This window comes from Marinomonas sp. 63XJN7_7_ISO-PGPR-S23-202 (assembly GCF_056173505.1).
The window spans coordinates 3,194,968-3,252,638 of the sequence record NZ_CM149677.1 but is presented as its reverse complement, the minus strand read 5'-3'; the positions used below and the strand labels follow the sequence as shown (position 1 = coordinate 3,252,638).

Below are 57,671 nucleotides of genomic sequence, written 5' to 3'. Positions count from 1 at the left end.
CTGCTTTACCTTGGTTGGGAAGGCGTCGGGTTGTGTAGTTATTTGCTGATCGGTTTCTACTATGAAGGGCGTGATAATCTCGCTGCGGCATTAAAAGCTTTCATAGTGACACGTGTCGGTGATGTATTTTTAGCCTTTGCGCTCTTTATTCTATACACCCAGTTTGGCACGTTAAATATTGAAAAATTAGCAGCCATTGCGCCTGGTCAAGTTGCGGTAGGCTCATCGGTTATGTTTTGGGCGACCTTAATGTTGCTTGGCGGAGCGGTGGGTAAATCGGCTCAGTTACCATTGCAAACTTGGTTGGCTGATGCGATGGCAGGCCCAACGCCAGTGTCTGCATTGATCCACGCGGCGACCATGGTGACCGCTGGTGTGTACTTGATTGCGCGTACTCATACTTTGTTTTTATTGTCGCCTGAAGTGTTGCACTTAGTCGGTATTATCGGCGCAATTACCTTAGTCATTGCTGGTTTTGCGGCGTTGGTTCAGACCGATATTAAACGTGTACTTGCATACTCTACCATGAGTCAAATTGGCTATATGTTCTTGGCTTTGGGCGTACAAGCATGGGATGCAGCGATTTTCCATTTGATGATTCACGCCTTCTTTAAAGCGTTATTGTTCTTGTCTGCAGGGTCGGTCATTATCGCCTGTCATCACGAGCAAAATATTTTCAAAATGGGCGGGTTGCGCAAGCATATCCCATTTGTGTACACCTGCTTCTTGGTGGGTGGTGGCGCTTTGGCGGCGCTACCGATTGTCACCGCAGGTTTCTACAGTAAAGATGAAATTCTTTCTGGTGCACTGGCCACAGGTCATATCAATTTATTGACTGGTGGTTTGGTAGGGGCCTTTTTAACGGGTATGTATACCTTCCGTATGATCTTCATTGCTTTCCATGGTAAAGATCAGATCAAAGCTAAACCGGGGCGTGGTATTTCTCACCATCTACCACTGCTTGTTTTGATGGTTTTGTCTACTTTTGTTGGTGCTCTTATTAAGCAACCTCTAGAAAAAGCATTACCCGCGATGCCAGGGCATGAGTCTATGATGGTGCAGTTGATTTCTGGTGCCTGTGCTGTTTCTGGTCTCTTGATTGCGGCCTTCTTGTGGCTAGGTGATAGAAGTTTGGTGAGTAAAATTGCCAATACTGGTCTGGGTCGATTGTTGAGCCAATACTGGTTCCATGCATGGGGATTCGATTGGTTGTACGACCAGTTGTTTGTGCGTCCTTACTTAGGCATTGCACGTCTGCTTCGTCGAGACCCTATTAACGCAACGATAGACAGTCTTCGTTTTCTTGTGATCGGCTCTAATAAAGGGCTAGCTCTAAGTGAAAATGGCCAAGTTCGTTGGTATATCGCATCGATTGGTTTGGGTGCGGTGGTCGTGTTAGGCCTGTTGCTTTGGAGCTAATCCAGATGGGCTTTAGTGAGAGTTATCAATTGAAGAGGATCATATAACGCCATGCTATTACCTTGGCTCATTCTCCTGCCTTTTATTGGCGGTTTGTTGTGTTGGCAGAGCGAACGCTTTAGTCGAGCGTTACCTCGTTGGATAGCTGTGCTCTCCATGGTGCTAACTTTATTATTATCACTGATGATGTGGGGGCAGGGGCATTTTTCGTTAGCCATGCCTCATGGTATCCCGCAATGGCAATCTGAGTTCATTTTGCCGTGGATTCCTCGATTCGGTATTTCGTTTCATTTCGCGTTGGATGGCTTATCACTGCTGATGGTGGTGTTAACGGCTTTTCTCGGCTTGCTTTCTATCGTGTGCTCTTGGAACGAAGTGGATAAGCGAGAAGGTCTTTTCCATCTCAATCTGTTATGGATTGTTGGTGGTGTAATGGGGGTCTTCCTAGCGATCGATATGTTCCTGTTCTTCTTCTTCTGGGAGATGATGCTAATCCCTATGTTCTTCTTGATCGCACTTTGGGGTCATAAAGGGTCGGATGAGCGTACACGTATTGCGACCGCGATTAAGTTTTTCATCTACACCCAGGTCAGCGGCTTGGTTATGTTGGTGGCAATCATTGGTCTGGTGTTTGTACATTATCGTGCAACAGGCGTTTGGACCTTTGATTATAACCATCTAATTGGCACTAAGATGAGCAGTCCAGTAGCTTACCTGTTGATGCTTGGCTTCTTTGTTGCTTTCGCGGTGAAAATGCCTTTGATCCCATTGCACGGTTGGTTGGCGGATGCTCATGCTCAGTCGCCTACTGCTGGTTCAGTGGATCTTGCCGGTTTGCTCCTGAAAACAGCGGCTTATGGCCTGTTGCGCTTTGTGTTGCCATTTTTTCCTCATGCTTCCGCCGAGTTTGCGCCGATTGCAATGTGGTTAGGGGTGATTAGTATTTTCTACGGAGCTTGGCTGGCCTTCTCTCAAACCGACATTAAGCGTTTGATTGCTTACAGTAGTGTGTCCCATATGGGCTTCGTTATGGTGGCCATTTACACTGGCAGCCAGCTTGCATATCAAGGTGCGATTGTGATGATGATCGCCCATGGTCTGTCTGCTGCTGGCTTATTCATTCTTTGTGGTCAGTTATACGAGCGCATCGGAACGCGAGACATGAGAGAGATGGGTGGCCTGTGGGGGCGTTTACGTTATATGCCTGGCTTATCGCTGTTTTTTGCTGTCGCCTCTCTGGGTATGCCGGGAACAGGTAACTTTGTTGGTGAGTTTATGATGCTGTTTGGTAGTTATAAGGTTGTGCCTTTAATTACCATTATTTCGACGTTTGGCGTAGTGTTTGCGTCGGTTTACTCTCTCGTCATGATTCATCGTGCATACTATGGTGAAGCAAAATCGGACGCACCATTGGCAGTTATGTCAATAAGAGAGTTCTCAATGATTCTTTCTTTAGTGGTGTTGTTAGTGTTGCTGGGTATCTTTCCGCAAGGTGTGCTTGAGACGTCTCATGCTGCGATTGCTAATATTCAGCATTATTTTATGACGGCTTCATCTCTATCAATCACAGGTACATCAACCACAGGGCTGTAATTTTCCATGAGCATTAGTATTCAACAGCTGGCCGCTTTCTCGCCACTTTTGATCGTTGATCTATCGGTCATTGTGGTTATGCTTGCCATTGCTTGGCGACGTTGTCATAAAATGACGGCTGGTCTTAGTATAATTGGGCTTATTGCCGCGATATTGTCATTGTTCTTTGTTTCCGGTGACATTCCGGCTCATCTGACATCACTGCTACAAGTGGATGGCTTTACCCTGTTCTATTCAGGTTTAGTGCTAATAGCGGGGCTCGCTACTTGCATCTTTGGCTATTCATGGTTGAAAGAGCATCAAGATAATAAAGACGAATTTTATTTATTGGTACTGATTTCAACTGGCGGGGCTATTTTGTTGGCTTGCGCAAACCATATTGCCACACTGTTCTTAGGTATTGAGCTAGTCTCTTTACCACTGTTTGGTTTGGTTGGTTATGTTTTTCAGCAGAAGCCTTCGTTAGAAGCGTCAATAAAATATATGCTGCTATCCGCTGGGGCCTCGGCTTTTATGCTGTTTGGTATGGCGCTTTTGTATGCAGACACAGGCTCTTTGTCTTTTTCTGGTATTGCAAGCGGCTTAAGCCATAGTCTGGCTCAACAGCCTTTGCTGTTGGTGGGGATAGGTATGTTGCTAGTAGGAATCTGCTTTAAGCTGTCCTTGGCACCATTCCATTTATGGACACCTGATGTCTATCAAGGTGCACCAGCCCCCGTTGCGACCTTCTTAGCAACCAGCAGTAAGATTGCGATTTTTGCTGTGCTGGTGCGCATCTTCATTGAAGCGCCTTTGATCGATTTGCCATCAGTGAAATTAGTCTTGAGTGTGATAGCAATTGCCTCGATTCTGTTTGGTAACTTTATGGCGGTTTCGCAAACGAATATTAAGCGTTTGTTGGGGTATTCTTCCATTGCACACATAGGCTATTTGCTCATTGTGCTGGTGGCTATTAAAGACCGTCAATTGGCGCTTGAAACAACGGGTGTGTATCTGGTTGGCTATCTATTCGCGAGCTTGGGTAGCTTTGGGGCAGTGAGTTTGCTATCCAGTCCTAACAGAGGTCAGGATGTTGAGGAAATCTCTGATTACCGAGGTCTCTTTAAGCGTCGTCCACTTATTGCCGTGGTTATGAGCGTTATGATGTTGTCCTTAGCGGGTATTCCCATGACGCTTGGCTTCATTGGTAAGTTTTATGTTCTTGCTGTCGCAATGCAAGGCTCATTGTGGTGGTTAAGTGCCGCTGTTGTGGTGGGTAGTGCGATTGGTCTTTACTACTATCTGAGAGTGGCCGTCAGTGTTTTCTTACCTTCTCTTAATGGCCAAGTTGCAGAGGTGGTTGAGACAAGCTGTTTTTCTATAAAAGCGGGTGCTTTGGTGTTGCTTATCTCTGCCGCTGTTGTGGTTATCTTAGGGGTATACCCTCAACCATTGATTGACTGGGTTCAATTCGCTAAACCTTGGTAGTCTTGTTATTGGCTAGTGTACATATTTTGTCGTTGCCAATACTCCAATAAAAATGGAACCAGTAAAAAAGGCTCGTCGGATGACGAGCCTTTTTGGTTTACATGCGAATATTATTTCTGTTCGCGAGCAATGGCGCGATGACCAATGTCGGTGCGGAAGTAGACATTCTTCCAGGACAATGTATTCACCACTTCATAAGCCCCTGCTTGAGCATCTGCAACGGTATCGCCTAGAGAGACGGCACATAGTACACGGCCGCCGTTGGTAACGGTTTTGCCTTCTTGTATTGCTGTACCCGCTTGAAATACTTTCTGATGTACAGGAATAGGGGTATTCAAACCTGAGATAGCATCGCCTTTTGCATAATCAGCCGGGTAGCCGCCAGCCGCTAATACCACACCTAGACTGGCTCGAGGATCCCAATCGGCGTCAACGGTGTCCAGCTCACCATTAATGGCCGCTAAACACATTTTCGCTAAATCAGAGCGCAAGCGCATCATGATTGGTTGTGTTTCAGGGTCACCAAAACGGCAGTTATATTCTAGTGTTTTGGGGGTACCATCAGGGGCAATCATCACACCCGCATATAAGAAACCACGGTAGCGATTGCCTTCTGCATTCATGCCTTTTACGGTTGGCATGATGACTTCGTTCATGATGCGATCATGGATCTCAGGTGTGACCACTGGGGCTGGAGAATAGGCACCCATACCACCTGTGTTAGGACCCTTATCGCCGTTGTCGCGCGCTTTATGGTCTTGGCTGCTGGCCATAGGGAGGACGCTTTCGCCATCCACCATACAGATAAAGCTGGCTTCTTCACCAACTAAGAACTCTTCGATGACAACGCGGCTGCCAGCATCACCAAAGGAATTACCTTGTAACATATCTTCCACAGCGGCAATGGCTTCGGCTTCGGTTTGTGCCAAAATTACCCCTTTACCAGCGGCTAGGCCATCTGCTTTGACAACGATTGGTGCACCCTGTTCTTTGATGTACGCGACAGCAGGCTCAATTTCTGTGAAGTTACCATAGGCTGCGGTTGGTATATTGTGACGAGCTAAAAAGTCTTTAGTAAAGGCCTTAGAGCCTTCTAGTTGTGCAGCCGCTGCCGTTGGTCCGAAAATAGCCAGACCTTCTTTTTCGAAGGCGTCAACCACTCCAATAACTAGAGGGGCTTCAGGGCCAACAATGGTCAGGTCGATGCTTTCTTTTTTCGCAAACGCAACCAGTTCGGGGATGTCTGTCACACCAATATTAACATTTTCGACTTTGTCTTCTGTTGATGTGCCCGCATTGCCCGGCGCCACAAACACGGTGGTGACGTCGTCTGATTGAGCGGTTTTCCATGCTAAAGCATGTTCGCGGCCACCGTTACCAATAATAAGAACCTTCATTATCTTATCCTTTATATTGTCAGCCAGAGGCGAATATCAGCCTCTGACCGTCGTTCAATTGGGTTTCTTTAAGGCAGCTCTTTAGTGACGGAAGTGACGCATACTAGTAAAGACCATTGCCATGCCAGCTTCATCTGCCGCCGCAATGACTTCAGCATCACGCATTGAACCGCCTGGCTGAATGACAGCGGTAATGCCTGCCTGAGCCGCTGCATCAATACCATCACGGAATGGGAAAAAGGCATCAGAGGCCATCACAGAGCCGGCCACTTCTAAGTTTTCATCCGCTGCTTTAATGCCGGCAATTTTGGCACTGTAAACTCGGCTCATTTGTCCTGCGCCGACGCCGATGGTTTGTTCCACTTTGGCATACACAATAGCATTGGATTTAACGAATTTTGCAACTTTCCAAGCAAACAATAAATCGTTTAATTCTGCTTCGCTAGGCTGGCGCTTAGAGACAATTTTAAGGTCATCAAGTGTGATGGTACCATCGTCACGATCTTGAACCAACAAACCGCCGTTGACGCGCTTGTAATCAAGTGCGGCGGGTTTGTCATTCGACCATTGGCCACATTCAAGCAAACGTACATTTTGTTTCGCCGCCACGACTTCTGCTGCTTCTTTGCTTACGCTTGGAGCGATGATCACTTCAACAAACTGACGATCGACAATGGCTTGGGCTGTTTGCGCATCCAACTCTTGGTTGAAAGCGATGATGCCACCGAATGCGGAGGTTGGATCTGTCTGGAAAGCTAATTCATAAGCGTCCAACTGGTTGCTAGCGGTTGCTACGCCGCATGGATTGGCGTGTTTAACAATCACACAAGCGGGCTTGTCAAAGGTCTTAACACACTCAAGGGCCGCATCGGTGTCGGCGATATTGTTGTAAGATAAGGCCTTGCCTTGAAGTTGCTTCGCGGTGCTGATAGAGGCTTCTTTGGGGTTTGCTTCAACATAAAACGCGGCTTTTTGATGTGGATTTTCGCCGTAACGCATTTCTTCTTGCTTGTTGAATTGTAAGTTGAAGGTGCGTGCGAAATCTTCACTGCCACCACTGACTTTTTTGCCAAGGAAATTAGCAATCGCTCCATCGTAGTGAGCGGTATGTTCGAACGCTTTTACCGCAAGATCAAAACGTTGCTCGTAAGTTAGGCCACCCGCTTCTTTCAATGAGGTCAGAATCTCCTCGTAGTGAGTAGGAGAGACGACAATGGCAACGTCTTTATGGTTTTTTGCTGCGGAACGAACCATAGTAGGTCCACCGATATCGATGTTTTCGATGGCCATTGGCAAATCGCAATCAGGTCGCTCAATAGTGGCTTCAAATGGGTAAAGATTCACCACCACCATATCGATTTCGTCGATACCATGTTCTTTCATGATGGCGCTGTCCATATCGCGACGACCAAGAATGCCACCATGCACTTTTGGATGTAGCGTCTTGACTCGGCCATCCATCATTTCAGGGAAGCCTGTGTAATCGGATACTTCAGTCGCTTTGACATCATTATCAAGTAGTAGGCGGTAAGTACCACCTGTTGATAAAATCTCAACGCCTTGGGCGGTTAATTCACGAGCGAAATCGACAATGCCTGTTTTGTCGGAAACACTGATTAACGCGCGCTTGATTGGAGTAACTGTGTTGTGATTTGCCATCATGGTTCTCGCAATTGGTTTTTACTAATTAAACAAGTGAGGGGGTCTATATAAACAAAAAAAGGGCGAAAATCGCCCTTTTAAAATATTACTATAACATGCCGTATTGCTTCAGTTTCTTGCGCAACGTGCCTCGGTTTAACCCTAGGATGGTTGACGCTTTTGTCTGATTGTCTTTTGTGTAGCTCATGACAGACTCGAGCAAAGGTGCCTCAACCTCGGCTAAGACTAACTGATATAAGTCAGTCACTGGCTGCCCATCAAGATGAGCGAAGTAGTTTTGCAGGGCTTTTTCAACATTATCACGCAGTGTTTGTGATTGTTCCGAAGAAGCGGCTTGAAACGTTTGAGTATGAGTTTGTTCTACCACAGAATGACCTTCTAGTTTAAAGCTAACCGTTTATTAATGCATTGTTATGATAGATCAGCAAGCCTATGGCTGCTGATTGTCGTAACGCCACATCAAGTACAAGGTTCGTTTGTCATATGACAAACAAAGAATTCGTTCAATTGATCGAGCTGTTCGCGCATATTATCTATACGGTTAAATTGGCTACGAAATTGTGTTTTGTCCGCTAACGTTTGTAAATACCAACCAACATGCTTGCGAGCAATGCGCACACCAAGGTAATCACCATAAAACTGGTGCAAGGCTTTCACATGGTCGGTAACAAGTTGTTGCACATCATTAAGAGAAGGAGGTGCTAACAACTCATTGGTCTGTAAATAGTGATTTATCTCGTTGAAAATCCATGGTCTTCCTTGAGCTGCACGACCTATCATGATGCCATCTGCTTGAGTGTAATCCTTCACAAATTTAGCAGATTTTGCATCAATAATATCGCCATTGGCAAATACGGGGATAGACAGATGTTGCTTGATTTCAGCTATCGTATCGTATTCGGCATGACCCTGAAATTTGCATTCTCGGGTACGTCCGTGAATGGCGAGGGCTTGGATGCCAATGTCTTGCGCCATTTTTGCCACGGCTAGACCATTCTTCTGATCTTTGCTCCAGCCTGTTCTAATTTTTAATGTAACAGGAACGTGAACACTATTTACAACCGATTCTAGTATCTCTCGAACAAGTGATTCGTCTTTGAGTAATGCAGAGCCAGCGGCTTTATTGCATACTTTTTTGGCGGGGCAGCCCATATTGATATCAATGATCTGCGCGCCTAGCTCAACATTTTGCCGAGCTGCTTGGGCCATCATTTCTGGGTCGCCACCCGCTATTTGAATAGATCTCGGAGAGACTTCATCATCATGAATGAGACGATGACGACTCTTGCTTGAGTTCCATAAACGAACATCGGAAGTGACCATTTCTGACACGACCAATCCGGCACCCTGTTGGCGGCATAGACGGCGAAATGGCAAATCTGTTACGCCTGCCATAGGGGCAAGAATAACGGGCTTGTCAACGCGATATGGGCCAATAGCAAATGCCATATTGTTCCTGAATACTAAATCGAATGTTAAAGATCGGCGACACTGTCGAGCGGGCGTGAATAATACCTAGTCGATAGAGATTTTTGAAGTCTTGACAGAGAAAAAATTGACTAAATTTTGTGCTTATTTTGCATCTGAAGCAAAATAAGCACAAAACTAATAGGAGCGAGTGTCTGCTGGGAAAATTCTCAGTTGATGAGTCACCGCGCGGTCACCTGGATCTTGTATGGGAATGACAATGTGAATAGGCGTCTTAGGCGGCATATAGGTAATGTCTAGGAAATCTTTATCAAGGTAATTATGGGGGGCAAAGAGTCGCGCTGCGACTGGGGCACCATTGAGGTCAAAAAACTCTAAAGCAAGTTTTGGCATGGGTTGTGCGTATCGACTGTTATTGGTCATGATCGCATTAACAAGCAAGGCATCAGGTTGACTTGGGTGGCTTTGTATACGAACGTGCTCAATGTTGATGGCTTTGATGTTTTCAAATGGTGGAAGTGTGCAGCCTGAATAGGCGCAAAGGGTGCGATAAAAGCCTCGGAAGGTTTCAGAGCGACTACCTTGTTCAAAAAAAGTAGATGTCATTTGTGCAATCAATAATATCAACCCAAGGAAACAGCCCAGCGTCCAAATCCAGGTCTTGGTTGTTTTTTTCTTATCTTCCTGCTCAGTATAATAATCGCCCATTAGTGGGTCTGTAGCGTCGTAAGCAGCGATGGCATTAAGGGTGTAATTAGGTGTTGACTCTCCTGCGGATGCGCTTTCAGCGACGTTTTGCGCCAATGAATGCAGGGCTTGCATATAATCTGGTTCTGGTTGATTGGGTTGTGAGCTAAGGCGACTGTCTATTTTGTCTATGAGGTCACTTTGCTGTAGATTCTTTAGTGTCCCTTCCTTTTTTGGGGGAAGTGTACTCATACCAGAAGGTTTGGTGCGAATGGCTTGTTCGACTTCTGCCAGCTCCCTTTCCCAGGGGGCTAGGTCTTTTTCCGCGCTTTCTGATGGCTCCGGTGACGTCTGTTTTTGCTCCGATACAGTCTTTTGTTCCGATACAGTCGCCTGAATATCGGGATTGTCTCGCTTTTGCTTTACTTGTGTTTGTTTTTTAGTTGGCGTGGCTGGCTTTGTGTCGGCCGGTCTTAGAGTGTCTGGTGTCGGCGGTGGTGATTCGTGCAAAAAGCGAAAGTCTTCGGATGAGCCAGGAGCCAGGTCATCTTCTGTAAACAAGGTCTGCAGCCATTCAGGGTTAACGGGTTCCTCGTCTGCTGAAGTAAAGAGCATTGTGCTGCTTTTGGGTGTTTCAGGAGTATTTTTAGGGGCTGGTTTTTGTGGGGCTGATGCGGCTGTCTCAGAAGGCCCACTTTCTGGAGGTGTTTGGGGAGGCGTTTTTTTGGCCGCGTCAATATGTTGTTTGGCATCGAAAATATGGAAGCACTGACCACAGCGTACTTTGCCTTTAGCCATGCTCAATACGTCATTGTTCACACGAAACGCAGTGGAACACTTTGGACAACGAGTGATGAAGCTTTCGGTCATTAGGGTGCAGCCTTCCAGTAATCGATTTCTAGAGTAAATGTCAATATTCGCTTAAAAAGTCAAATTTTACAATGTGATAGACATGGTGAGCGAATTTTTATTCGGGGTTTTTGGTGCCCACGATGCGAACCCACTCATCTTGTTCGACAACCGACTCAATGGTAAACCAATCTTGATACGCCAGAATGACTTCTTCGGCTTGATTGATCAAAATACCGGAGAGGGCGAGTTGTCCGCCGGTTTTAACTAACGCCGAAATGGTGGTTGCCAATTGAGCCAACGGTCCGGCAAGAATGTTAGCGACCACAATATCGGCTTGTAGGTCTGACTCATATGGCGGCAATTTTACCTCGATCCGATTTGGATCGATATGATTACGCTCAGCATTTGCTTGTGTTGCTTGTACTGCTTGAGGGTCGATGTCGATGCCAACCATTTTATTGGCACCAAGTAGTAAGCCAGCAATACCAAGAATGCCAGAACCGCATCCGTAATCGATAATGGTTTTGTCTTGGCAATCAATTGAGTCTAGCCATTGTAAGCACAGTGCGGTAGTTGGATGAGTGCCAGTGCCAAAGGCCAAGCCGGGATCCAGCATTAATGTCACGGCATTGTCATCCGGTACGTCTCGCCAGCTTGGGCAAACCCAAAGACGTTTGCCAAATTGGATAGGGTGATAGCTGTCCATCCATTCTCGTTCCCAATCTTTGTCTTCGACTATCTCAATTTTTATATCGATGTCGGTTTCGCCAAGGGCTTCGGCTTTGTGCTCAATGACAGGACGAATGTGTTCAATGTCTGCATCGGCTTCAAAAAGGCCTGTGACTTTGGTGTGTTTCCAAAGGGGAGTGGTATTGAGATCTGGTTCGTATACCGGGTCGTCATGGACATCTTCGAATGTGACAACCATGGCACCACAATCAAGAAGAGTATCTTCAAAGCTAGGAACATGATCAGGGGTAGTGTGTAGACGTATTTGAAGCCAAGGCATAAAAAAGCAATCCGAATAAAACAAATCAGTGAATAGAATAACGAAGCACGAAGGGGGACGCGAGAAGAAAATGACGGCCCTTAATGATTTTACTCACCAAGGGCCGATAAAAAGAGAGCCTCTTTGCCTTTTACAGGCCGAGTTTTTTCTCTAGGTAATGAATATTAACGCCACCAGCAATAAAATTGAGGTCTTCCGTTAATTCTTTTTGCATGGAGATATTGCTCTTAATGCCATCGATGAAGGTTTCATCAAGAGCACCAGAAAGACGCTTAAGCGCTTCTGTACGAGTAGGACCATGGCAGATGATTTTCGCGATCATAGAATCGTAAGTCGGTGGCACAGAATAGCCACTGTACAAGTGCGAGTCGACGCGAACGCCCATACCGCCAGGTGCATGGAAGTAATTGACTTTACCGGGGCTTGGCATAAAGGTTTTTGGGTCTTCTGCATTGATTCGAGCCTCGACAGCATGGCCATTAAGCTTGATGTCTTCTTGTTTCATCGACAAAGGCATACCGCTTGCTATGCGCAGTTGCTCTTTTACGATGTCGACACCCGTCACCATTTCCGTAACAGGGTGTTCTACCTGGACACGAGTGTTCATTTCGATGAAGTAGAAATTGCCGTCTTCGTACAAAAACTCAAAGGTGCCTGCACCGCGATAATTGATCTTAATACAAGCATCAACACAGGCTTTTAAACATGCCTGACGAGAGGCTTCGTCGAGCATGGGAGCTGGAGCTTCTTCAATAACTTTTTGGTGGCGACGTTGCAAAGAGCAGTCACGATCAAATAAATGCACCGCATTACCTTGCCCGTCTGCGAGCACTTGAACTTCAACGTGGCGAGGGTTAGTTAGGAATTTTTCCATATAAACCGTGCTGTCACCGAAGTAAGAGCCTGCTTCAGACTGTGTGACACCAACAGACTTAAGTAGGCTGCCTTCATTATGAACAACGCGCATACCTCGACCACCACCACCCGCAGCGGCTTTAATTATAACGGGGAAGCCTATTTCGCGAGCAATGCGAAGACATTCATCTGGATCGTGAGGAACGGGGCCGTTCGATCCTGGGACCGTGGGGACACCTGCTTCTTTCATCGCTTTAATCGCAGATACTTTATCGCCCATCAGACGAATGGTTTCTGCTCTTGGGCCGATGAAAGCAAATCCAGAACGTTCTACCTGTTCTGCGAAGTCTGCATTCTCAGCAAGGAAGCCGTATCCGGGGTGAATGCCTGAAGTGTCTGTTAATTCCGCAGCACTAATAATCGCAGGCACATTCAAGTAACTGTCTGTGGAAGGGTTGGGTCCGATACAGACAGACTCGTCTGCTAAGCGAACATGAAGTAAGTCGCGGTCAATTTTAGAGTGAACCGCAACGGTTTTGATGCCGAGTTCTTTACACGCACGTAAAATACGCAACGCGATTTCGCCTCGGTTTGCAATCAATACCTTATCTAGCATGATGAAACCTATTGCTGTGGATTAAATGATGGTAACAAGTGGTTGATCAAATTCAACAGGCTCGCCATCTTCAACAAGAATGGCGCCAATGGTGCCGGATTTGTCGGCTTCGATCTGGTTCATCATTTTCATTGCTTCTACGATACAGATGGTATCACCAACATTGACATGTTGACCTACTTCAATGAAAGGTTTTGCGCCTGGCGCGGAAGATTTGTAGTAAGTACCAACCATTGGAGAGTTAACAGTGTGGCCTGAAATGGTGGACGCTGCCTCAGGCGCAGCAGAAGAGGTCGCTGGAGCCGATGCTGGGGCGTGTTGAACGGGGGCACTGGCCATCATTTGTGGAGCCATTTGAACTGGAGCACCGCCGCGACTGATACGAACTGCTTCTTCGCCTTCTTTGATTTCGATCTCATAGACATTTGATTCTTCTAAAAGCTCGATTAGTTTTTTAATTTTGCGAATATCCATTGTTACTCTCTTCTGTCGGTGTTTATTGTTTAGCGTTTTTGGTAAAGGCTAATCATTAAGAATCTGGCATGCTCTGAATATAAAGAGCCCTCGTAAAAATAGGAGCAAAATCTTGTTCGATCCGTATTATAACGCAAGGCTCATGCGTGAAGGGCAGAGCTATGTGACGGGAAATTATCGTTAAAAAACGCGATATTGTCCAGTTATGCAGTAAAAAAACCCATAAAATAGAGGTGTGGTTTATTTTTGAACAGAAGTAAACCTTATTTTAGGGGCTTTATTTCTTATTTTCTTTTCAATTTGTTACAAACTTAAGTCGTGTTAATACGTCCTGTTTGCTGGGCTCACCAATCAATGAGAGGGACTTTTGTTCTTGTCCCTGAGCATTGATGAAGAGTAAGGCGGGTGGGCCAAAGAGATGAAAGTGTTTCATAAATGCTTTGTTCCCCTTGGTATTATCGGTGACATCTACTCGGACCAGTTGAACTTGGTTGAGTAGAGGTTGTATCTCTTTCGCTTGAAAAATCTCATGTTCGAGTATTTGGCAGCTAATGCACCAGTCAGCATAGACATCCAGCACAATAGGGCGCGTGTCGCCATTATTTATCACAGATTGCAAGTCTGATAGATTGTGGATAGTGGTTTTAAAGGGGACGGTTTGAGTCTGATTGTTCGTCACGCTTTTTATTGGGGTTAACGGAGAGTTGGTACCTGTTGTGGCGCCATAAAATTCTACCGCCCCAATTAATGTAAAGACAAGGGCAAAAAACCAACGAACAGGATGTGAGTTGTTGGTTTTTATGTGGTGCCAAAAGTAACTGGCGATCCCTAACGCTAACGCGCCCCATAAAAACAATTCAATGTTGCCTGGTAGCCAACGAACTAACAGCCAAATGGCAATGGATAACAGGCCAAATCCCATTATGACTTTTATATCATTTAACCAAGGGCCATTTTTAGGCAGTATTTTGGCACCAAATAAGCCGACTAATAAAAGAGGGATGCCCATGCCAAGGCCCATTACGAACAACATGAATGCGCCGTACCAAACATCACCTTGGCTTGAAATATACAATAATACCCCTGCAACTGGAGCCGATAAACAAGGGGAAACAATTAATGTGGCAAGAATGCCCGCCAAAAATGTATTGAGCGTTGAGCTAACACTGGTGTGATTGTTATTCGTTTGCTGCAAGCGTGTTTGCCAAGCGGCAGGCAAGCGTAACTCAAAGACTCCAAACATAGACAAGGCTAAGAAAACAAATAAGGCGGCACTAATACTCAATATAATAGGGTTTTGTAACTGAGCTTGTAGATTTAGCCCTACGCCAAAGGATCCTGCTAATGCGCCAATGGCACCATAGGTTAGGGCCATAGCAAGTACGTAAACGGCACTGTAATAAAAGGCTCCCAGTTTGGAGCGGCGGGCCCCCACAACAATGGCGCTAACAATAGGTACCATAGGCAAAACACAAGGTGTAAAAGAGAGTAATAGCCCAAAAACAAATAGGGCGAGCAGAGCGACGCCAAAAGAGCTTTTTGCTATGGTTTGGCTAATCGAATTGGCTGCTGATAATGTTACTTGGTTCGCATCTCTCTTGCTGGCAGGCGGGGGTTGTATTGCCTGCGATTGTAAGGGGGTCTGATCGTTTGCGGACTTGGGAACGGTGAAGTCAACAGGAACCGCTTGTGGTGCGTAGCAAAGCCCTTTTTCTGAACAGCCTTGGTAGTGCAGTGTGGCATGGATTATCGTGCCTGGGGCCAATGTCGTGTCATAATCGATAGGCAAAGAGAGAGAGTGTTTATAAATAATAACCTTGCCAAAATAAGGGTCGGTTTTGTGCTCGCCATCTGGAAATTGGGTGATTTTTAGTTTGTCCGCTTGAGGGCCAGAAAGTGAAATTCGGCTCTGGTATAAATAATAACCGTTCGCAATGTTCCAGTGGGCAACTAATTTGCCATCTTGAGGGGCATCGAAGGACAGTTGAAAAGCGTCTTGCGCCTTTAAAAAAGAAGGTCCTAAACTGCTGTGAGGGGAGTTGAAATTGAAGGCGTAGGCAGTGCCTTGAAGAAAGAGTAAAACAAACAGACAAATTAAGCGCATAATAATCTACATAAAATGAGTTGAACGCGTGACCCTATTCCTTCACGCTGACAGTCTATATAGACTATCAATCCTTGCAAAAGTTCCTAGCTAAAAGGGGTTAAATTGAAAATAAAAGCATTATTTTTATTGTTTTCAGTGGTTTATCTTGTTGGTTGCCAAGAAAATATTAAACAAACAGAACAAAGTAATCCGGTTTCAGAATCCAGTAAATCGGTCAACTCAAGTGGAAAAAAGCGGCATCTTGAGGCGACAACACACCAACATACGAAGGCGAAGCTTAATTCGAATAAAACGGTGACGGCACGCTTGGTTTGGAAAGGGGAGCAAGCGCTAGCCAAAAAACGCCTGCTTACGCCTGCGAATGATAATGCCAATTTATATTTTCAAGCGGCGCTTGCTCGTGACCCAGGAAATTACCGGGCGATTATGGGGATTAAGAAGATTGTCGATACCTATGTTGACTGGGCTTGGCGGGCGGCGATTCGAGGGGGTTATAAACAGGCTACGACCTATCTTCATTCTGCTCACACGGTTAATCCTAAAGATCCAGTGATTAACGAGGTGAAAGATCGCATTGAGGCCCTTAAAAAGCGTCGACAACAAGCGACATACCATCAGGCAGAACCTTTACGACATCAGGCCGATACTCAGCATAAAAAAGTGGATACGGCTGAAAGGACGGCAAAAAGAGCGCAAGAAGCCAAAGAAGGTCAATACTTTTTACCAAAAAACCTATTTAGTTTGAGCGATAACGAAATACTTGCGAAAATACAGCCGATCATTGACAAAGTGGCAAAAGATAAAAGTGAAGTAATCATTTATTGGCCAAATGATAAGCAAGCGCGTTTGCTATATCAGATTATTAACAGTCGAATCAGTGAGTTTAGAGTGCGTGCTATGATCTATCATCGCAGCGACTATTTAATAGAATTACAAAAGGATTAAGGTGAGATAATGGCGAGTATGATGCATAAACTGGGCTCGATGTTTAGAGGAAAAGAGCGCTCTCCGTGGTTGTGGAAGACCGTGTTAGGACTAATCCTATTATTGGTGGTTGTGCTGACTGTGGTTGGTATGTATTGGAGTAATGAGCCAGCTCAGTTTGATGTCAATAAAGTGGCTAGAGAAACGGCGACTGAGCATGGTTATGATCCCAACAAACCTTTGGTGGTTGGCTACACACTTGGCAGTACATTGCATGAGCTAGTGAGTACCTTATTAAATAAGCCAGGTGGCTATATTTCAAATGATGTCATGCCACCGGGTGTTTTTATGGACAATATGCCTTCTTGGGAGTTTGGTGTATTGGTTCAGGTTCGAGATTTGTCCCGCGCGATGCGCAAAGAGTTTAGCCGCTCACAGTCGCAATCAACTGAGGATGTAAACCTGAAAATTGCTGAGCCTCAGTTTAATTTTGATAACAAAAGCTGGGCATTACCTTCCAGTGAAAGTGAATATCGCCGTGGCAATAAAGAATTGATGGAGTATTTAAATCGTCTGTCTAGCACTGCGAATTCTGGTAATCCAGCGAAGTTTTATGCGCGTGCGGATAACTTGGTGGATTGGCTGTCTGATGTGAATACTCGTCTTGGTAGCTTGGCGCAACGTTTATCTGCAAGTGTTGTTGATGAGAACATGACGCCTGCTGGGCTATCGGACGAAGGAGGGCATCAACGGGCGTATCAGCGGACGCCTTGGATGCAGATAGATAATGTGTTCTATGAAGCTCGTGGTACAACTTGGGCGTTACTTGAGATTTTACGGGCCGTTGAAGTCGACTTTGCACCGACTTTAAAAGATAAAAATGCTTTGGTTAGTCTAAAACAGATTATTCATGAATTGGATGCGACCCAAGATACGGTATGGTCGCCGATGATTCTCAATGGCAGCGGTTTTGGTTTGTTAGCAAACCACTCCTTGGTGATGGCGTCTTATATTTCTCGTGCCAATGCAGCTTTGATTGATTTACGCCGATTGCTACAACAGGGCTAGCGGCTGTCTTTAGCACTTAAGGAGCCCATGGTGTTTAGCCTGCGCGTTGCAACCATTGATGATGTGCCTGATATTTTAACCATCTATCAGCAAGGTGATGATTTTGCTTTGTCTGGTGATCGCAATAAAGACATTAATTTAATAGACGTGATGGAGTGGGTTGAAAGTACCACACCAGAGCGTCCCATGTTTGTAGTGAGTGTTGAGGATAGGGTGATTGGTTGGGGGGCATTAGAGCCCTTTTACGGTTTGCCATCGTTTGATATGGCCGCAGAAGTGAGTGTCTATGTGTTGCCTCAATGGCGAGGAAAAGGCGCGGCAGCGGCGTTTATACAATACTTGGCTGATCATAAAGACGCACTGCACTTTTCTCATCTGGTGGCGTATATCTACGCGAGAAATACGCTCAGTCTACGATTTTTCAAAAAGCAGGGCTTTGAGTCTTGGGGGGTGCTTCCCAAGATAGCTTCATGCCAAGAGTTCCAAGAAGATGTGTTCCTGCTAGGGAGAGTGTTTTGCTAAACGCTCTCCCTTCGTTTTAGTCTATTCTTGTTCTTCTTAAGCCTATTTTTGACACTATATTGGCGTTGTCATCTATCACATAGGTTCAAAAACGGATCCAAAGCTTGGTACAAACAGCTTGTTATACATGCGGCTGGCGTAGTCGTCTGTCATGGATGACATATAGTCACAGATAATTCTCATACCATCATGCCCTTTTTCATGGGTTGTCTGATGCCACTCTTTGGCGATTTCTTTCGGTAATAATCGAATTGGGTCAGCAGCTAATGCTTCAAACATTTCTAAGAGCATTTGCTGGCCTTTATACACCAACATTTGCACTTCTGGCTTTTGAATAATGTGTCGCATTTCAAACGCTTTTAATAACGCCAGTGCTTGACGTTGACCTTCGGGTAAAGTGACCTGGTAACGCAATAAAGGATGCTCGAAGGAAGGATTTTCTTTGACTTGGCAAGAGGTGATGAACCAGCTAACCAAGCTGCCAATGGCCTCTTTTCTGAGATGACTTTCTCGACTAAATAATTGTCCGCGCAGTGTGGTGAGATTGCTATGAAAAAAAGAGGTTCCTAGATCCGCTAGTTTTGGCTCCAAATGCTCTAGCCACATTTCTTTTGTGACCATGCCAAGCACGATGGCATCTTCTAGATCATGAACTCCGTAAGCAATGTCATCGGCAAGATCCATTATACTGGTGTCAAAACTGGCATGATTGGATTTAGCATGGGCATGAGGGGCGGGGCGGTATATCTCTTGAAATCGTGCTTTGTCGCTTGCGCTAAAAGGAGCAATAATCCAATCAAGCAAGTCTTGTTCTTCTTTATAGACGCATTTGGGTGGTGTCCATTGTGAGGCTTTGAATTGGCGGAGTCGTTCAGGTTTAGAGGGATAGTGCCCCACCACATCCTGATAGAGTACAGGGTATTTTAAGATACCGAGCAAGGACCTTCTGGTGACATCCATGCCATATGTTGGCGAGTAAGAGCCGCGCTTACCTAAAATTCTCAGGGATTGTGCATTACCCTCAAAACCGCCGTTATTTTGCATCATAAAATTCAGCGCGACTTCCCCACCGTGACCAAAAGGTGGATGGCCAATGTCATGGCTTAAACAAACGGTTTCTATTAAGGCATCCTCTGCAAGCCAAGTCTGAAAATCAGCATTTGCCGGGGAGCTGTGCCTTAGTTGATGGACGATACCATTACCAATTTGTGCAACTTCGAGCGAGTGAGTTAAGCGTGTTCGACTGTAGTCATTTTGGCGAATGGCTAGAATTTGTGTTTTAGATTGCAAGCGACGAAAAGCAGCACTGTGAATGATCCGAGCGCGATCGCGTTGGTAAGGGGTTCGATAATCGTTTTCTCGGGCGGGTTTGGGGCCTGATTGTCTCTCTTGCCAAGGTAACTGTGAATAGTGCTCTTTCATCATGCTCATAATTTATTATCTAAGGAATGATCAGTCTTTCATTAAAACACGACTTAGGTCAATGCTCTGAATGATGGGCTTCGTATAATAACCTTACTATAAGGAATCGTTATGCTTAATACACATCATTTAGAAACATTTAAAACATTGGTTGAAACGGGCAGCTTTACGCAAACAGCACAGCGTTTGGGGTTAACACAGCCCGCGGTGAGTCAACATATTAAGAAGCTTGAGCAAGGGCTTGGGGCGACTTTGTTAGTACGTCATGGACGAACGACTGAGTTGACAGCGGCAGGAAAGGTTCTGGTTCAACATATTAGTGAGCTGGAAAACTGCTATGCACGTTTTATTAGTCAGTGGGACAAGCGCATATCAGGCTCGGAAAAAGAAGCCGATCAGTTGGCCGTCAGTTTATAGATAAGTATAACGGATGTCGTTTTACCCTATTGCCTTGTTAAACGACATCCGTATTTAGGCTTCTATTGCTGCGCGGTCGGAATTAGGTTGCCAATATGTAATCCGCATTCTTTATGTTCAGATTCTTCCCACCACCAGCGGCCTTCGCGTTCGTGCTGGTTCGGTAATATTGGGCGAGTGCATGGCTCGCAACCGATACTGGTAAAGCCTTTGGCGTGAAGCTCGTTATAAGGAACATCAAACATTTTGATGTAGTTCCATACGTCTTCAGAGGACCAATTGGCCAATGGGTTGAATTTATATAGTGGCTTGTCCTCTTTGCTAAAGGCGCTGTCCAGCTCAGCGAAGGCTAGCACGTTACGAGTGCCTGGGCTTTGGTCTTTGCGTTGGCCCGTCACCCATGCATCAACTTGTGCGAGCTTGCGCTTTAATGGCTCGACTTTGCGTATACTGCAACATTCCTTGTGACCATCCTCGAAAAAGCTAAATAGCCCTTTCTCTTTGGTAAAGTGTTCTAACGCCTCACGATCTGGAGACATAATATCAATGTTAATCTGATAATGCTTACGGACTTGCTCAATAAAACGATACGTTTCTGGGTGTAGTCGCCCTGTGTCCAAAGAGAACACTTGAACATTTTTCTTAGCCTTTACCGCCATATCAATGAGTACGACATCTTCTGCGCCACTAAACGAAATGGCAATGTTGTCGAATGCTTTTAAGGCGTTGTGGAGGATTTTTTGCGCTTGGTCTTCATCATGGTTGGCAATAAAAGACGCTAAATCAAAAGTAGACATAGGATTGTTAACCGTCGTCAAATGTATGTTGGGTCTACCATATCAAGTTGTGTGTGGTATGCAAAATACGAAAGAACACTAACCTTATTCTTTGTGTACGTTTTTTTAAGTCAGTTATCACGATCGGTTTTTATACTGGGCCAAGGTTTCGTAAAGGCCGTACAAAATACCTGCAGTCACCCCCCATATGCGAATATCTTGGTAATCTATTTCAAAGTAGCCACGCGAAACATTGCCGAGTTTCTTTTTACGAAAGCGATAATTGCTTGGCGTAAGGAGATGGCTGAGTGGTACCCAATGAACCGATTTGACTTCGTCTTCGCATAAGCTCATTTTACTGAGTCGAGTCATTTCGGCGATAATGGGCTTGATGCAAAAACCCGAAATAGTACAGTACTCACCCAGCTCGCCAATCAAATCAAAACAATCTGGGGCAAGGCCGATTTCTTCAAAGGTTTCACGCAATGCCGTGTATTGAATGCTGGCATCTGTCGGGTCATGCTTACCACCGGGGAAAGCTATTTGTCCTGGATGATTGCGCATATGAAGGGCGCGCTTGGTGAGTAATACATACAATTGTTCATCGTCTGGATTTTGCCAAATGGGAATCAGTACGGCGGCAGAACGGTATTTTAATTTGTATGCACTGGGTGATAGGTCTTTGTCAGGATTGTAAATAGGATGAACGTCTTGGGTATGGTCTAATGCTGTACGTATCTCATCCATAGAGGGTTGAAGGGGTAAGGCGTCTAAAAACTGCGATATATGGGGCATAATACGGCCTACTTCAAAAAAACATGTTCAAGAGTATGGGTCAACTTACCTACCTTGGTAAAGGTTTCTTGGTATTCCGATTCACAGATTGAATCCGCGACAAGTCCACCACCGGCCCAACAGTAGATGTTTCCCTTATCGGCCACGAGAGTTCGGATGGTAATGCTTGAGTCCATTTGGCCATTGGCACTGAAATACACAATGGAACCACAATAAGCGGAACGTTCATCCGGTTCAAGTTCATCAATAATTTGCATGGCTCTTATTTTAGGGGCACCTGTGATCGAGCCGCCAGGGAAGCTTTCGTGAAAAACATGAATGGCTTGGTCTCGCGAGCCTATGCTGCCCTCAACAGTTGATACCAAATGGTGAACATTAGCGTAACTTTCAAGAGCAAATAGCGACGGCACTTTAATACTGCCTGTTAGACACGTTCGTCCAAGGTCATTCCGTAATAGATCAACAATCATAAGGTTTTCGGCGCGATCTTTCTTTGACCCCAGTAAGGTATCGGCATTTTTTTTATCGGCTTGAGGGGTTTCGCCTCGGGCAATGGTGCCTTTTATCGGCTTGGATTCTATCCGACCTTTATCACAGAGTAAAAAACGTTCTGGGGAGTGGCTCAATATTGCCTGATCAGGTGATAACGCGAGATAAGCTGAAAAAGGAGTGGGGCATACGGCTCTTAATTGTTGGTAAGCAATGAATGGGTCCCCATGGTAGGTGCTCGAAAAACGTTGCGCCAAATTGACTTGATAGCAATCACCCGCTTGAATATAGGCTTTTACTCGATCAAACTTCGCGGCGTAAGAGGCGGCACTCATATTCGATGTGAATCGACTATGCAGCCTAAACTCTGAGGTTGCCGCTTGGCAGCTATCTTTTTTTTGCTGTTGTGGTTCTTGTAATAGAAAAAGGATCGAGTTGGATTCTTCAAGAGAACACCAAGGGGTGATGACCAACTGAGTGCTACGACGAGCGTGGTTTGTCACGACGGCCCAGCCATATAGACCGACGCTGAGAGGATCAAGTTGTATGTCGTGATTGACTGAATCGGGCAGTCTCTCAACATAGTGACCGCTTTCATAGCCATAATAGCCTAGTAATCCGCCAATAAATGGCAGGTTTGCGGGGGCATTTTTCGCCCAATCTTCCTGTACAATGTGGGTATAAAGTTCATTGAGAAGAGCCATCGGATTGTCTGTGTCACTGAGCTCGTATAGCACCTTACCACGCCAATCGATCGGCACGTCATGGCACTTGGGGTGAATGCGAGCAAGTGGATTGGCGACGAGTATGTCGAATTGCGTGTCTGGAAAGTGTTCATGGTTGCTGTCCAGTATGGCTGGGTAAGGTAAGTGTCTTATTGCTTGGAAGAAGGGCAATAACGAACTCTGATATGGTAGGTCTATCAGTGTTATTTCTGGCATAATAAAGGCAACCGCTCGTGTAAAATAAAATATTGTAGTCTTTAATAGGGGCTCCTACAGGGTTATTACAAGTGTCTGATGTTTTTTTTCTTTCTTTAAAGAATGGTCGTATAGCTTATCGTCTCTATGAAAATCCTGATGCGGATACAGATCGAGCCTGTTTAATGTTGCATGGCGCTGGAGTCGATGGGGATATTACGTATTCACCTATGTTGCCATTTTTAAAGAAATGGCGGCGTATTCTTATACCTGATTTAAAAGGCATGGGAGCGTCTTACCACCATGGTGGTAAAGAAGCGCCCGTGACCATTGCTGAGTTGACGAGCGAAGTTGAGGCGCTTTTACTGTCCTTGGATTGGCGGGAATTTGATGTGGTAGGGTACTCTTTAGGCGGCCTGATTGCGCTAAACCTTAATCATCACCGAGTGATGGCAGGGTTAACGCCATTAAAAATGGCTTTGCTTGAACCCGCATCGCTTGATCGGGAGGATCTACAGGCGCTCATTGAGGTGCGTAAAAAATATCGGCAAGCTTCTCAGACCATTCGTGAAACGGGTGATGTTGAACTGGGGGTCGCGAGTTTTATGGACACTGTTTCGCCCAATCGCCGTAAGAACCCCGCCGCTGAATCAACAACGCAATCTCGTTTGGCCCATCGCCCATTGGGTTTTGCTTTTGCTTTGGATGCCGTAACAAATCATGTGGAAGTCATTGCGGCAGCCCCTGAGTATAGACAGGCCATGATTGAAGCGGCGAAAGAGGTGTATTTGCTCTCCGGGGAGTTAAGCAGCGACTCTCTCAAAGACCATTATCAACTGTTGAGTGAGCGCTACGAGGGGTGGCGTCATAAGGTGTTCAGTGGTTGTGATCATTCTTTGCCTTTCCAAAAACCACGACAAATTGCCAAACTTATTGATAAATGGTTTTTCCCCTCCTAGCATGTTGTGAGGGCGATTTGTAAACAAGAGTATTACTGAGTTGGAGACAAGGAGGTTTCCACATGTATCAACCCCATCTGCATGGTTTCACTTTCATTGAAGTGTTGTGTGTTCTTGCCATTCTGTCCATTTTGTCTTTTTTCGGTGCCACTCATTTTTTTGTCTACCAAAAGGAACATCAAGACAGGCAAATGTTGCAAGAAGACATGGATAGTTTGTCTGAAGCACTGCTTGAAGCTCGCCAAATGGCGATTAAATCCGGCTCAATGAGTTTTGTTTGCGGAGGAGAGAATTGTAGCGGGATATGGTCGTCAGGTTTTGAAGTCCGGCAGCAAGAAGGTTATGCCAAAGAATACCGTCGGGTTCAATTCGATCATGATGTAACCGTTCATTGGCAGGGATTTCCATCGAATAAGTCGCGTATTGAGTTTCTCCCTAATGGTTTGTCCAGCTACCAAAATGGTACTTTTGTATTTTGTTTTGGCCGTTGGACGGCCGACATTATTTTGAATCAAAGTGGGCGCTTTTACCGTTCTAAGGTTCGTCGAGCAGGTGAGTCATGTGTGTAATATTTGCGATGAGCCGGGTTCGATCTATTGTTTCTAAATCCGCCTCTTTAAACAAAGGGGCACAAGGTCAATCTATGCTATGTCAGCGCCGATGTTCTCGAAGTCGGCAATCGGGTTGGATGATCTTCGAAATCTTGATAAGTCTCGCTTTATTAGGGTTGGTATTGACATTAGCTCAGCGCCAAACCGTCGTGCAGTGGCAAACCATTGAGCGCTCTGAAGCTCATCGGATAACGCGAGAAAATCGTTCCAGAGCCGATGCAATGGTAAGCCTGACTGGTCAGGATACTTGGCGTGAGCATGTTGGTTTCACTTCTTCACATAGACAGACCTACCCACTTTGCCAGCATTGTTCTGGCGAAGGGTTACGGCAGTGGTTTGATGCCGCACAAAGTGCTTCGTTGAATACTTTCGCGGGTGGTAAGGAAGAACAAGGTGGGCGGCATGAATAGTCGATATAGGTTGCGTGGTGGTTTGTTGCTTGAGGTGATGGTTGCCTGTGCTTTGATCGCCATTATTGTCCCTTTGATCGGCCGAGCTATCTGGCAACTTCAAGCTCGTGATGCACTAGCGAGTACGTATGCAGAGCAAGAAACTTTTTCCTCTGCATTAGCGTCTCAGTTTACCGCGCAATGGTCACGCCTTCGTCCTGCAGGTTGTTCTCCGAATGAGCAGAGTCAGTTACGGATTGGTAAAGGTGGGGAGGTGCCTAAGCGTTTGCAGAGGCGAGATGTGGATGATCATTCCGATTGGCTACAAGCGACAGACAGTGGGGCTTGTCGCCTGTCGATTCGATCATTGAGTAATCCTTTAACGTTAGCCAATGAATGTGGCTTTTCGCCCGGTGAAAGGGCGAATGTATCGACATGCTTGGGGAATGTTAATGCTCGCGTCACTCGAGTATCTGCACAGAGTACAACCTTTCAATTGTCTTCATTAACGGTGATGCCCACAGACTCAAATAAGGCTGTTTCTTTAGTAGGGCAGACGGGAGTACTGGAAAGTCGAGCCCCTTTTTATTGGTACGTGGGGCAGGGTAAAAACCATCAGCCCGCATTTTGGCGTACGCCGGTTTTTAGTGGGCGTTCGCTGGCACTTTGGTTGGGTCTAAAGAGGCTCGCTGTGTTTCCTTTGCTGGATGACAATCAGGACGGTAACGTCGATGCGATTGATAAAGCTTATGGTACCTATGATATGGGGAAAGTATTAGGACTGTGGGTGGAATATCTTTATCAGTTAAATGATTGTGAGGTAGCAAAGACAGCACAAATTCAACAAACTTACCATTCGATGCGCGGAGAACAGTGGCACTATAACGCTCCCTGCGAAGGCGTTGCCAATACCATTGTGGTGTTTACTGGCTAGAGGTTAGATAGGGTAGAAAAGCAAAGGAGGTAGTGTGCAACGTCGGCTCATCAGTCATCAAGGAGGCTGGATTTCATTGCCCATTATTGTGTTTTTGGTTGTGGTGGCAGGATTATCCTTTGCCTACCAGCAACGCTTGCAAACCCACTTAGCGTGGCGTGGAAAGCGGCAAGAAGTCGATCAGAATCAGCGACTTTGGCAGGTTTTCTCTGAACAAGTGGTGCGGCATATCGCCTTGTCATCAGCGCAAAAAAGCCCCTGTTCAGGATTTTGTACGTTAGCAAATAACGACTCTGTTTCTCATTACCGCTTGTGGCGTTATAAAAGGGCACGGCTCCGCTATCAATTTGATCAGATAGCATTAGGTGCGAACAAACATTTTTATCGATTGTGTGCTCATAAGATTAACACCATGCATCAAACGGCGTATTTGATTCACCTTCGATTTCATTGTTGGTGGTGGCAAAACCATCACATCGTCAGTCATGGTTTTGTCACCGTGACAAAATGATTTGTATGAGTGTTTAACTCTTTTGTTTATGGAACAGTTGCAAGTGCTCTTTTGTGCAAAAAGCATGAGCATCTTGGTCGTGAACGGCATGTGAGCGAGGCACATAGGTTCGACATTGCTCGCAACGAACCATGGGTTCTTCATCGTTTGTGGTAGGGCCTTTCTTAGGCTGATTCACCTTTGAGGTGGCTTTTGCTCGATTAAAAGCAATGAATTGGCGATATATCCACCAGCCAATAAGGAAAATTGCAATAAAAACGATCAAACGTACGATCATATACTTTACCTAGGTTGGGTAATTCCAGACAATAAGATGCATATTCTAACAGAGTTTACGAGATAGCAACTGTATGACATTACGAATCGCAATGGCACAGCTAGATATGCTAGTTGGTGACATCACAAAAAACACTCAAGCTGTGATTGATGCGGCCAACCAAGCCCGCGATATAGAACAAGCTGATGTGATCGTTTTTCCAGAATTAACGCTCACAGGTTATCCCCCTGAAGACTTACTATTGCGCCCAAGTTTGGATGGCCGTGTCGAATCTGCTTTATTTAGGATTCTTGAGGAGGTTCAGGGAATTTATGTGGTGGTTGGTTACCCACGTCGTATTGATGGCGACCTGTTTAACTGTACCGGTGTTATCTATCAAGGAAAGTTGCTGGGGGAATACGCTAAGCAAAAGTTGCCAAACTTTTTAGTATTTGATGAAAAACGCTATTTTAGCGAAGGTCAGGACGCCTGCATTGTGGATATTAAAGGGGTTAAATTTGGCTTAACCATTTGCGAAGACATCTGGCATCCAGGCCCTATCGCACAGGCTAAAGAGGCCGGTGCCGAAATCATTTTAAACCTAAATGCATCGCCGTTTCATATTGAAAAAATGGGCCAGCGTGAAGCCTTGCTTCATCAACGAGCGACAGAAGCCAGCCTGCCTATTGTCTATGTTAACTATATGGGAGCCCAAGACGAATTAGTCTATGAAGGCGGCTCTTTTGTGGTGAATGCTCGTGGTGAGAAAATATCGCAAGCCCCTTGGTTTGAAGCAGGCTTGTACTGTGTTGATGTAATCGTTGATGAAAGTCAACCGAATAAAATTATGCCTGTTGCTGGAGACATTGCGCCGGCGCTGGATGTTGAAGCCAGTGTTTATCAAGCGATGGTTCTGGGGCTGCGTGACTATATTAATAAAAATCGCTTTAAAGGCATTGTGCTCGGCTTGAGTGGTGGTGTTGATTCCGCCTTATCTTTAGCGGTGGCGGTGGATGCCATAGGGGCGGATCGTGTTCAGGCGGTGATGATGCCCTACACCTATACTTCTTCTATGAGTTTAGAAGATGCTGAAGAAGAAGCGAATCTATTGGGGGTGAAATACAGCGTGTTGCCTATTGAGCCTATGGTCTCCGCATTTAGTGATGCCCTAGCACCTGAGTTTGATGGGTTTTCTAAAGATACGACAGAAGAAAACTTACAAGCGCGTACTCGTGGCGTGGTCTTAATGGCTATTTCCAACAAAAAAGGTTTGATGGTGCTGACAACGGGCAATAAAAGTGAAATGGCGGTTGGTTATGCAACGCTTTATGGGGATATGGTTGGCGGTTACTCCGTTTTAAAAGATGTCTTTAAAACGCTTGTCTTTAAGCTGTGTCATTACCGCAACTCATTGGGGCATGTGATTCCTGAGCGTGTTATAAGCCGTCCCCCCTCAGCTGAGTTGGCGCCTGATCAAGTCGATGAAGATTCTTTGCCAAGCTACGATGTGCTTGATGACATTTTGCACATGTACATCGAACAAGATTTGAGTGCTGAAGCCATTTTGGCGACGAAGCAGTTTGATCGTGACACCGTTTATCGCGTTTTACGTCTTGTGGATGTGAACGAATACAAGCGTCGTCAAGCACCAACGGGGGTGCGCATCACGGCGCGAGGTTTCGGACGAGATCGTCGTTATCCGATAACGAATGGCTGGCACATAGGGGATTAACTAGTACAGTCCGTTGAGTTAATCGCTCTTCATCGTTTTCCCTACAGGGGAAGGGTTATTCGGCCTTTTGCTCGTTTTGTTCATTCAAGTCGAAGCTAAAGGCTAATGCCTCGTTCAACGGGACTGGGTGGCAAAGGTGGTAACCCTGTATCTTTTCTACTCCCAAGTATTTTAGAGTATCTGATTCTTCTTGGGTTTCAACACCTTCTCCAAGTACTTTACTATTGGTTTCTTTGGCAAAGCTGGTTAAGGCGGTGATCAAAGCGCGACGGCCATTATCGGCATTGACATTGTTAATTAAACTTCGGTCTAGTTTAATGATGTCTGCTTGTAATTCTAGGATATGATGAAAGCTGGCGAAGCCGGCGCCAGCATCATCAACGGCAAGTCGCATGCCTTGTTTTCGAAAAGGTTTCAGTACTTCCTGAAAGGCTTGATAGTCATCGATAACTTCTCGCTCTGTGACTTCTAATATGATGCGATGAAGTGGTGCTGTGTCAAATAACTCACGGAAGCGTTCAGAATATAGGTATTTAGGTGAGATATTCAGGGTGATGTAAAAGCAATCAGGGATATATTCAAGATGCTTAAGAGCGGTCTCAATGGCAAACATCTCAAGTTCTTCGCCAAGCCCTGCCTGATCCGCTAGGTCAAACCAATAGTCCGGTGTTTGAACAGGCTCAATGTTGAAACGTGATAAACATTCAAACCCCAGAACACGCTTTTTAACAATATCGTATATGGGTTGAAACACAATCGACAGTAATTGGTTTTGAAGGATGATAGTAATCTGATTGCATAATGCCTGTTTGATTGTATTTTGTCTTATTCTTTCTTCTAAATTGCGGGCAGCGACTTTAGCAAAGAGCTTCATCAAAGATAAGTCTTTTTGAGATAACGTAGGGTCAGGTTTTTTGCTAAAACAGCACAGTGTGCCATACACCGACTCATCAGAGAAAACAATCGGTACGCCAATATAACTACCGATATTGAGCTGATGGGTGATACTGAGGTGTTTAGTAATGGTATTGAGTGACGTGTCTGGAATGATTTCTGGTAAAATATTGTCAACAATTAATTGACAGTAAGTCTGTTCGCACAGGTCAATATGGCCGTTTTTAAGGGGCGTTTCATTATCATGGTTGATATCGATCAGGCATACTTCACGTTGACCATTATGAAAGCGTGAAAGAAAGGCAATATCCATCCCTAAATGAACACGTACCGCATTGATGAGGTAATTGAGATCATAGTTTGGATCATTGAAGCTTGTTGTGTCAGACGATTGTTCTGAGAGGATACTAAGCATCGCTTGTTTTTTGGGATCGACTAAATCGCTTTTATAATGTGGTCCCATACGGTTGCCTTATGTTGAAGTGCTGGTGTGTTCCTTGCTGATGTGTTCCTTTATGAGCGCATTGATTCTTGATTAGAATGATATAAGGATATTCCCTATTTTACTGTAAGAGTCTGTATTGATATGTAGGAAAATTATGAAGTAAGTAGTTCTTACTGAAAAGACCATAAGGAGCTGTGTTTAACTCGTGTATAATGGAGCGAATTTGCTCAATTATGTTAAAAATGTAAAAAAAGTGTTTGCATGTACTTGTCACGTTTAATTTGTGTCGTTTTTTTGTATCCTATGCAAAGCTTTTAATTTGTAGGAAGAAAATGTTTCGCTTTATCCTGATGGGGTTGTTGTTTGTATCAAGCGCCACCTTTGCTTCGCTATCTTCATGTGACATACATGACATGAACAGTTTGATTGCCTGTTTGAGCCATTCTGAACGGTTGAAGATTGTGCCTAAAACAATCAATAACGGACATTGGGTGTATACCATTCAAGCGACGAAAGACAGCGACACGCCGAATGTGTTTATCGCGACTTTATTATCTTCATCGAAAGTGCACTATATTGATAGTCCTGTTGAAATGACCATTCGCTGTAAAGACAAGAAAGTCAATTTCCAGATTCACTGGAAGGGAGTGAAATTAAAGGAGGGTTCTCCTTCTGTTATCTACCATTTTGATAATGGGCCAAATCAATCTGCGAAGTGGGATACCGCTGTCGGACGCCAATCTCTGGAAGTCTCTAAACCGATGGATTTTATTCGCGAGCTGGCTAAGTCAAAACAGTTTATGGTTCAGGCGAAAATGGGCCATTCGCCGTCGGTCGATGCTGTTTTTAATACGACAGGACTTGCCAATTTAATGCCTGTTATGAAAGGGCTTTGCTATTAATACCATGGCTTCCCTATAAACTAAAACACCAGAAACTAATGCTATAAGCACTGACTACATTCAATTTTGATAGGGCAGGGAAGTCTTTTAATTTGACCTGTCCGCCCTTAAACTTCGGGCGAATGCCATTGATTCTGATTTTTCTTGATGTCAGTGAATCCGCCGTTATTTCATAACGTCTTTTCTTTGTTCCGAATCCTTGGCATTGGATGATTTTGTGGCGTGCCGACATATTAAGAATCATGAGAGTACACTTGCCTTCTTTTCGTGCGCTGTGACAGTAGACTAATACATCTGGATCACTGCTTCGAACATCATAAACCTCTTTTCCCATCAACTTCTTCCAGAGCCAACTGAGCCAATAATCAGGATTGAGTTTAAGAGATTGACGATTAATCAGTGCATAATCTCCACCGATCAAGCTCTGTCTGATCATCACTTTTTGACCAAGGCGTGCCCCTCTTCCTAATTGATCAGCCCACCAAAAAGAAGAGGCGAAGCGGTCAGACAGTTTGACCTCCCCGCCACATTGTGCTGAACCTGTTTCCCCCGTCCATATATCCGCTTGTGGTTGATACCTGTTTCGGTAGGTTGTGAGTTGTGTTAAATAGCGTTGGAAGTCCAGTAAAGAACGTGGAGACATTATGTTTCTTAGCGTTGCGGCGCGAGTGCGAATAGGGGAGCGACTGCTTTGAAAAGGATAGTAGTGCCAATCAACAATATCGAGTTTTTCATTTAAAGAGGATAAAAAGCTTGGTGTGATGTTGCTAAAGGGTTTAATGGTTTCGCCTAATCTAGGCCAAAAAGCACTGCCAGGACCCGCTATTTTACTCTTTGGGCTATGTTGTCGAATGGTGCGAATAAAGGTGTCATAATCTTTAGCAAGAAGGCGGGCTCTGGGCTGGGAGGTAATACCGTGGAAAGCCCAATAGGCATTGAGTTCATTGCCGAGCTCACAAATAGCGATGTGTTGATGGTTGTCCTGGCTGTATTTGAGTAACTTGATAACCTCGTCGGCTTGCCAATGGCCATGCTGTTGGCGGTTAAAAAGGCCATATTTAAATGTGAACATAAGGGAGAGTTCTAAGCGCTCACAGAATCTATGTAAGTTATCCCACATGGTTTTGCGTAATACCAAAGTATCGCTGGTGGTATCTGTTGTGTCGAAGTATTGGATGTTGTCAGCTTCAGAACCTCCAACCCTTAAATAGGCAGGTCCTAGGGCTTGTACTAATCTGTCCAGCTTTCCAGGCTGCAGGTTCAATGGGGGGATTTTTTTTGTCCCTAATCCCTGTTGGCTGCTAGTGCTTCCTTCCCACCAAAAACCACCTGCTAGAACCGAAATATCGATTGAAAAAGAAAGATACTTATCATCTATCTGAGCAATAGCGTCCGTCTGATTTAGGCTAATGATGACGTTATTATTTTGAAGTTTTGTGGTTTGACGTATCACACCACGTCGATGAGGCCAATGTATCAGCCGATTTCGTTTAAACAAAGAACAAGCCTCCTATTAGCCTTTTTCTAATGTCTTAGTATGCAAAGTGAATGTGACACTTAGAAGAAAAAGTAGTATTACCTCCTTTTCCAAGGAAATGAAAAGGTAGGGCGATTAATAAAGAGGGGATAATAGCCAGAAAGTAGAGCGTGAATGTGGACTGCAGCAGATCTCAATACGTCATTGACTCGAACATCACTGTAAGCAATTCAATTAGTTAGGCACTGGTTATGTTAATTTGTGAATGAGCAGGTGATAGATTGCTTCGCCTTCGCCGAGCCACAAACGGTTTGGTAGGCATGTGGGTTGTTGATTAAGGCATAGTGCGCGTCACTGTCTCGACATAGGTCTTCAAAACGCTCTTTTTTTTGTATAAATAATTCGCGCTCATAAAGGGAGTCAGTATTGGCTACCGTGTCACTGTTTAATTCGGTAAAGTTGTCTTCCCTGGCTTTTTCCGCACGATATTTTAGTTCGTTGTATTGCAAGCGTACTTGATGACAATAACCACTATTTGGTTCGTTTTCTGTACAATCGTCGAGCGTTTTTTTTAAATCCGCCAGGGCCTGAGCGTATTCGTTATCAGGCACAACGCTTTGACGTTGTTCTTCTGCAAGTCTCTTTAATTCCCGAGCTTCTATTGCCTTTCGGTCAGCGTTTAACACTTGTTCTTGTTTGAGGCAAGAGCGGCCAAAGGCGACCAGGTCAAGGGCGTAAGCTGGGCTGCTAATCGAGACCAGAGAACAAATAAAAGTGGTAGCAAAGACATTTACTGACCAAGATAGCGTATGGCATTTCATAATCGTCTATACTCAAAAAAACATAGTGTTAAGTCTATCTTAATTCCATCTGTATGTAACAAGGAGTAGATAGGGGAAAAGAGTATTCAGTCTTTTTCGGTTTAGCATAAAGTCTATATTATGCTTATTATCAGCATGCCAGAAAAAATCAATGGCGAAGTGTCACTCATTTTACTCACGAATAACTGTCATTTTGTTGACATAACTCTTAGTGTCAAATCAAATACAACTTATGTCGTTTTTTTGCTCCTCTGGGCACGTTTCCACTTCAGGTTTGTTTAGAAGGTAAGTAAGCATCCGTTCATTATTCTCTATATTGGCCTAATCGGGTAGCTGTTATGGCAGTAGTGGCGATAAAAAGTAATGCAATAAACTAAAGAGAAGTGATTTAGTGCCAATATAATGGTTATTAGAAGAAGCCTGCTTTTGGGTGAGCTTCCTATTGGTGAAAGGGGTCTTGAATCACTCCGTCATACAATGGTGTTGAGCGAGCAGGCTGGTGCGATCATAAATTTCGAAATGATGTAAACGAAAATAGATATGAAAAGGCCGCAAACAGGGTTCGTTAGCTGCTTTAAAAATTTTTTAGGTGGCTCTTAAATGACTGAACGACAAAAAGTTCTCGTAATTGATGATGAGATTATTAATTTAAAAATCATTAGTAGTATATTACGTGATGATGTGGATGTGATATTGGCGAAAAGTGGTGAGCAAGGTATTAGAAAAGCCATTGAGCTGACACCTGACTTAATTTTGTTGGATGTGATGATGCCTGGTATGGATGGTTTTGAGACCATGACGCAGTTACGTCATGATGTTCGTACCTGCGCTATCCCAATTATTTTCATCACGGCACTGGGCAATGAAATTCACGAGGAAAAGGGATTGTTGTTAGGTGCGAGTGATTACATACAAAAGCCCCTCCATACAAATATTGTCCGGGCTCGTATCCAGTTGCATCTGAAGCTCGTTAAGCAGCAACGCATGCTGGAGCGTTTAGCGAATATTGATCCTTTAACGTCACTTGCCAACCGTCGTAAATACCAAGACGTTATTTCAATGGAGTGGGATGTCGCAATAACCAAGCAAAGCCTCATTTCCATGGCCATCATAGATATTGATAATTTTAAGCAATACAATGATTGCCATGGACATGCCGCTGGTGATCGTGTACTCCAACAAGTGGCGAATGTATTTACTAAACAATTTACCCATGAAGAATACTTAGTGGCGCGTTATGGCGGAGAAGAGTTTGTTGTCCTTTTGCCTGGCTCGTCAGAAGAAGAGTCTTTGGTCATGGTGCGCAATTGTCTTAAAGCCGTAGAACAGTTAGATTTGCCTTACCATACTGATGATAAGGGGGATGGGATTGTTACCATCAGTGTTGGGGGAGCGACTTGTCGCCCATCAAGCTCCCATGACATTGACGAGTTTTTCAGTTCAGCGGATAAAATGTTGTATCTTGCAAAAAAGGAAGGGAAAAATCGAGTAGTTTGGATCACGGACGATGACGGTCAGAACCAGCTAGGTCTCTTGGAAGATCAAAAAAATTAACCTTTTGACCAAGGACGGTTATTTATCATTTTCGTTCCTATTTTTCCGCTTTAGTGGCAATAACCGTTTATTCATTTAATGATCCTTTGTTAAAGTAGGGTGTCATTCTCTAACTTGGGGCGTTTTGTGAATTCTTCGAATAATGCTTATGGCTTAACCTTACATCCCTCTCGTGAAACGCTTTATGCTGAAATGCATTCACGACCCTTTCAAGTGTTGCCAAGTCCTGCACAGGTAAGTTATCTGGCCATTTTGCTTAGCCCCGAGCAGAAGCAAAAAGAGTTTGATGTATTCTGCGCTCTGTACGAGGATTTTGGTCAAGTGCCCCCTTTGGAAGATAGTGTCTGCTTCGATGTTGATTTTGGCGAATTCCGTATTCGCCGTGATAAACACTTGGAGTTTACGTCTTATATGGTGATCGCCGAAAAAGACGCTCCCGATGGGCATTTTGTTGACACCCCCTTGAACTTGCTACCAAAAGACTGGCTGGCGGCCATACCTGGCACGGTTATCGCTGCGTTCCATGTGGAGATTGCCGATGCTCGTACTCAACCTGAGCCAGACCTGTTCGAGGTGAAGGGGTATTTCGAAGAGATGAGATTAGTGGGAAGTCGTCCACAAAATGGTGACGCGCAAGTCTGGACCACTTTCCGGCTTCATAGTGATGGTTGTGGTCGTTTTTTGATATATAACAAAAACATGAGTGACAGCCAATTGGGCCGGATGGTACAGCGAGTGGTTGAAATAGAAACCTATCGGTTGTTTGCTTTATTGGCGCTACCTATTGCACGCAAATACAACCCCCAGTTGGCGCAAATGGACCAACAGTTGGCGATGATGACAGCACGGCTGGCAGACGCCAAAGAGGAATTAGATGAGCAGGCTTTGTTGACTGAACTCATTAATATGGCAGCTTGGGTGGAAGCAGCCCGAGCACAAACAACGTTTCGTTTCAGTGCGACCAATGCTTACCATGATTTGGTGATTAAAAATTTAAACGAGCTCAAAGAAGATGAAGTGTCGGGACATTTAACCATTACCGAGTTTATGACCCGCCGACTTACACCCGCTGTGCGAACCTGTAAAGCCACGGGCGAACATTTAGAAAACCTGTCAAGGCGCATTGATCGGGTCTCTGACATGATGCGAACTCAAGTGGAAATGTCGATTCAATCACAAAACCAATCACTATTGGCGTCAATGGATCGTCGCTCAAAAATCCAATTGGCGATGCAGCACACAGTGGAAGGGTTATCAGTTGCAGCGATCAGTTATTACAGCATTGGGTTGTTAAAGTTTCTTATGCAAGCGCTTTACGATAGAGGCGTCCATTTTGATAAAAGTCTTGCTATGGGTATTGCCGTTCCCGTTGTTGTGGGTGGGGTTTGGTTGGCAACACACCAAATTCATAAGCGTTTTTTAAAGTTGGCGAAAGAGAAGGTGAATGAAAGTGATGGCAGCTAAGCTTCTTGTGATAAGAGGCTGACACATCATGCTGCTGCCGGATAATATGGGCATTTAGTGGGACTGTTTTCTGGATGATAGATTTTATTGCGGTATTTATAACCTTTTTTGCTGTAATTGACCCGATTGGAACCATTCCCGTTTTTATCGCGGTGACGGATCAATATGATCAAAAAACGAAGCGGCATATCGCGTTGCTAGCAACGTTGGTTTCTGCTGGTGTCTTAATCTTTTTTGTCGTGATGGGGGAATTAATACTAAAAGCTTTATCCATTCCTTTGCCCGCGTTTCAGATATCGGGTGGCATTGTACTTTTCTTGTTTGCGTTAAATATGATTTTTGGGGATAGCAAGCCAGAAGAAGAGATTAAGTTGCTACAAGGGGATCATAAAGAAACGGCTATTTTTCCGCTTGCAGTGCCTTCTATTGCTAGTCCAGGGGCAATGCTTGCGGCAGTATTGTTGACAGAGAATAATCTATTTAGTCTCTGGGAACAGACGCAAACCGCTTTAGTGATGTTGGTTGTACTGTTTGTAGCGTATATTTTTATGTTGCTTGCAGGTGTTATTCACCGACTGATCGGTAGCAGTGGTGCGAGCGTGGTGAGTCGCGTGATGGGGTTGATTTTGTCTGCTATTGCGACAACCAATATATTGGCTGGGCTTGGTGAATATTTTAAGTGGTTACCTGCTTAAGGCTATATAAAGCTAAAGCATCGCGCTGGATCAAGCCCAATATCAGGTTGTCGAACATAACAAGTCAACAACCTGATGGTTAAGCATATTCACTAAATGGTGTTGTGGATTTCGGCGACAAAGTCGTATGAGTCTCCTGGGAACCAAGAGCGAGTAAATTCAATTGGTGTGCCATCTTGGGTGACAGCGGTACGTTCAATATAGAGTACCGCGCTAAGGGCTGGGATATCGAGTAAGCTCGCTCTTTGCTCATCAATACTAATGGCGCGAAGGCGTTGAAAAGCACGAACCGGGCGACAACCTTGTTTTTCCAATAGAGCATAGAGAGACCCTTCCATGGCAAACGGATTCACTATGTAGCGGCTGGGAATGGTCGCCATCTCCAGCGCCATGGGTTTGCCATCAGCATAGCGTAAGCGATAAAAACGAACCACTTCCTGATCTGGTGAGAGCTGTAAAGCGTTGCGTTCATCTTCATGGGGCATGCCGAGGGACCGGTCAAGCCATTTAGAGGTGATTTCTTTACCTCGAGCCATCATAACTTCAGTAAAGCTACGAAGGTGGTTGAGTGGTTGTTCAACCCGTTCACTGACAAATGTTCCCGCACCTTGGCGTTGAGTCAAAACTTCCTCTTTTACTAACTCATCAATGGCACGTCGAATGGTGACGCGGGAAACATCTAAATATTTCGCAAGATCTCGCTCTGGTGGAAGAGCATCGCCGCTGCCGACACGTCCGGCGTTTATTGCCGCGAGAATGGCTTTTTTCACCTGCATGTAGAGAGGGATGCCTTTTTTTCTTAGGGCATCGGCGGCGGCAAATAGTTCGTTAACCCGATTTTGGCTCATGGTTACTTCCTAAACGGATGGAATTCCGTATTAAAACTGGGTTGCTGCATTTGTCTCTCTACAAGGGAATAGAGGGAGACTGATGAGCATTGATTCTCGTTAATGCTTTGCCTTCATGGTCGAAAAGATACAAATAATTTGGTTTAATACCAAATTGAATTCGATCACCAGCTTGATGTTGGTTATCACCATTGACCTTTAGGACCAGTTCACCCTCTTGACCAACGTCGACATATAAATAAGACAATTCACCTAGGTGTTCGATCAAGGTCACTGTGCCTTCAAAGGTATTATCACTGCAGTTCAAAGCAATGTGTTCTGGACGCAGCCCCAAGTGGACAGTATCACCTTCATTAAGCGATGATGTGTCAATTGACGCTCGAATAACGCGGCCAGATTCTAACACAACTTGAGAATTCTCTGAGTCAGCTTGTTGGACTTTGCCCTGTAAAAAGTTCATTTTCGGTGAACCAATAAAGGCCGCCACAAATTGGGTTTTGGGATGGTGATAAAGATCCAATGGTGCACCCACTTGTTCTACGCGACCTTTGTTCATCACGACGATTTTATCACCTAATGTCATGGCTTCCACTTGATCGTGGGTTACGTAAATGACAGTGGCTTTTAATTCCTGATGCAGTTTGCCCAGTTCTACACGAGTTTGAACACGAAGGGAGGCATCTAGGTTGGATAATGGTTCATCAAAAAGAAATACCTTAGGATCACGTACGATAGCGCGGCCAATGGCAACACGTTGGCGTTGGCCGCCAGAAAGTTCCCGTGGTAAACGATCCAGAAGGTGATCAATTTTCAGCTTTTTCGCCGCTTCAATGACCTTTTCGTTCACATGGCTTTTGTCCTTGCCTGAAATTTTCAAGCCAAACGCCATGTTTTTAAACACATTCATATGCGGATACAAGGCGTAAGACTGGAAGACCATGGCAATGCCGCGTTTTGCGGGCGAACGGCCATTCACTCGTTCGTCATCTATGTAAAGGTCGCCTTCTGAAATGTCCTCAAGGCCAGATAAAAGACGCAGTAGCGTGGATTTACCACACCCCGATTCACCGATGAGAACAACGAATTCACCGTCTTTAATATCTAAGTCGATGCCGTGCAGCACGTCGACATTGCCAAATCGTTTTTTAATATTATTCAGTTTTACACTAGCCATAAATTGGGTCTCCGGCGGTCAGTTTCAGTAGACTATTTGACCGCACCGCTGGTTAAGCCGCGGATTAATTGTCTTGAAAAAATGGTGTATAGGATAAGTACTGGAACAATTGCCATGGTTAAAGCTGATAAAACCGAGTTCCAGTCAGTCACGTATTGGCCGACAAATTGTTGTACGCCCAAGGTGATAGTGCGAGTCGATTCGCCTGGTGCAAGAATCAATGGGAACCATAAATCATTCCAAATGGGTATCATGGTAAAGACAGCAACGGTTGCCATCGCGGGTTTAAGCAGTGGCAAAATGATGCAGAAGAAAATTTTGTATTCGCTTACCGAATCACAGCGTGCCGCTTCGGTCAGCTCTTTGGGAATAGTGCGTACAAACTCAGATAAGATATAGACGGCGAGCGGTAAACCTTGGGCAATATAGACCAAGACCAAAGCAGTCAATGTATTCACTAAATGTAAATTCACCATCAAACTCAAAATACTCACGGTACCCAAACGAATAGGGATCATGATGCCCATAGCAAACAAAAAGGCGATGAGTAAATTGCCTTTGAATTTGTATTCTGTTAATGCCCAAGCCGCCATGGCGCCGAACAATAAAACCAAGCCTACGGCGAGAATCGTGACGACTAGACTGTTCCATGAATACAGACCAAAGTCTGAGCGTAATAATACCTGTTGGAAACCAACAAGAGTGAACGAATCATGAGTGGGTAAACCTAATGGGTCTCGGAAAATAGCACGGCGGTCTTTAAAAGAGTTAATCACCACCACCAAAATGGGGAATAGGGCGATGATGGTATAGGCTAATAACACCGCATGAACCGACACGCTTTTAGGTAATTGACGTAATCCGTTAGAAGGCATAAGGCGATGAATCAGTTTCATAATGACTTCCTTAGAACTGGAATCGCTGAATGCGACGTTGGATAAAGAATAGGAACAACATAACGCCGACCAAGATGATTAAGAACATGAGCGTCGCCACTGCAGCCCCCATCGAGGCACTACCTTGCTGTAATTGGAAGCCAAAGAAGGTTCGGTAGAAGAAGGTTCCCATTAAGTCGGTGGAGAAGTTGGGGCCAGCGAGGGCTCCCTTCACCGCATAGATGAGTTCGAAAGCGTTAAAGTTCGCGACGAAAGTAAGAATTGACACCATGGCAATGGTTGGCAAAATCAAAGGTAGTTTGATATGCCAGAAGGTTTGGAATGAATTCGCTCCATCGACCACGCTTGCATCGATGATATCGTCTGGAATATTCAGTAAGGTGGCGTAGATTAGCATCATAGGAATGCCCACAAACTGCCAGACTGAAATAAAGCCCAAGGTAATTAGGGCACTGCTTTCTTTGCCTAGCCAAGCATCGAAGTATTGACCCAGACCAATGTCGTAAAGGAAATTCTCTGCAATTCCCCAAATTGGACTGAGCAGTAATTGCCAAACAAAGCCGATAATGACCACGGACAACATGGTTGGCATAAAAATAAGGGTTCGATAGGTGCCGGATAAACGTAACTTAGGTGAGCTCAGCAAAACCGCTAAAATCAAGCCGATTGGGTTTTGCAGTAGCATATGAATCGCAAAGAATTCAAAATTGTTGGCCAAGGCATTCCAAAAGGCATGGGACCAAGTGTCATCGGTGATAAGCGTAATAAAGTTTTGTAGACCAACAAAGCTGCTATGGCCGTCTTGCTCCTTATATAGGCTTAAGACAAGTGTATCCAGTAGAGGATACACACTGAAAACGACGTAGATGAGCAAACCTGGCCCAAGGAAAAACACCAGGTGCCAAGGAAACGGTTTTTTCTCATCATGTTGATTGGATGAAGTCATAACGTATCTCGGTAAAAGTACATTCTCGAAAAGCGACAAAATATAGGAGACCGTCTCTGGGGGAGAACGGTCTCCTATCAGGTTTAGCTCCCTGTTATTTCTGCTGAGGTTTGTACCATTGTTCTAGGCCATCTTGTGTTTCTTTGGCGGCTTGTTCTGGTGTCATGGTGCCGTTAATAACCTGCGCACTCACGTTCCATAACTGGTTCTCAAGGTTAGGCGTTCCGCGAGAAAGGATTTGGTACGAATTACGTATGGTTGACTTACACTTGTTACGCCAACTCATGAACTCTTGAGCAACAGGGTCCTTAATATCCACTTTGAATTTAGACAGTGGGAAGAAACCTGGTACTGCGTTTGCGTAAAGCGTTGCGAACTCTTTGCTCGACATCCAATTGAGAAAAACTTTTGCCGCAGCTTGGTTTTTAGAGTGGGCGTTGATGCCAATACCCATGTCAGTGTGATCACTGATGTAACAGGTGTCGCCGGCTTTAGCGACGGGTGGTGGGAAGGCGCCAAATTTAAAATCAGCTTGATTGTTAAAGGTTTGAATATCCCAAGAGCCTGCCGGGTAAATGGCTGCACGACCAAGCGTGAAGAGGTTTTGTGAATCAGAATATTTCTGAGCCTCAAAACCACGACCTAGGTATGGCCGCCATTCCGCAAGCTCTTTCCAAGTATCCACATAAGGCTTGTCTGTCAGCTTTGCTTTGCCGCTTAATAGAGCTTTGCGGCCTTTTTCACCCTTCCAATAGTTCGGTCCAATATTCTGAAAGCCCATTGTCGCCGCTTCCCATTGATCCGCTGTGCCCATTGCCATTGGAATGTAACGACTTTTATTTTTAATTGTCTTTAGTACTTTAAAGAACTCAGCGCGTGTTTTGGGTGGTGTTAGGTGGAGTTGTTTAAAGATCTCCTTGTTGTAGATAAAACCATGAATAACCGAAGCAACGGGTAAACAGAATTGATCTTTGCCGTCATCTGTTTGCCAAGCGCTTTTCGCCACCTCTGGGAAGTTTTTCAGGCCCGCTAAACCGTCTAAATTGGTTAGGTAGCCTTGTTTGTATAGTTCAAGGGAGGTATCGAAAGGACGGCAAGTGATCAAATCACCTGCGGAGCCTGCTTTCAATTTCGCTTGCAGTGCTGAGTTGTACTCAGTTGGCGGTGTCGGTGCGAAGATCACCTTAATATCAGGGTGGCTCTTATTAAAGGCTGGGATGATGACATCATTCCAGATATTGGCATCGTCGCTACGCCAACTTTCGATGGATAGTGTACTGGTAGCTTGCGCTAAACCTATGCTGCCAAGCAGTAAAGCAGTGGCGCATGTGAATTGGCTCATGAGCTTAACGGAACGAACATTTAACATGGTTACTCTCCGATTGTTTGCAGTTCTCTTGTGATTGTTTGTGGTTCTCTTGGTTTTGTTTTATTAAAAAATACCAATATTGGTATTTTTTAGGTATCTTTATTTTGTAAAAATTAGCACCAATTTTTCTGTCAAGCAAATGTTTATGGCATATTAATGAATATTTTTTGACCTTTTTCTTTATTTGGTATTATATTGGTATCTATTAAGAGGAAGCTTTCTATGCGAATTATCATTCTCCCAACCGCTCAGCACGTAGCGAACTATGCCGCTGATCGTGTAGTGGATATCTTGAATACCCGTTCAAACCCTGTATTGGGGCTTGCGACAGGGTCGACGCCTATTGCTTTGTATCAGGAGCTTATCGCGCGTTATCTGTCTAATCAGGTGTCTTTTCAGCAAAGTGTGACCTTTAATCTAGATGAATACATTGGTATTCCTGATACTCACGCACAGAGTTATCGAACCTTTATGAATCATCATTTGTTTGAGCAGATTGATATTGAACTGGCGAATACCTATGTTCCCTTAGCGGAAACCACGAATGTCAGTGAGTTACAGAGAAATGCCCACGACTATGAAACGGCAATCCAAAACGCGGGAGGCATTGATCTACAAATTCTTGGGATAGGTGTAAATGGTCATATTGGTTTTAATGAGCCGACATCTAGCTTTGCATCGCGTACACGTATTAAAACTTTGTCAGAGTCCACTGTAGAAGCGAATAAACGCTTTTTTTCTGACGATGAGTTTCAGCCTCATTTGGCGCTAACCATGGGGATTGGTACGATTTTGGAAAGCAAAGCCATCTTGCTGATGGCTACAGGACAAAGCAAAGCCAATTCAGTAAAAGCCATGATTGAAGGGCCATTGAGTGCTATGTGTCCTGCATCTGCTTTGCAACTGCATGCAGCAGCAACCATTGTGTTGGATGAAGAGGCGGCGAGTGAGCTTAGATTAAAAGACTATTACCAATGGAGTGAACAAAAACGTCAACAATTGCACGAGGGAAGTTGGGTATGAGCAGCTTATACATTGGTGTGGATGGCGGAGGCACGTTTTGTCGAGCACGTTTGGTGGATAGTGATGACAATATATTGGGTGAAGCCGTTGGAGGCTCTGGTAATCCACGAATCGGAATCGAGGCGGCGTGGCAAAATATAATTAATGCCTGTCTTGAAGCGTGTCGCCAAGGCAATATTCCTTCTGAAGCCTACGCAAAAATTACGTTAGGTTTGGGGTTGGCGGGTGCGAATCAACCATTGGAGCAGGAGTTGGTGATTACTCAAGCATCCCCTTTCGGTCAGCGCTATTTATTAACCGATGCGCACGCAGCGTGTTTGGGGGCGTTTAACGGTGGGGATGGCGCTTTATTGATATTGGGCACTGGCAGCTGCGGTGTGGTGTATCAAAACGAAATATTCAGCATTGTTGGCGGTTGGGGGTTTCCTTTGTCAGATCAAGGCAGTGGGGCGCGCATTGGTCTTGCTGCCCTGGAGTATTCATTAGCGGCTTTGGATGGCATTTCACCTTCCACACCATTGACTGACAGTATTAATGCTGAGTTCGCTTTATCAGCAGAAGAGTATGTGTTGTATCAAAACCGTGCGCCATTGCCGAAAGAATATGGCGCCTTTGCCGTTCAAGTGTTTCAGTTTGCTAAACAAAAAGACCCTATTGCCCTAAAAATCATTCATCAACAAGTGGAATGGGTTAGCCAGTATTTAGATGCGTTAATCACCAAAGGTGCGCAGAAGATCGCCTTGGTTGGTGGTGTGTCAGAGGCTATTTTAGCGTATTTGCCCGAGCGTTTTTCACCTTACTTTTATCAGCCACAAGGTGATGCCATGGCAGGGGCTATTTTAATGGCCAAAGCTCAGATAGGAAGGAAAGCAATATGATGGAGCAGAAGATAACAGCTCTATTTGCCAAGCGTTTGTTTGATGGTGAAAACTGGCTGACGAATCAACAAGTCATCCTGAAAGGCGATGTGATTGAATCCATTATGGCAACGGAAGCACCTTTATCAGACGAGGTGTTGCAAGTGGAGATGCTGGCTCCTGGTTTTATTGATGTGCATGTCAATGGTGGTGGTGGAAGTCTTTTTAATCATACACCGACTCTAGAAGCATTGGGGCGCATGGTGGCCGTGCATGCTCAATTTGGTACCGTTGCCATGATGCCGACATTAATATCGGATGATTACGAGATTATGTCGCAAGCCCATCAAACAGTTTGCCAAGCACTTAAACAGAATATGGCAGGGATTTTAGGAATGCATTATGAAGGCCCTTATCTCAATCCTATCCGCAAAGGGGTGCATAATGAGTCTAAACTGCGTAAGCCGACAGAGGGTAAGCTCGCGGAGTTATTAAAGGTCAGTCATAGCGGAAAGCTCATGTTGACATTAGCGCCAGAGCAGGTACCAGAAGGTTTTATTGAATGGCTCGTATCCGCAGGTGCTATTGTTTGTATTGGGCATTCAGCGGCGACATATGATCAAGCAAGACAAGCCGTGATGAGTGGCGCACGTGGTTTTACCCATTTGTTTAATGCTATGACACCATTAGTGAGTAGAGCACCCGGAGTGGTGGGTGCTGCATTACAAACCGATCTGGTGACTTGGTGTGGGTTAATAGCTGATGGTCATCATGTTCACCCTGCTACTATGCGTGTAGCGATGGCCGCGAAAGGATGTGAGCACATGCTTTTGGTAACCGATGCTATTCAAAGCGTGGGATCTCATGAAAAAGAAATGGCCTTTCTAGGGAAGAAAGTATTACGTAGCGGTGGACGGGTAACGACAGAAGATGGCACGTTAGCGGGCTCGGATTTAGATATGGCCACAGCGGTTCGCAATACGATTTCTCTGATTGGTCGTACTCCAACAGAAGCATTACAGATGGCGTCTTTAAGACCTGCAGAGTTTTTAGGCATTGACGACCAATTTGGGCGTATCAAACCAGGGTATCGTGCCAGTTTGGTGGCATTGAGTGGTGATTTCTTTGTTCAGGCCACTTGGATTGATGGTGTGCAGGTGTGGCGTAATAAATAATGGTGATGCCCAAATTCAAGTGTGAATTGTCGTAGAGATCAGCATTGGATTTAGAATCGTCACGGGTAATCTAGTATTATCTTTTGTTATAATCATTTTTTAGACATGTTTTTGATCTGTAATAATCATTTATATTTTTCAGATATATTAAATTTGGTTATGTTTAAAATAAAAAAATATCATATCTCGTCAAAGGTTTTTTTGATCTTGTTTGTGCATAGTTTGTTAAGTTGGATGGTGATTTTATATAATGCTCAATATGCAAACAGTATGTAATTAAAAAGTAAATTTTTAGTTTTTTATTAGGTTAAAACAGAACGTTCCTATTTGTGAGAAGCCATAGATTAAGGAAAATATTTGATCTTCTGCCAGGCTTTGTGCTTTTTCATTGTATTCATGGGATCATTAGCCAGTTTTTATATTAATAAGTATAGCTTTAGGGATTTTGTGCGAGCCCCTAGGCTCATTAAGACTGAATGATGAGGTTGGTATGGTACCGTTTTTGTCCGTTGTATTGCCCGCTAAAAATGAGCAGGGGAATATCGGATTATTGATTAGAGAAATATATGCAAGCCTCTCCACAGAGTATCCGTTTGAAATTGTACTAACGGATGATGGTAGTGACGATAACACCGCACAGGTTGCTATTGATACCGCGAAAGAGATTGGCTGTCACTTACAAGTGATTTATCACGCCAGAAGTTGCGGCCAGAGTACAGCCGTATTATCAGCGGTCAAACACGCAAAAGGCGAATGGATTATCACTTCCGATGCGGATGGTCAAAATGATCCAAGTGACTATCCAAAACTTATTCATCAAGCGGCTCAATTAAACAGCGAGCACTTCTGTGTAGCGGGCTACCGCAAAAAGCGTTTAGATACGGCTTGGGTTCGCTTTCAATCACGAGTTGCTAATAACATTCGCCAAAAATTGCTCAATGATGGTGTACCAGATTCAGGTTGCGGGCTTAAGTTATTCCCTAAGAAGACGTTTCTAATGTTGCCTTACTTTGATCATATGCATCGTTTCCTGCCTGCCTTGATTAAACGGATAGACGGTGAAGTGGTGGTGTGTCAAGTGAACCATCGGGATCGTAATGCAGGGGTTTCTAACTACAACGCATGGAACCGTGCTTGGGTTGGGATTGTCGATATTATGGGGGTTATTTGGTTGAATAAACGTGCCAAACACCCTGTTATTGCTAAGACCTTTTCAAATCAGGACTAATCCATGAAATGGCTAAAGTGGGTACTTGTCGCTCTGCTAGTGGCTTTGTTATTGACTGGAGGCCTTAACCCCATCTTGGACCATTTATCCGATAAAAACTGGCTGTCTCAGTATTTACAGCATCATGGTTGGACTGGTTATGCCCTAGTGGCGATTGCGGCGATACTGTTTGTTGGTTTAGGTGGTCCAAGGCAAGCCGTCGCTTTTATGTTTGGTTACCTCTATGGGGTAACGGTAGGTAGTGCGGTTGCTATCGGTGTTTGTCTGTTTGCGGCTTTAGGAAATTATTTAGCGGCCAGAATGGTTTTCGCCCACATGCTTGCACGCCGTTTCCCCCTTCGCATGCATAAGTTTAATCAATTTGCGAGCCGTGCTCCTTTCATGAAAATTCTAACACTTCGCTTGTTGCCTGTTGGCAGTAATCTGGTCACCAATCTACTATCTGGCAGTGTTGGTGTACCATTGCCGGCGTTTTTAGGGGCTAGTTTGTTGGGGTATTTTCCGCAAACATTGGTGTTTACTCTGGTTGGTGGTGGTATTAACGCCGCCAATCACAGCATGATTTATCTTAGTGTTGGATTGTCCTTATTAAGTTTTGTATTAACAGGCTTAATTTACAGAGATCATTTGAAACATAAACTCTCAAAACTGAATGTGGAAAGTAACATATGATGCCGAATCACTCGATTCATAACACGGATTATGATTATAAGCGAACCTTTTGGTTGTTATTTTTAGTGGCTGCCGTGGTTATTTTAGCTGGAATCGGGTTACGTGATCCCTGGCCAGCCGATGAGCCTCGGTTTGTGGAAGTGGCAAAGGAAATGGTGAACTCTGGCCATTGGTTTTTTCCCATGCGAGGCGGAGAGTTGTATCCTGATAAGCCGCCTGTTTTTATGTGGTTGCTGGCATTTTTGTATTGGTTGACTGGGAGCTTGAAAGCAACGTTCTTGATTCCAGATGCGTTGGCGAGTTTGGTTTCTTTATTTTGTGTTTTTGATATTGCGGCGAAACTTTGGAATGTTAGGACCGCCCGCAATGCTTGTTTGCTGTTGCTAATTACACCGCAATTCATTATTCAATCAAAGTCTGCTCAGATTGATGCCACCGTTGCTTGTTGGATTATGATTGCCATGTATGGCCTGTTACGGCACTTTTTTTATCAAGCCAGTTTAAAATGGTATCTAACAAGCTGGGCCTTTATGGGGCTCGGCATCATCACCAAAGGCGTTGGTTTTTTACCGGTATTCTTTCTTGTTCCTGTGTTGTTTTTACACTTCACTGGTAAACATCGCTTCGAAAAAACGCAGATAAATTGGTCGTTATTATTCGGGCCATTTATGATGATATTGGTCGTTTCAGCATGGTTATTGCCCATGTTGTATATGACAAGTCACAGTCATAACCCTGATTTTATTGCCTATCGCGATAATATTTTATTTAAACAGACAGGTCAGCGCTATGCAGACTCTTGGGGCCATATTCATCCTTGGTATTACTTTTTAGTCGATGTGATTCCTATGCTTTGGTTTCCGCTCTATACTTTTTTATTTACTAAGTCTTTTTGGCGTGAGGTGAAGGTTTCTCCTATTGTCTTCAGTATGCTGTTATGGGTTGTTCTGGTGATTGTTTTCTTCAGTATCAGTCCCGGTAAGCGTAATTTATATATTTTGCCAGCGCTGCCTGTGATGGCCTTAGTCGTGGGAGTCCATTTTACTAAGACTGGATTACAAACTTGGTTTAAGCGTGTTTTGCAAGTGGGTTTTGTGCTGCTTGGTTCGCTTTTTATGGTTGCAGCAGTGATGTGCTTTACTAAGTCTCATGTGGTGACTAAGCAAGTGGGAGATCATACTCTCCCATTTGGTATGCTGTTTTTAGCGGCATCCTTATGCTGGTTTATTATTTTGTTGTGGAAGCGTAATAAAGTCGACCTGAGTGCTTATTGGGCAGCGTTTGCGATTACTTGGATATTGTACAGTACGGCAGGATACGTGTTATTTAACCCGATCAGAATCCATGCGAAAGGCATTATGGCTACGGTTGCCCATGATATCGGTCCTAATGGTCAGCTTGGTATGACGCGCTTTAAAGAACAGTTCTTGCTCTTCTCACCGATACCGCTTACTCAATTTAGTTATTTAGCGAGCACCCAAGAGCAAGATAGGAATGCTTGGCTATGGATGAGTGAGAAGGCCGATCGTTATGTGATGACGGCAAGAGACAAAAATATTCAATGTTTTGATTTAAGCAAAGCGAAAGACTTAGGTCGAGCGTACGGTAAGGATTGGGTCTTATTGAGCGAAAAAGCAATGACGCCAACCTGTCCAAGGCCTAAGACGATAAAACGCTATTATTTGCCGATGAAAACACTTTATTAAGGGCTTTTTGAGTGATCTATTGCCAATGATTTGACCTTATCCAATGGCAAACAAAATGAAAAAGTCCCAGTATGATGAAAGTCTTGCTGGGACTTTTTTTTGCTTAAACGGTATTTATTTTCTTAGAGTCGCCATGATTGTCGCCGCTAAAATACAAACAGCCCCTAACATTTGTATCCCCCCCAACGACTCACCTAACCAGTAGTAGGCAAATAAAGCGCCAAAGGCTGGTTCTGACCCAGTGAGCAATGCAACCCGTGATGGTGAGGTATGTCTCACGCCAAAGTTTTGCGCAAACAAGGCAAAAAAGGTGCAGCACAACGCGAGATAAAAGGCGGCTAACCAAAAAGCCAGATGAGCTGGAAATAGCTGTTCTATCGGATGGCCTTCGCTAACAAAAATCAATAAAGCCCCTAGGGTAACCACATTGGCTTGGATGCTTGTTGTACTGAGGGCAGATAGGTTTTTCCCTTTTAAGAGCGTCTTGGTGGCGACTACCATGCAGGCACGTAAAAACGCGGCAAGTAGAATAAAACAGTCTCCCTTATTAAGCTCTAAAGAAAGTACATCAAAAGAATGAAAAATAAGTGCTTCTTGGGATGTGTTGGGTGTGGTGAGCAAGAAGACGCCGAATAACGACAGCAGGGCAAATAAGACAATATTAACGCTGGGTAGCCTTCGCTCGATGATGGCTTCTACAAATGGTGTCATGAGCACGCATAGACTGATTAAAAACGCCGCTTTTGAGGCGCTGGTATGAAACACGCCATAGGTTTCCGCTAGGAATATACACAGTAGAATGCCTCCTGTGGGTAGGGCGAATTGCCAATCTTTTGCTAACCCTGTACGTAACTCCTTGATAAAAATAGGGGCGAGTAAGATCGAGGTGACGCCAAAGCGGATCACAATAAATGCGAGCACGCCAGTATAGACTAAGGCGTCTTTTGTGATGCCATAACTGGTTCCCCAAAAGAAGGCGGTTAATAGAAGCGATAATTCAGCCATAGGAAGTTTTGAAAAAACGGATGAGTTAGTTAACGTTTGTGATGACATGCTTTTTCTCTATAAAAGGGTGAGTGATTCGATAAAGCATGCTAACTTGTGTTTATATGAAAGATAATTAGCCAAATAATCACAATACTTATGACTCATGGACATAAATAGACTCATTAGCTTACTGCCAGATATGGCAGCGTTTGTTGCGGTTGTGGAAACGGGAAGCTTTACTAAAGCAGCTGAAAAGCTTGGTATTACCCCTTCAGGGGTCAGTCGTCAGGTGTCCCGAATGGAAACGGCATTGTCATCGGTACTTATTGAACGTACCACCCGGAGGCAAACCACGACCTTGGTCGGGCTTGCTGTCTATGAACAATGTCGAAATATGCTCGACAGTGCCAAAGAAGCCGTGCTGGCCTCGGAGCAGAATGCTAATGAAGCGAAGGGGCGATTACGCATTGCTGCGCCCAAAGCCTTTGCACGGCAAGTATTAGAGCCTTTTTTATTGGCGTTTACCGAATGCTATCCGTATATTTCGTTGCATGTTCAAGTCACTGATTTACGACTTGATCCAGCTTATCATGAGGTGGATATTGTATTTCGAGTCGCAGAACAGCCTTATGAGCATCTTGTTAGTAAGCAAGTTGGCACCATACGTTCTGTATTGTGCGCCAGCCCTGGCTATCTTAAAGTGCGCGGCTTGCCGGAATCTCCTGAACAATTGGTAGAGCATGATTGCTTACCGTTAGGGCTTTTTGACGGCGACAATCAATGGGTTTTGAGTCAGGGTGATAGAAAAGTTTCTATTACGGTGGACGGTCGTTATATCAATAATCACTCTGAGATGCGCTTAGCGGGGGTAAAACGTGGTTTAGGCATTGGTATCTTTCCCGAATTTGTTGTGCAATCCGCTCTAAAGAAGGGCGAAGTGATTGAAGTGTTGCCCAATTGGCAAGTACACAGTGAATTTCAGGGGGGCATTTATATGCAATTTAATGCCATGCGCTTTATGCCAAATAAAATGCGTGTATTTCTTGATTTTATTGCCAACCGTTTTGCCACGTCCAATATAGGCAACTAAAGATGCTATGAGAGTTCAGTTAGGGACTCTGCAAGTACCTTGATATGTTCTGTGCCTATGCCACAGCATCCCCCGATTAAATCTGCCCCCAAATCTTGCCACTCTTTTGCCCATGTTAAGTAACTGTCAGGTGTTAAATCTTTACGAACTTCATCAAGTCCTTCGTTTGCCGTAGCATTTTTAGGTTGAGGGGCAAAGGCGTTAGCGTATGCACCGATTTGAATGGGGTGATCGGCTGATTGAATGAGTTTGCTGGCAATTCGAATGGCTTCTGAAATAACTTCTGGTTGGCAGCAATTAAAGAGAATCGCATCAACCTTTTGTGCCATCATGGTGTTAACCGCTTCAACAACGGTTTCTCCGGAACGTAGGCGAGGTTGCTCGCATGCTTCAGAATCTTCCAAGGTGAAGGATACCCAATATGGCTTGTTCTGAAGGTCTATTTTATCTACTAACGCCTTAATGGCCAGAGACTCTGCCAGCAAACTTTGTGTCTCGTTTAGCCAAATATCAATGTGAGGCGCTAGGGCGCTGATGATGGGGCTTGCTAGCGCTTCAATCTGGTCGGCTTGATAAAGATCGGCTCGGTAGGAGCCAAAAATAGGTGGAATAGATCCCGCTACCTTCGCGTCTTTTTCACTTTCTTTGACTGCCTCTTTCGCCATAAGAGCGCTTCGTGTTACCAGCTCGCTACCTTTTTGCTGAAAACGCTCTTCACCAATATGAAAAGGCACCAGGGCGTAGCTGTTGGTTGTGATGACTTGGGATCCAGCTTCAATAAAGGCTTTATGAACTGTTTTAACAATCTCTGGTGTTTCAATCATTGCTAAGGCGGACCATTCGGGTTGCTTAAAAGGGGCACCATGGCGTTCCAATTCGCGGCTCATACCGCCATCTAAAATGGTTGTAGTCTGCATCGTCTTTAATCCAAGTCATATTTTTGATGGGGGGTATTCTAGCCATACTTCATGTTTGAGTGAATACTATCCATTACAAAATCGCTGTCAATTTTATTAAAACATCTTAAAGTGAGAAATAAATGACACCATCAATTAAAAAAATAGGGTCTTAGACCATAATTGCATCGATTCTAGAGTGGTGTTCTTTTGGCTATATTGGGTCTTAATAAAAAATGACTCTCTAGCGATAAAGGCAACATATGAAACAAAGTGGACAAGATAAGGCGTTACATCAAGCACAACTTGCAACCTTAACCGTTTGGGGTGGAGAAGAATTGGGTCACCCATATAGAGCAACACAGACGCCGATTGTGGCCAGTGCCGCTCATGCGTACAGCGACATTGATGAATGGTATGACGTGGCGTTAGGCCGCCAACCAGGACACATTTATGGCCGCATGAGCAACCCAACGGTGGAAGTGTTGGAAGCGAAATTATGTGTTCTTGAAAAGGCGGAGGCGGCGGTCGCTTTTAGCAGTGGGATGGGGGTGATCAGCAGTGTGCTCTATACCTTCTTATGCCAAGGGCAACGTGTGGTGTCGACAAAAGACAGCTATGGTGGTACCAACAAAATATTTGAAGAGTTTCTACCTCGAATGGGAGTTGAGGTTGTGCTGTGCGATACCCTGGATCATGATGAAATCGAGCGTCAAATTGGCTTAGGGTGTGATCTTTTATATCTAGAAACGCCTACCAATCCCACGCTAAAAATTTTAGATATCCAGCGTTTAGTAAACGCAGCGAAAAAAGCTGGTGCCCTGGTTGTTGCCGATAACACCTTCGCTACACCAATTAATCAAAACCCATTATCTATGGGGGTTGATGTGGTGTTGCACAGTGCCACGAAGTATTTGAGCGGTCATGGTGATGTAATGGGGGGGATTGCCTGTGGTGCAAAAAGCTTAATGGATCAGGTGCGTCATTATCGTGAGATCAATGGCGCAGCACTCGACCCGTTTGCGGCGTATTTGATCATTCGTGGCATAAAAACCTTGGCGCTGCGTTTTCGTCAACAACAGCACAGTGCAGGAGTGTTAGCCGAATTTCTACTGACTCAACCATTAGTGGAAAGTGTGAATTATCCCGGGTTGGCAACACACCCGAACCACGCCATTGCCCAGCAGCAAATGCGGGGCTTTGGTGCCATTGTGAGTTTTGTTCTAAAAGGCGGTATGGAGACAGTGAAAGTCTTGTTACCTAAGCTGCAATACGCCCATTGTGCGGGAAATCTTGGGGCGGTTGAGACTATTTACGGCCCCGCTCGCACCACAAGTCATGTAGAAAATACCTTAGAAGAGCGCTTGGCGTTGGGAATATCAGAAGGTTTGGTGCGTATTTCGGTTGGCATAGAAGAAACCGAGGATCTTATTAGCGACCTTAAACAAGCCTTTGAGGCGACTCAAACTAGCTTGACTCAAACGTGGTAACAATAACCTCTGGTCAAAAGTGGGGAGGGCAAGTGATGAAGCGTTAGCAGGGATTATTAACAGAGATAGCGCCAGCAGAGATAGCACTAGTCGGTATATTATCAAGTCTCGCAGCAATGGCCCTGTTGATCCGTGTTGCCGACTTTTTCTTGCAACCCATTTGGGGTGAGGTAACCTAATAGAAAACGTATTTCGATACGGTCTTGAACCTTAAAGAGTCCTCTTATGAGTCGCAAAACCTTACCACCATTGAATTGGCTACGCACGTTTGAAGTATCGGCACGAAGTTTAAATTTTACTCGTGCCGCCCAAGAATTGAATCTAACTCAAGGAGCGGTTAGTCAGCAAATTCGCCTGCTAGAAAGTCATTTAGGGGTGGACTTGTTTAAACGTTTGCCTAGGGGGTTGAGCTTGACCGAGGAAGGTCAATCATATCTTCCGGTGGTACAGGATTCCGTGTCACGTCTTGCAGCGGCAACCAGTGAATTATTTAGCAAAGAAGATCGATCTTTGGTGAAAATTCGCGGTAGCTTGTCTTTTTTGACACTTTGGCTTGCCCCTAAACTCAATGATTTTAAGGTTATGCATCCTAATATTGATTTGCGATATTTGAGCAATCTTTGGGTGCGTGATATGGGGGATGAAGACGAATTGGAAATCCGTTGGGGAAATGGTCATTGGCCAGGACTATTGTCTCAGCGCTTAACTTGGGACACCTTGTTTCCTGTGTGCTCCCCAAGCCTGATAGAGAAACAGCCCATTGAGTCCATTGCCGATCTAGCGGAGCAAACCTTGCTTCACGTAATGGGCTATGAAGAAGGTTGGGGGTATTGGCTTTCTATGGTGAATGAAGTCTCTGTGGATCCTTCGCGAGGTATGCAACTGGATACACTGCTTGCCGCCATCAAAATGGCTGAGGTTGGACTAGGTGTTGGTCTAGCGCGTTCCTCTATGGTCGAAGATGCGTTAGCTGATGGTCGTCTAGTTGAATTGTTTGATCAACGAGTGCCTGCCAGTGAGTCGTTTTATTTGGTGTGTCGCTCGGGTATTAAGCTTTCCCATGAAGCTTCAGTTTTCTTTAATTGGTTAGGTAATCAGGCTCGGCCCTATTGATAGGTGTCGCAAAACTAAACTCAACTGCCCCAAGCGAGTTATTTCCTTGCTTGGGGCATCATTTTACGAAGATGATTAATCAAGAGACTGTAGATCTAGCGCAAAAGTTCATCTGAGTATCCATAAGATGACATTCTTCTAACGCCGGTTTCGGTCACCAGAACTTGCTCTTCTAACTTCACACCTTCTTCACCAGATTCACGGCCAATGTAGGATTCAACACAGAGTGTCATACCAGGTTGAATGATGCCGTCATAACCGACTTCATCCCAATCCATGTTGTGGGAAATGATTGGCCATTCTCCCGTCATTCCGCAGCCATGTACCACTGCTAGATAACGGTTTTTTTGATATTCTTCAGGGATTTTCCACGCTTTTTGAGAATATTCTCTAAAACTCATTCCGGGTTTAATGAGTGCAATATTGGTTTCTATTTCTTCGCTAGATAGCTGATACAAAGCCTTTTGAGTTGGTGTGGCTTCTTTGCCTGGAATGATGAACGTTCGCGAAAAGTCAGTGTAGTAGCCAAAAATACCAACCGTATCGGTATCAAAAGCAACCAGTTCTCCCGCGTTCATGACTTTATCGGAACACTCTTGGAACCATGGGTTGGTGCGATTACCAGAGGTAAATAAGCGAGTTTCTGCATACTCGCCACCTGTTGCGAGTACTTCTTTGTTAAAAACGGCCCATGCTTCGTTTTCTGTAATGCCGGGTTTAAGGTAGTCTTCGAGAACGGACATCGCTCTCTCGGTTAAAGTGACAGAGCGAGCGATAAGGGTGAGTTCATCTAAGCTTTTGATAGACTTCGCCACGTCAATAGGACGAGAAGCGTCTATTACCTCAAATCCCGCTTTCATTGTATCGGCTAATAATTCCGTTGGTGCTGATTCAATACCAATGCGACCGAAGTGTTGAGCCGATCGACTAAGAATGTCTTTTAATGAGGTAATGAAGCTTTGTACATGCCGATGAGAGTGATCTCCACTGTGTAGGGGCATTATAGGGCTGGCTGGGTGTACTTCATCCAGTGTCACAATACCTTCTGTTAAATGGGCGCATGAGCGATACTCAAAAAGAGCAACGGGCCCTTCCGCAGGGACAATTAAGTAACGAGCAGGGTTTCGCTGAGAGTACACCTGCATGTTACGAACACCACAAGCATAGCGAATATTCACCGGCTCAAATAACACCACAGCATCAAGTTTGAAGTGAGTAATTTGTTCTTTTAGTCGATTTAGTCGATACATGGCAACACGATCTTCTAAGTCTTTGTCGATGACTTGATTGAAAAAATCGAAAGTTGAATAGCGCATTTTTAGGCATGCCTTTTGAATTTCAGTAGTTTAAAGTATTAAAAATTGTTTTTAGACTGATCCTAGAAGGCTGAATTTAGCCTGCTAAACCGTCTTCTCTTGTTTCTTGTTCAGCCTTGATGTGAGCCTCAGTTACTCGTCCATACACGTCTTTTGTTCGTTTGATTTTTCCGATCATTCCTGGTCTTTCGGCATAGCCAAAAAGCGCACATAGTCTGGTTCCTTTGCATGATGCGACACGGTGCATAGAGAAGCGGCCTTTAAACATTTGTAGGTCACCTGTATTCAGCGTAAGTGATTTCACTTTAGTCAGATCACCATCGAGAATGTTTTGTACTTCTTCGTAGTTTTCGTTACCAGGTTGACGCAGCCCAGGAGAATATTGAAATTCGCCACCTTCTTCTGGTCGACGCGTCATCAAACTGACAATGAATTCATTCGTATCATAGTGCCAAGGCAATGACGTATTCTCCGGCATTGTATTAATCACTAAGCCTGCAATGGGGTCTGCATATTCATAAATTTTGTCTTTCCCCAAACACTCAGCAATGAAAGCTTGGAAAACCGTATTCTTATAAAGTTGTTTAATGATCATGTTTTCTGGCAATAGGTCTTTCGCAACAAAGCCATTGCTAAACTGTTGATATCGATTAACAGGGTGGCTTTCGCCTAATTCAGGGTTGCCTTCGGTGGCATAAGGCGTCACTTTATTTTCGTGAAAGTGGGCCAAGTGGGAGACATTTTCGCTCTGCTCTCTAATTAACTCGATTTTATCTTCGCGAATGAAGTTGGGTAAGTGAGCGCAACCATCATTTTCAAGCTGTTGCTGACAAGTAAGTACGGCCTGTTTATAGGCCGCCGAATCTTTGTCATTTAGAGGGTAGTCAGACATATTAATCATCTGAACAAGGCTGTCTAATTCAGAGCGTGTATTTTGATCTTGATTGTTTGTAGATTTCATAATGAAAAGTCCTTTAATTTCAAATGGATGCTGTTTGAAAATGGTATATTCTTCATATGCTGTTAGTGGAAACGTTGTGAAGATATTTAACTGTTTTTTTGTTTTTCATCGACTTGGAGAAGCACAAACGTAATAAGAATATTTGAGCGCACACCGCAATAATCATTCCCAAGAAGCCACAAAACACGTGATGACTAATGAAAACGCGGAGAGGAGGTACATCCAGCCAAAGTTATCTAACAACCAATGATGTATCAGAGACGTTATTGCTAGAAAGTTTGCATTGTCAAAAAGTGCTAAGTAGCTCAGCGTTCCTAAAATAGTAAGTGAGGGGTAAAAGGTATAGGGCCTAATTCTTAGATTTCTATTCATCTCGATCATCTCTTCTATTTTTTTGTGTTCTATTACCCTAAAGAATAATTAAAGAGAAAAAAAATAAAGTTGTGATCGAGTAAGTCATTATTTTTTTATATATAAAACTATTTTTCTTTATAGGTTTTAGAAAAAAGCATTTTATTTCATTAATTTATGGTTTTATTAATATTTTTTATGTAGGATTTTCTTATGAGAAATTTTTGATTTTTATGTCGTTATTAGATTATATATTGTCTTATAAAGGTTATTTATGGGTGAAAAAGAGTGCTACATGCTAGAAATAAGCTTCATAAAAAGGTCTGGTGCACTGTTTTATTTCCATCATTTTAGTGAGATTTCCTATGCTAGATATGAAACACTATGAGCTGATATGTGCGATTGATGAACACAGCTCGTTAAAAGACGCAGCTTCAGCGCTTGGATTGACTCAGCCAGCAGCGAGCTATCGTTTACAAGAAATAGAGAAGCGATTAACGGTAAATATTTATGATAAAAGAGGGCGTAAGTTAGTGCTTTTGCCCTCAGGTGAGAGGCTGTTAAAAGCAGGTAAGTTGTTACTACCTTTTGTCCGCAAAGTAGAAACAGAAGCGGTAATGTTAGGGCGATCAGATAGCTATATCAGATGGGGCGTTAGTGCCTACGATACCTTTGATACCATCTTACAATACCTTCCAGAGGCCTCTTTTAATAAGTTGGATATTAACCGGTACAACACATCCAATCTTGTGAATGCGCTTTTCGAGAGAGAAGTGGATTTTATTATTGATACGACTCCGGTCAATACGAAGGACTTCCATTGCGAAAAAATCTTTGACGATGAGTTGTTACTGACGCTGAATCATAAGCATCCGCTGAATACCGCCAAACATTTCAGTATCGAAAAAATTGCCCAATACCCATACCTTACCTACAGTCGAACGCATCAACCTGATATGGAATTCGATACAATTTTCAGACCCAATAATTGCAGCCCTAACACCATCAGAGAGGCAGACTCTGTTTCATT

Annotated in this window: 53 protein-coding genes (2 of these 53 only partly in view); 27 read left to right on the top strand and 26 right to left on the bottom strand. The window is 44.4% G+C overall.

Annotated features, from left to right (window positions below):
* The 3 genes in view from nuoL to nuoN are tightly spaced (at most 51 nt apart) and all read left to right on the top strand, a layout consistent with a single transcriptional unit that may run on beyond the window.
* Window positions 1-1,419, top strand: the 3' portion of a protein-coding gene (gene nuoL / locus AC0VYG_RS15075; protein ID WP_475428782.1) for an NADH-quinone oxidoreductase subunit L. It extends 423 nt beyond the left edge of the window; 1,419 of the gene's 1,842 nt are visible here — the last part of the coding sequence; the start codon falls outside the window, past its left edge; its stop codon occupies window positions 1,417-1,419.
* Between the two features lie 51 nt (window positions 1,420-1,470).
* The gene (gene nuoM, locus AC0VYG_RS15070; protein WP_475428781.1) at window positions 1,471-3,012 is read left to right on the top strand and encodes an NADH-quinone oxidoreductase subunit M; all 1,542 of its coding nucleotides are present in this window, start codon (window positions 1,471-1,473) and stop codon (window positions 3,010-3,012) included.
* Between the two features lie 6 nt (window positions 3,013-3,018).
* A complete protein-coding gene (nuoN, locus tag AC0VYG_RS15065) occupies window positions 3,019-4,479 on the top strand; it encodes an NADH-quinone oxidoreductase subunit NuoN (RefSeq protein ID WP_475428780.1) in 1,461 nt (486 codons plus the stop codon).
* A gap of 110 nt (window positions 4,480-4,589) precedes the next feature.
* On the opposite strand, the gene purD is transcribed toward nuoN, so the two are convergent.
* The 9 genes from purD to dsbD form a co-directional block, all read right to left on the bottom strand.
* Window positions 4,590-5,876: a phosphoribosylamine--glycine ligase gene (gene purD / locus AC0VYG_RS15060; protein WP_475428779.1), complete on the bottom strand. Its 1,287-nt coding sequence runs from the start codon at window positions 5,874-5,876 to the stop codon at window positions 4,590-4,592.
* A gap of 81 nt (window positions 5,877-5,957) precedes the next feature.
* Window positions 5,958-7,535, bottom strand: coding sequence for a bifunctional phosphoribosylaminoimidazolecarboxamide formyltransferase/IMP cyclohydrolase (purH, locus tag AC0VYG_RS15055; protein ID WP_475432551.1), 1,578 nt, complete (start codon window positions 7,533-7,535; stop codon window positions 5,958-5,960).
* Between the two features lie 91 nt (window positions 7,536-7,626).
* On the bottom strand, window positions 7,627-7,905 hold the full coding sequence (gene fis / locus AC0VYG_RS15050; protein WP_067015664.1) for a DNA-binding transcriptional regulator Fis: 279 nt from the start codon (window positions 7,903-7,905) through the stop codon (window positions 7,627-7,629).
* A 92-nt stretch (window positions 7,906-7,997) separates the two neighbouring features.
* The gene (gene dusB / locus AC0VYG_RS15045) at window positions 7,998-8,987 is read right to left on the bottom strand and encodes a tRNA dihydrouridine synthase DusB (RefSeq protein ID WP_475428778.1); all 990 of its coding nucleotides are present in this window, start codon (window positions 8,985-8,987) and stop codon (window positions 7,998-8,000) included.
* A 156-nt stretch (window positions 8,988-9,143) separates the two neighbouring features.
* Window positions 9,144-10,523 (bottom strand): DUF3426 domain-containing protein, encoded by a 1,380-nt coding sequence (locus AC0VYG_RS15040; RefSeq protein WP_475428777.1) that lies wholly within the window; start codon window positions 10,521-10,523, stop codon window positions 9,144-9,146.
* Window positions 10,524-10,620: 97 nt separating this feature from the next.
* Window positions 10,621-11,514 carry a 50S ribosomal protein L11 methyltransferase gene (gene prmA / locus AC0VYG_RS15035; protein WP_475428776.1) on the bottom strand — a complete coding sequence of 298 codons (894 nt, stop codon included), beginning with the start codon at window positions 11,512-11,514 and terminating at the stop codon, window positions 10,621-10,623.
* A gap of 130 nt (window positions 11,515-11,644) precedes the next feature.
* On the bottom strand, window positions 11,645-12,985 hold the full coding sequence (gene accC / locus AC0VYG_RS15030; protein WP_475428775.1) for an acetyl-CoA carboxylase biotin carboxylase subunit: 1,341 nt from the start codon (window positions 12,983-12,985) through the stop codon (window positions 11,645-11,647).
* Between the two features lie 21 nt (window positions 12,986-13,006).
* Window positions 13,007-13,459, bottom strand: a complete 453-nt coding sequence (gene accB / locus AC0VYG_RS15025; protein WP_475428774.1) for an acetyl-CoA carboxylase biotin carboxyl carrier protein — start codon at window positions 13,457-13,459, stop codon at window positions 13,007-13,009.
* 295 nt (window positions 13,460-13,754) lie between these two features.
* The gene (dsbD, locus tag AC0VYG_RS15020) at window positions 13,755-15,563 is read right to left on the bottom strand and encodes a protein-disulfide reductase DsbD (RefSeq protein WP_475428773.1); all 1,809 of its coding nucleotides are present in this window, start codon (window positions 15,561-15,563) and stop codon (window positions 13,755-13,757) included.
* A 105-nt stretch (window positions 15,564-15,668) separates the two neighbouring features.
* Here dsbD and AC0VYG_RS15015 point away from each other — a divergent pair, with 105 nt between their 5' ends.
* The 3 genes from AC0VYG_RS15015 to AC0VYG_RS15005 are packed head-to-tail and all read left to right on the top strand — an operon-like array spanning window position 15,669 to window position 18,080.
* Window positions 15,669-16,511 (top strand): hypothetical protein, encoded by an 843-nt coding sequence (locus AC0VYG_RS15015; protein ID WP_475428772.1) that lies wholly within the window; start codon window positions 15,669-15,671, stop codon window positions 16,509-16,511.
* Between the two features lie 39 nt (window positions 16,512-16,550).
* Window positions 16,551-17,558: a DUF2333 family protein gene (locus AC0VYG_RS15010; protein WP_475432550.1), complete on the top strand. Its 1,008-nt coding sequence runs from the start codon at window positions 16,551-16,553 to the stop codon at window positions 17,556-17,558.
* 27 nt (window positions 17,559-17,585) lie between these two features.
* Entirely contained in the window at window positions 17,586-18,080 is a 495-nt protein-coding gene (locus tag AC0VYG_RS15005) for an N-acetyltransferase family protein (protein WP_475428771.1), read from the top strand.
* A gap of 75 nt (window positions 18,081-18,155) precedes the next feature.
* Here AC0VYG_RS15005 and AC0VYG_RS15000 read toward each other — a convergent pair whose 3' ends face one another.
* The gene (locus AC0VYG_RS15000) at window positions 18,156-19,511 is read right to left on the bottom strand and encodes an anti-phage deoxyguanosine triphosphatase (RefSeq protein WP_475428770.1); all 1,356 of its coding nucleotides are present in this window, start codon (window positions 19,509-19,511) and stop codon (window positions 18,156-18,158) included.
* A 102-nt stretch (window positions 19,512-19,613) separates the two neighbouring features.
* Between AC0VYG_RS15000 and AC0VYG_RS14995 the strand changes: the two genes are divergently transcribed.
* Window positions 19,614-19,919: a LysR family transcriptional regulator gene (locus AC0VYG_RS14995; protein WP_475428769.1), complete on the top strand. Its 306-nt coding sequence runs from the start codon at window positions 19,614-19,616 to the stop codon at window positions 19,917-19,919.
* A 62-nt stretch (window positions 19,920-19,981) separates the two neighbouring features.
* Here the strand turns inward: AC0VYG_RS14995 and AC0VYG_RS14990 are convergent, their stop codons facing one another.
* The 3 genes from AC0VYG_RS14990 to pabB all read right to left on the bottom strand — a co-directional run bounded on the left by AC0VYG_RS14990 (window position 19,982) and on the right by pabB (window position 22,920).
* Window positions 19,982-20,716 carry a phosphoadenylyl-sulfate reductase gene (locus tag AC0VYG_RS14990; RefSeq protein ID WP_475428768.1) on the bottom strand — a complete coding sequence of 245 codons (735 nt, stop codon included), beginning with the start codon at window positions 20,714-20,716 and terminating at the stop codon, window positions 19,982-19,984.
* Between the two features lie 117 nt (window positions 20,717-20,833).
* Window positions 20,834-21,490: an NUDIX hydrolase gene (locus AC0VYG_RS14985; RefSeq protein ID WP_475428767.1), complete on the bottom strand. Its 657-nt coding sequence runs from the start codon at window positions 21,488-21,490 to the stop codon at window positions 20,834-20,836.
* 8 nt (window positions 21,491-21,498) lie between these two features.
* Window positions 21,499-22,920, bottom strand: coding sequence for an aminodeoxychorismate synthase component I (gene pabB / locus AC0VYG_RS14980; RefSeq protein ID WP_475428766.1), 1,422 nt, complete (start codon window positions 22,918-22,920; stop codon window positions 21,499-21,501).
* Between the two features lie 71 nt (window positions 22,921-22,991).
* Between pabB and AC0VYG_RS14975 the strand changes: the two genes are divergently transcribed.
* The 5 genes from AC0VYG_RS14975 (at window position 22,992) to AC0VYG_RS14955 (ending at window position 26,303) form a co-directional block, all read left to right on the top strand.
* Window positions 22,992-23,858: an alpha/beta fold hydrolase gene (locus AC0VYG_RS14975; RefSeq protein WP_475428765.1), complete on the top strand. Its 867-nt coding sequence runs from the start codon at window positions 22,992-22,994 to the stop codon at window positions 23,856-23,858.
* Between the two features lie 62 nt (window positions 23,859-23,920).
* Complete coding sequence (locus tag AC0VYG_RS14970) at window positions 23,921-24,427, top strand: GspH/FimT family pseudopilin (protein ID WP_475428764.1); 507 nt, start codon at window positions 23,921-23,923, stop codon at window positions 24,425-24,427.
* Complete coding sequence (locus AC0VYG_RS14965; RefSeq protein WP_475428763.1) at window positions 24,418-24,879, top strand: hypothetical protein; 462 nt, start codon at window positions 24,418-24,420, stop codon at window positions 24,877-24,879. Before AC0VYG_RS14970 ends, AC0VYG_RS14965 begins: the two co-directional genes overlap by 10 nt.
* A complete protein-coding gene (locus AC0VYG_RS14960; protein WP_475428762.1) occupies window positions 24,872-25,792 on the top strand; it encodes a PulJ/GspJ family protein in 921 nt (306 codons plus the stop codon). The genes AC0VYG_RS14965 and AC0VYG_RS14960 overlap by 8 nt, the downstream gene beginning before the upstream one ends.
* A 34-nt stretch (window positions 25,793-25,826) precedes the next feature.
* Window positions 25,827-26,303 carry a hypothetical protein gene (locus tag AC0VYG_RS14955; protein WP_475428761.1) on the top strand — a complete coding sequence of 159 codons (477 nt, stop codon included), beginning with the start codon at window positions 25,827-25,829 and terminating at the stop codon, window positions 26,301-26,303.
* A 13-nt stretch (window positions 26,304-26,316) separates the two neighbouring features.
* Here the strand turns inward: AC0VYG_RS14955 and AC0VYG_RS14950 are convergent, their stop codons facing one another.
* Window positions 26,317-26,580, bottom strand: a complete 264-nt coding sequence (locus tag AC0VYG_RS14950) for a PP0621 family protein (RefSeq protein WP_475428760.1) — start codon at window positions 26,578-26,580, stop codon at window positions 26,317-26,319.
* 73 nt (window positions 26,581-26,653) lie between these two features.
* On the opposite strand from AC0VYG_RS14950, the gene AC0VYG_RS14945 reads away from it, so the two are divergent.
* Window positions 26,654-28,291: an NAD+ synthase gene (locus AC0VYG_RS14945; protein WP_475428759.1), complete on the top strand. Its 1,638-nt coding sequence runs from the start codon at window positions 26,654-26,656 to the stop codon at window positions 28,289-28,291.
* 55 nt (window positions 28,292-28,346) lie between these two features.
* Here AC0VYG_RS14945 and AC0VYG_RS14940 read toward each other — a convergent pair whose 3' ends face one another.
* Window positions 28,347-29,648: a sensor domain-containing phosphodiesterase gene (locus AC0VYG_RS14940; RefSeq protein ID WP_475428758.1), complete on the bottom strand. Its 1,302-nt coding sequence runs from the start codon at window positions 29,646-29,648 to the stop codon at window positions 28,347-28,349.
* Window positions 29,649-29,962: 314 nt separating this feature from the next.
* Between AC0VYG_RS14940 and AC0VYG_RS14935 the strand changes: the two genes are divergently transcribed.
* Complete coding sequence (locus AC0VYG_RS14935; protein ID WP_475428757.1) at window positions 29,963-30,532, top strand: hypothetical protein; 570 nt, start codon at window positions 29,963-29,965, stop codon at window positions 30,530-30,532.
* A gap of 13 nt (window positions 30,533-30,545) precedes the next feature.
* Here the strand turns inward: AC0VYG_RS14935 and AC0VYG_RS14930 are convergent, their stop codons facing one another.
* Window positions 30,546-32,030: a glycosyl hydrolase family 79 N-terminal domain-containing protein gene (locus AC0VYG_RS14930; protein ID WP_475428756.1), complete on the bottom strand. Its 1,485-nt coding sequence runs from the start codon at window positions 32,028-32,030 to the stop codon at window positions 30,546-30,548.
* A gap of 233 nt (window positions 32,031-32,263) precedes the next feature.
* Window positions 32,264-32,830 carry a hypothetical protein gene (locus AC0VYG_RS14925; protein ID WP_475428755.1) on the bottom strand — a complete coding sequence of 189 codons (567 nt, stop codon included), beginning with the start codon at window positions 32,828-32,830 and terminating at the stop codon, window positions 32,264-32,266.
* 600 nt (window positions 32,831-33,430) lie between these two features.
* Here AC0VYG_RS14925 and AC0VYG_RS14920 point away from each other — a divergent pair.
* From AC0VYG_RS14920 to AC0VYG_RS14910, 3 genes are all read left to right on the top strand, one after another.
* A complete protein-coding gene (locus AC0VYG_RS14920) occupies window positions 33,431-34,384 on the top strand; it encodes a GGDEF domain-containing protein (RefSeq protein ID WP_475428754.1) in 954 nt (317 codons plus the stop codon).
* Window positions 34,385-34,510: 126 nt separating this feature from the next.
* Window positions 34,511-35,848: a DUF3422 family protein gene (locus tag AC0VYG_RS14915; RefSeq protein ID WP_475428753.1), complete on the top strand. Its 1,338-nt coding sequence runs from the start codon at window positions 34,511-34,513 to the stop codon at window positions 35,846-35,848.
* A gap of 74 nt (window positions 35,849-35,922) precedes the next feature.
* The gene (locus tag AC0VYG_RS14910; protein ID WP_067015590.1) at window positions 35,923-36,543 is read left to right on the top strand and encodes a MarC family protein; all 621 of its coding nucleotides are present in this window, start codon (window positions 35,923-35,925) and stop codon (window positions 36,541-36,543) included.
* Window positions 36,544-36,635: 92 nt separating this feature from the next.
* On the opposite strand, the gene AC0VYG_RS14905 is transcribed toward AC0VYG_RS14910, so the two are convergent.
* From AC0VYG_RS14905 to AC0VYG_RS14885, 5 genes are all read right to left on the bottom strand, one after another.
* Window positions 36,636-37,391 carry a GntR family transcriptional regulator gene (locus AC0VYG_RS14905; RefSeq protein WP_475428752.1) on the bottom strand — a complete coding sequence of 252 codons (756 nt, stop codon included), beginning with the start codon at window positions 37,389-37,391 and terminating at the stop codon, window positions 36,636-36,638.
* 58 nt (window positions 37,392-37,449) lie between these two features.
* Complete coding sequence (locus AC0VYG_RS14900) at window positions 37,450-38,565, bottom strand: ABC transporter ATP-binding protein (RefSeq protein WP_475428751.1); 1,116 nt, start codon at window positions 38,563-38,565, stop codon at window positions 37,450-37,452.
* Window positions 38,566-38,597: 32 nt separating this feature from the next.
* On the bottom strand, window positions 38,598-39,461 hold the full coding sequence (locus tag AC0VYG_RS14895; protein ID WP_475428750.1) for a carbohydrate ABC transporter permease: 864 nt from the start codon (window positions 39,459-39,461) through the stop codon (window positions 38,598-38,600).
* Between the two features lie 10 nt (window positions 39,462-39,471).
* A complete protein-coding gene (locus tag AC0VYG_RS14890; RefSeq protein WP_475428749.1) occupies window positions 39,472-40,407 on the bottom strand; it encodes a carbohydrate ABC transporter permease in 936 nt (311 codons plus the stop codon).
* A 94-nt stretch (window positions 40,408-40,501) separates the two neighbouring features.
* On the bottom strand, window positions 40,502-41,776 hold the full coding sequence (locus AC0VYG_RS14885) for an ABC transporter substrate-binding protein (protein ID WP_475428748.1): 1,275 nt from the start codon (window positions 41,774-41,776) through the stop codon (window positions 40,502-40,504).
* A 222-nt stretch (window positions 41,777-41,998) separates the two neighbouring features.
* Between AC0VYG_RS14885 and nagB the strand changes: the two genes are divergently transcribed.
* From nagB to AC0VYG_RS14855, 6 genes are all read left to right on the top strand, one after another.
* Entirely contained in the window at window positions 41,999-42,799 is an 801-nt protein-coding gene (gene nagB, locus AC0VYG_RS14880) for a glucosamine-6-phosphate deaminase (RefSeq protein WP_475428747.1), read from the top strand.
* On the top strand, window positions 42,796-43,677 hold the full coding sequence (locus AC0VYG_RS14875; RefSeq protein ID WP_475428746.1) for a glucosamine kinase nucleotide-binding domain-containing protein: 882 nt from the start codon (window positions 42,796-42,798) through the stop codon (window positions 43,675-43,677). Before nagB ends, AC0VYG_RS14875 begins: the two co-directional genes overlap by 4 nt.
* Window positions 43,674-44,831: an N-acetylglucosamine-6-phosphate deacetylase gene (nagA, locus tag AC0VYG_RS14870; protein ID WP_475428745.1), complete on the top strand. Its 1,158-nt coding sequence runs from the start codon at window positions 43,674-43,676 to the stop codon at window positions 44,829-44,831. The genes AC0VYG_RS14875 and nagA overlap by 4 nt, the downstream gene beginning before the upstream one ends.
* A 490-nt stretch (window positions 44,832-45,321) precedes the next feature.
* Window positions 45,322-46,059, top strand: coding sequence for a glycosyltransferase family 2 protein (locus AC0VYG_RS14865; protein ID WP_475428744.1), 738 nt, complete (start codon window positions 45,322-45,324; stop codon window positions 46,057-46,059).
* 3 nt (window positions 46,060-46,062) lie between these two features.
* Window positions 46,063-46,731 (top strand): TVP38/TMEM64 family protein, encoded by a 669-nt coding sequence (locus tag AC0VYG_RS14860; RefSeq protein WP_475428743.1) that lies wholly within the window; start codon window positions 46,063-46,065, stop codon window positions 46,729-46,731.
* A complete protein-coding gene (locus AC0VYG_RS14855) occupies window positions 46,728-48,437 on the top strand; it encodes an ArnT family glycosyltransferase (RefSeq protein WP_475428742.1) in 1,710 nt (569 codons plus the stop codon). The genes AC0VYG_RS14860 and AC0VYG_RS14855 overlap by 4 nt, the downstream gene beginning before the upstream one ends.
* Before the next feature lie 114 nt (window positions 48,438-48,551).
* Here AC0VYG_RS14855 and AC0VYG_RS14850 read toward each other — a convergent pair whose 3' ends face one another.
* Window positions 48,552-49,490 carry a DMT family transporter gene (locus AC0VYG_RS14850; protein WP_475428741.1) on the bottom strand — a complete coding sequence of 313 codons (939 nt, stop codon included), beginning with the start codon at window positions 49,488-49,490 and terminating at the stop codon, window positions 48,552-48,554.
* A gap of 97 nt (window positions 49,491-49,587) precedes the next feature.
* Between AC0VYG_RS14850 and AC0VYG_RS14845 the strand changes: the two genes are divergently transcribed.
* Entirely contained in the window at window positions 49,588-50,514 is a 927-nt protein-coding gene (locus AC0VYG_RS14845; protein WP_475428740.1) for a LysR family transcriptional regulator, read from the top strand.
* A 5-nt stretch (window positions 50,515-50,519) separates the two neighbouring features.
* Here AC0VYG_RS14845 and AC0VYG_RS14840 read toward each other — a convergent pair whose 3' ends face one another.
* Window positions 50,520-51,431: a homocysteine S-methyltransferase family protein gene (locus tag AC0VYG_RS14840; protein WP_475428739.1), complete on the bottom strand. Its 912-nt coding sequence runs from the start codon at window positions 51,429-51,431 to the stop codon at window positions 50,520-50,522.
* 242 nt (window positions 51,432-51,673) lie between these two features.
* Here AC0VYG_RS14840 and AC0VYG_RS14835 point away from each other — a divergent pair, with 242 nt between their 5' ends.
* Together AC0VYG_RS14835 and AC0VYG_RS14830 are read left to right on the top strand one after the other, a co-directional pair.
* Complete coding sequence (locus tag AC0VYG_RS14835; protein ID WP_475428738.1) at window positions 51,674-52,900, top strand: cystathionine gamma-synthase family protein; 1,227 nt, start codon at window positions 51,674-51,676, stop codon at window positions 52,898-52,900.
* Between the two features lie 225 nt (window positions 52,901-53,125).
* A complete protein-coding gene (locus AC0VYG_RS14830) occupies window positions 53,126-54,013 on the top strand; it encodes a LysR substrate-binding domain-containing protein (RefSeq protein WP_475428737.1) in 888 nt (295 codons plus the stop codon).
* Window positions 54,014-54,108: 95 nt separating this feature from the next.
* On the opposite strand, the gene AC0VYG_RS14825 is transcribed toward AC0VYG_RS14830, so the two are convergent.
* A complete protein-coding gene (locus AC0VYG_RS14825) occupies window positions 54,109-55,329 on the bottom strand; it encodes a M24 family metallopeptidase (protein ID WP_475428736.1) in 1,221 nt (406 codons plus the stop codon).
* A gap of 76 nt (window positions 55,330-55,405) precedes the next feature.
* Window positions 55,406-56,290, bottom strand: coding sequence for a HalD/BesD family halogenase (locus tag AC0VYG_RS14820; protein ID WP_475428735.1), 885 nt, complete (start codon window positions 56,288-56,290; stop codon window positions 55,406-55,408).
* 716 nt (window positions 56,291-57,006) lie between these two features.
* Here AC0VYG_RS14820 and AC0VYG_RS14815 point away from each other — a divergent pair.
* Window positions 57,007-57,671, top strand: the 5' portion of a protein-coding gene (locus tag AC0VYG_RS14815; RefSeq protein ID WP_475428734.1) for a LysR family transcriptional regulator. 214 nt of this gene lie beyond the right edge of the window; 665 of the gene's 879 nt are visible here — the first part of the coding sequence; its start codon is at window positions 57,007-57,009; the stop codon falls past the right edge of the window.

Bases quoted from the DNA above. Each gene is read 5' to 3' on its own strand.
- nuoM (WP_475428781.1), top strand. From the start codon at position 1,471: ATGCTATTACCTTGGCTCATTCTCCTGCCTTTTATTGGCGGTTTGTTG.
- nuoN (WP_475428780.1), top strand. From the start codon at position 3,019: ATGAGCATTAGTATTCAACAGCTGGCCGCTTTCTCGCCACTTTTGATC.
- purD (WP_475428779.1), bottom strand. From the start codon at position 5,876: ATGAAGGTTCTTATTATTGGTAACGGTGGCCGCGAACATGCTTTAGCA.
- purH (WP_475432551.1), bottom strand. From the start codon at position 7,535: ATGGCAAATCACAACACAGTTACTCCAATCAAGCGCGCGTTAATCAGT.
- dusB (WP_475428778.1), bottom strand. From the start codon at position 8,987: ATGGCATTTGCTATTGGCCCATATCGCGTTGACAAGCCCGTTATTCTT.
- AC0VYG_RS15040 (WP_475428777.1), bottom strand. From the start codon at position 10,523: ATGACCGAAAGCTTCATCACTCGTTGTCCAAAGTGTTCCACTGCGTTT.
- prmA (WP_475428776.1), bottom strand. From the start codon at position 11,514: ATGCCTTGGCTTCAAATACGTCTACACACTACCCCTGATCATGTTCCT.
- accC (WP_475428775.1), bottom strand. From the start codon at position 12,985: ATGCTAGATAAGGTATTGATTGCAAACCGAGGCGAAATCGCGTTGCGT.
- accB (WP_475428774.1), bottom strand. From the start codon at position 13,459: ATGGATATTCGCAAAATTAAAAAACTAATCGAGCTTTTAGAAGAATCA.
- dsbD (WP_475428773.1), bottom strand. From the start codon at position 15,563: ATGCGCTTAATTTGTCTGTTTGTTTTACTCTTTCTTCAAGGCACTGCC.
- AC0VYG_RS15010 (WP_475432550.1), top strand. From the start codon at position 16,551: ATGTTTAGAGGAAAAGAGCGCTCTCCGTGGTTGTGGAAGACCGTGTTA.
- AC0VYG_RS15005 (WP_475428771.1), top strand. From the start codon at position 17,586: ATGGTGTTTAGCCTGCGCGTTGCAACCATTGATGATGTGCCTGATATT.
- AC0VYG_RS15000 (WP_475428770.1), bottom strand. From the start codon at position 19,511: ATGAGCATGATGAAAGAGCACTATTCACAGTTACCTTGGCAAGAGAGA.
- AC0VYG_RS14995 (WP_475428769.1), top strand. From the start codon at position 19,614: ATGCTTAATACACATCATTTAGAAACATTTAAAACATTGGTTGAAACG.
- AC0VYG_RS14990 (WP_475428768.1), bottom strand. From the start codon at position 20,716: ATGTCTACTTTTGATTTAGCGTCTTTTATTGCCAACCATGATGAAGAC.
- AC0VYG_RS14985 (WP_475428767.1), bottom strand. From the start codon at position 21,490: ATGCCCCATATATCGCAGTTTTTAGACGCCTTACCCCTTCAACCCTCT.
- pabB (WP_475428766.1), bottom strand. From the start codon at position 22,920: ATGCCAGAAATAACACTGATAGACCTACCATATCAGAGTTCGTTATTG.
- AC0VYG_RS14970 (WP_475428764.1), top strand. From the start codon at position 23,921: ATGTATCAACCCCATCTGCATGGTTTCACTTTCATTGAAGTGTTGTGT.
- AC0VYG_RS14965 (WP_475428763.1), top strand. From the start codon at position 24,418: ATGTGTGTAATATTTGCGATGAGCCGGGTTCGATCTATTGTTTCTAAA.
- AC0VYG_RS14960 (WP_475428762.1), top strand. From the start codon at position 24,872: ATGAATAGTCGATATAGGTTGCGTGGTGGTTTGTTGCTTGAGGTGATG.
- AC0VYG_RS14950 (WP_475428760.1), bottom strand. From the start codon at position 26,580: ATGATCGTACGTTTGATCGTTTTTATTGCAATTTTCCTTATTGGCTGG.
- AC0VYG_RS14945 (WP_475428759.1), top strand. From the start codon at position 26,654: ATGACATTACGAATCGCAATGGCACAGCTAGATATGCTAGTTGGTGAC.
- AC0VYG_RS14940 (WP_475428758.1), bottom strand. From the start codon at position 29,648: ATGGGACCACATTATAAAAGCGATTTAGTCGATCCCAAAAAACAAGCG.
- AC0VYG_RS14935 (WP_475428757.1), top strand. From the start codon at position 29,963: ATGTTTCGCTTTATCCTGATGGGGTTGTTGTTTGTATCAAGCGCCACC.
- AC0VYG_RS14925 (WP_475428755.1), bottom strand. From the start codon at position 32,830: ATGAAATGCCATACGCTATCTTGGTCAGTAAATGTCTTTGCTACCACT.
- AC0VYG_RS14920 (WP_475428754.1), top strand. From the start codon at position 33,431: ATGACTGAACGACAAAAAGTTCTCGTAATTGATGATGAGATTATTAAT.
- AC0VYG_RS14910 (WP_067015590.1), top strand. From the start codon at position 35,923: ATGATAGATTTTATTGCGGTATTTATAACCTTTTTTGCTGTAATTGAC.
- AC0VYG_RS14905 (WP_475428752.1), bottom strand. From the start codon at position 37,391: ATGAGCCAAAATCGGGTTAACGAACTATTTGCCGCCGCCGATGCCCTA.
- AC0VYG_RS14900 (WP_475428751.1), bottom strand. From the start codon at position 38,565: ATGGCTAGTGTAAAACTGAATAATATTAAAAAACGATTTGGCAATGTC.
- AC0VYG_RS14895 (WP_475428750.1), bottom strand. From the start codon at position 39,461: ATGAAACTGATTCATCGCCTTATGCCTTCTAACGGATTACGTCAATTA.
- AC0VYG_RS14890 (WP_475428749.1), bottom strand. From the start codon at position 40,407: ATGACTTCATCCAATCAACATGATGAGAAAAAACCGTTTCCTTGGCAC.
- AC0VYG_RS14885 (WP_475428748.1), bottom strand. From the start codon at position 41,776: ATGTTAAATGTTCGTTCCGTTAAGCTCATGAGCCAATTCACATGCGCC.
- nagB (WP_475428747.1), top strand. From the start codon at position 41,999: ATGCGAATTATCATTCTCCCAACCGCTCAGCACGTAGCGAACTATGCC.
- AC0VYG_RS14875 (WP_475428746.1), top strand. From the start codon at position 42,796: ATGAGCAGCTTATACATTGGTGTGGATGGCGGAGGCACGTTTTGTCGA.
- nagA (WP_475428745.1), top strand. From the start codon at position 43,674: ATGATGGAGCAGAAGATAACAGCTCTATTTGCCAAGCGTTTGTTTGAT.
- AC0VYG_RS14865 (WP_475428744.1), top strand. From the start codon at position 45,322: ATGGTACCGTTTTTGTCCGTTGTATTGCCCGCTAAAAATGAGCAGGGG.
- AC0VYG_RS14860 (WP_475428743.1), top strand. From the start codon at position 46,063: ATGAAATGGCTAAAGTGGGTACTTGTCGCTCTGCTAGTGGCTTTGTTA.
- AC0VYG_RS14855 (WP_475428742.1), top strand. From the start codon at position 46,728: ATGATGCCGAATCACTCGATTCATAACACGGATTATGATTATAAGCGA.
- AC0VYG_RS14850 (WP_475428741.1), bottom strand. From the start codon at position 49,490: ATGTCATCACAAACGTTAACTAACTCATCCGTTTTTTCAAAACTTCCT.
- AC0VYG_RS14845 (WP_475428740.1), top strand. From the start codon at position 49,588: ATGGACATAAATAGACTCATTAGCTTACTGCCAGATATGGCAGCGTTT.
- AC0VYG_RS14840 (WP_475428739.1), bottom strand. From the start codon at position 51,431: ATGCAGACTACAACCATTTTAGATGGCGGTATGAGCCGCGAATTGGAA.
- AC0VYG_RS14835 (WP_475428738.1), top strand. From the start codon at position 51,674: ATGAAACAAAGTGGACAAGATAAGGCGTTACATCAAGCACAACTTGCA.
- AC0VYG_RS14830 (WP_475428737.1), top strand. From the start codon at position 53,126: ATGAGTCGCAAAACCTTACCACCATTGAATTGGCTACGCACGTTTGAA.
- AC0VYG_RS14825 (WP_475428736.1), bottom strand. From the start codon at position 55,329: ATGCGCTATTCAACTTTCGATTTTTTCAATCAAGTCATCGACAAAGAC.
- AC0VYG_RS14820 (WP_475428735.1), bottom strand. From the start codon at position 56,290: ATGAAATCTACAAACAATCAAGATCAAAATACACGCTCTGAATTAGAC.